Origin of the sequence: Paractinoplanes pyxinae, assembly GCF_026626335.1 — a bacterium.
Lineage (GTDB): Bacteria > Actinomycetota > Actinomycetes > Mycobacteriales > Micromonosporaceae > Actinoplanes > Actinoplanes pyxinae.
Genome location: NZ_JAPNTZ010000022.1, coordinates 55,357 through 109,819 on the forward strand (window position 1 = coordinate 55,357; position 54,463 = coordinate 109,819).

Here is a 54,463-nt window from a genome sequence, read left to right on the forward strand (position 1 = left end):
CCGCGAGACCATCCAGGCCACGTTGCTCGAGTTGCTGGAGAAAAGGCCCGACCCCTTCGGGCTGTGAGTCGATAACGCTTCAGCGTGACGGCTCGTGAGCCTACAGTGAAAAGTGAGGGGCGGCCCCGGGTAAAATCCCGGCACCGCCCCTCGCCATGTCTGGCCTTCTTCTCAGGTGTCAGTCGCTTCCGAAGATGCCGCCGAGCAGGCCGCTCAGCCCGCCGTCCTCTTCCACACCCGGCACCTGTTGCTGCTGCTGCGGGGCTTCGTCGACCGGCGGGTCCGACTGCACCGGGGTGCCGCCGAGCGGCAGGTCCGGCATCAGCGACGGCGTCCGCTTCGGCACCGGCTGCTTCGCGTCGGCCGAGAGGGCCGGCGCCACCGCCGGGTCACTCACCCGCGGCGCCTTCGGGCTCTTCTTGACGTCCGGTGCGGTGGTCCGCGGAGCCTGCTTGCCGCTGTGCCCGGACGAGCGCGGCGGCGCGGCCTGCTTGTCCGCGTCGTCGTGGTCGGCCGCGCAGCCCTTGAGCTTGGGACCGAGCTTGTCGACGCCCGCCGAGACGGCGTTCTCGCAGCTCAAGCTCTTTCGCAGACTCTCCGCGCGGTCGCTCACCGACTCGAGCAGCCCGATCGACGCCTGCGCCCGCTCCTGGTTGGGAGCGGACAGCTTGTTCATGGCCGGGAACAGCGTCCGGCGCTGCTGATCGACGAACGAGTCGATCGTGGCCAGCGGCTTGTTGTCCTTGCGGGCCACCGCCGCGGTGGTCAGCAGCTTGACGCCCTTGCGGGTGTCCGCGTCCATGTCGTCGAGCACGCCACCGAAGCCGGTGTCGCTGCCCGGCATGGCGGCCGCCTCGGTCAGCCGGGTGCGGGCGAAGTCCAGCGACAGCTGCCCCCGGGTGACGTCCGAGCCGGCCATCGCCAGCTGGGCCCGTTCGGTCGAGCGCTTGACCCCGTACAGGGCGTCGCCCGGTGATGCGTTCTCGCTAGCCGCGGAGATACCGGAGACCGCCAGCGCGCCGGCGGCCACTCCCATGACGATGGCGCCCCGGGCCCGGATGCGGCCGCCGTGGCCGAGAAGACCGTGGCGGAGCCCACCGCTGCGGACCGCCGCAGCCGGTTCGGGCTCGGCGTCGGCGGCCGTCGCGGTGTGGCCGATGCCGTCCCGCTCGGCCGTGGCGACCAGCATGGCCCGCAGGCCGGTGCGGAACTCGGGTTCGACCCGAGCGGCCGGCCGCGCCGCGGACAGGCTGCTGCCGATGGCGACCAGCTCGGCGAGCTGCTCATCGGCCGGGCCGCGGCTGTGGTGCCGGCGGCCGCCGGTGTTCTCGTCGAGAAGCTCCGCGAAGCGCTCGGCGCTCCGCTTGTCGAAGAAATCGAAGTTCACCGCGGGCACCTCCCCTCGCTCGTGAATGTCTCACCGGCAGCATCGCCGGCGGTCGCGACGAAACCGGTGCCCGGCCGGGCCGCCCGGGGTCGCACTCGGACAAACGCGCGACACGCGTCCCCGGTTACGGGAACCGACGGCTCACATCGGGTAAAAGGCGGATGTCCCGTCACGCCGAGTTTGCGGTTGGCGTGCCCTTCTGGCCCTCGCCTGCGAGGCCGTTCGAAGGCGGCGGCTGAGTGCCGCTCGGTGCAGGCGGTCACGCCTGAAACCCGTCCGGCAGCAGCCGCGCCAGCGCTCGAACCGCGCGGTACTGCAGTGCCTTGATCGCGCCCTCGTTCTTGCCCATGGTCTGTGCGGTCTCGGCCACCGAGAAGCCCTGCAGGAACCGCAACACGATGCACTCCTGCTGTTCTGGGTTGAGCTGCTTGACCGCGGTGAGCAGGGCGACGTTGGTGATGTGGTCGACCACCGACGATTCGGGGCTGCCCTCGGGCCCGCGGGCCTCGCGGTCGGCGTCGAGCACGTCGCCGGTGGTGACCTCAAGGCGGTACCGGCCCGACTTGAAGTGGTCGGCGACCAGGTTGCGGGCGATCGTGACCAGCCAGGCCCCCAGGTCGCGACCCTGCCAGGTGAAGCTGCCGATGCGCTTGAGCGCGCGCAGGAACGTGTCCGAGGTCAGGTCCTCGGCGAGCTGGCGGTTGCCGACCCGGAAGTAGACGAACCGGAAGACAGTGTCGACGTACCGGTCGTAGATCAGGCCGAACGCCTCGGCCTCGCCGGCCTGGGCCCGCTCGACCAGCGCCCACACCTCGGCCGCGGCGTCGCCCGGGTCGGGCCGGGCCGGATACTTGGGCGGCTCGGCGTCGCGCTGCGGGCCGGTGGTGCTCTGCGACGGCACCACCACCGTCTGCTCGCCGACGGCCGGCGCCTCGGGCAGGTTGCTGCGCTGACCGGCCGTGGGCTGGGCGGGCATGGGTGGACGGCCGGGCACGGCCACTCGGCCGCCTCCACTCATGGGCTTGGCGTTACCGGTGGGCGGCAGCCGGTGGCCCGGCGACTCGTTGATGTGCGGGCGGTTGCGGGTCCGCTTGGGGCCGTCGCCGCGAATGGTGTTGGCGATCATGCCGTCGACCGAGTGGCGGAGGCCCGTCAGTCCGTCGGCGAGGGAGCGGCTGTACGGATCCCCGGCGTAAACATGACTCACTGCGCCTCCTCGACCCGGCGGCTCTGCTCCGACTGCTGATCCGTCCCGCCAGACAGGGATATGCAGTTTCTTCGTGCTTGTGGCACAGCGGCCTCCTCGGGATGAGGGGTGATCACTCATAGCAAAAGGGGTGAAGTGGCCCGCGATACTGCCGACCGACCTCACCCAGGGTTTTGGAGTCCGTTACTTAGACGCGAAGTATCACGGACTCCGAATACGCGGAGTCGCACACCGTGTGCGCTGCGCGAAAAGTGTACGAAGTGGCGCAGACGCGACACAAGGAACGTCTGACACGATGACCGACAGGGGTACCCGCGCGACGGACAAGCTGTCCGGCGTCCCCTTCCGTGGATGTTTGTGCCAAACTCGTGCCTCGTGGACGAAGCAGCCCGCGATCCGGTCGCCGAGGCGGCCGCGCGCCGGCCCGGCCACCCCGCCCTCATCACCGGCGAGTCCGTTCTGACCTGGTCCGAGGTTGATCGGCGAGTGACCGCGGCGGCCCGCCACATAGCCCAGATCGTGCCGCCGGGCGGCCGGGTGGCGATCGTGCTGGGCACGTCGGTGGACTTCGTCGTCACCTATTTCGGGGTGCTGCGGGCCGGGCGGGTGGCCGTGCCGCTCAACCCGGCCTACTCGGCGGCCGAACTCGACTTTGCGGTCGCCGACGCCGACGCCGGGCTGGTGGTGACCGAGGGGCTCGACCTGAACCGGGAAGGGTCGGGCGGCCCGTTGCCCGGGGTGGCCACGCACGACCTGGCCGTGCTGCTCTACACCTCGGGCACGAGCGGCCGGCCCAAGGGCGCGATGCTCACCCACGCCGCTCTGGCCGCCAACCACGATCAGCTCGACGCGATCGACCCGGCGGTGGTCGGCCCGGACGACGTCGTGCTGCTCACGGTGCCTCTGTTCCACGCCTACGGGCTCAACACCGGCCTCGGCTCGGTCGCCCGGCACGCGGCGACCGGGGTGCTGGTCGACCGGTTCGACCCGGGCGCCTCGCTGGCGGTGATCGCCGACCGCGGCGTGTCCGTCGTCGTCGGCGTACCGGGAATGTATTCGGCTTGGTCGCGACAGCCCGGAGTGGAAACCGCACTACGCAGCGTGCGCACCGCCGTGTGTGGCGCCGCTCCGCTGTCACCGGACGAGATGGCCCGCTTCGGCGCCGCGACCGGCAAGAGTGTCCTGATCGGTTACGGGCTGACCGAGACCGCCCCGGTGCTCACCACCACGGCGGTCAGCGACCGTGGCAAGCCCGGCTCGATCGGGCGGCCGCTGCCCGGTGTCTCGCTGCGGCTGCGGTCCGCGGCCGGTCAGGTGCTCTGGGAGGACGGCACGATCTCGCCCGAGGAAGACCTGGCCGAGCTCGACCTCTCCGTGGAAGATGTGGCCGGCACCGACCCGGGAGAGATCGTGGTGCGCGGGGCCAACCTCTTCTCTGGCTACTGGCCCGACGGGCGGGGCGGGCCGGACGCGGACGGCTGGTGGGCCACCGGCGACGTGGCCTACGCCGACGGCGACGGCGATCTGCACCTGGTCGACCGGGTCGACGACCTGATCCTGGTGCACGGCTTCAACGTCTATCCGGCCGAGATCGAGCGGGTGCTGGCCGGGCACCCCGGGGTGGCCGAGTCGGCCGTGGTCGGGGTGCCCGACGATGAGGCCGGGCAGCGGCCGCACGCGTTCGTCGTGGCCGCCATCGACCCGCCGCCCACACCGGCCGAGCTGCAGGTCTACTGCGCCGCCCACCTGGCCCGGTTCAAGCTGCCGAGCGTCGAGCTGGTCCGTGAGCTTCCCCACTCGGCCACCGGCAAGGTGCGCAAGAGAGAATTGAAGCCGTGAGCCGAGTGACCTTGATCAGCCGCGACGGCTGCCACCTGTGCGAGGAAGCCGAAGCAGTCCTCGACCGGATCGTTCCGGGCCAGTGGGTGCGGGTGGACATCGCGTCGTCGATCGAGCTGGAACGCGACTACGGCGACCGGGTGCCGGTGGTGCTGCTGGACGGGGCCGAGCACGGCTACTGGCGGGTCGAGGAGTCCCGGCTGCTGCGCGATCTGGCTCGACAGCCGGGGGAGCCCCGGCTGTAGGTTCTTGGCCGTGACGCGTACTCACCTGGTCTGGGACTGGAACGGAACCCTGCTCGACGACCTCAGCCTGGTCGTCTCGTCGACCAACGAGGCCTTCGCGGCGGTCGGCGGGCGCGCGGTCGACGCCGACGAGCATCGCAGCCGGTTCCGCCGCCCGGTGGCCGAGTTCTACGCCGAGATCCTCGAGCGGGCGGTCGACGAGGAGGAGTTCGGCCGGCTCGACCGGATCTTCCACGACGCGTACCGGCTGGGCCTGACCGACATGGCGCTGGCGGCGGACGCGACGGCGGCGCTCAAGCAGTGGCCGGGCACGCAGTCGCTGCTGTCCATGTGGTTCCACAGCGAGCTGGTGCCCGCCGTCGAGACGTACGGGCTGGCCGGGGTCTTCACCCGGGTCGACGGGCTGCGAGCCGAGCTGGGCGGCCACCTCAAGGCGGGTCATCTGGCCGAGCACCTGGCCGGGCTGGGTCTGACGGGGGAGCAGGTCGTGCTGATCGGTGACTCGCTGGACGACGCGGCCGCGGCCGACGCGGTCGGTGGGCAGATCGTCCTCTACACCGGCGGGTTCACCGACCCGTCCCGGTTACGCGCGTCGGGTCGTCCGGTCGCGGACAGTCTGGTCGAAGCGGTCACGATCGCCCGTACGCTGTAGCAGGGTGGTCGGGGCTGGTCAGAACGGGGCATACTTCAACCGGCCGGGATCAATAGCACGCCAGATGATCTTTGTCCACCCGCTCCACCAAGATCGCGATTTGTGCACACCTTCACAAGCGCCTACTCTTTGATTCCGGAGAGCCCCGGTAGCACAGCCGGTTCAGCCAGGCGCCCGAGGGCTCAGGTTCGCCACCTCGTCGGCACGGAGTCAGATGAGCCAGCAGCGTCACGGAAGCACGCCCGGTAATGCCCCAGGCGATCGCGCCGGTGCCGTCACAGCCTTTCCGGATCTGCCGGAGGCGACGATCGCCCGGCTGCCGGAATACCTGCGCGCCCTGCACAACCTGGGCGAGGGCGGTGCCGACACCGTCTCCAGCGAGGGTCTGGCCGCGGCGGCCGGGGTCAACTCGGCCAAGCTCCGCAAAGACCTGTCCCACCTGGGGTCGTACGGCACGCGCGGCGTCGGCTACGACGTGGCCCTGCTGATCGAGCAGATCGAGTACGTGCTCGGCCTCGACCAGCGCCGGGCGGTCTGCCTGGTCGGTCTGGGTAATCTCGGTCACGCGCTGGCCGGCTACGACGGGTTCGCCAGCCGCGGCTTCAAGATCGTCGCGCTCTTCGACGCCGACGTGTCCAAGGTCGGCGAAGAGATCCAGGGGCTGACCGTGCGCCACATCGAAGACCTGGGCCGTGTCGCCGTCGAAGAGAACATCGCCATCGGTGTGATCGCCACCCCGGCCGGCGCCGCCCAGACGGTGGCCGACGTGCTGGTCGACGCGGGCGTCACCAGCATTCTCAACTTCGCCCCGTGCGTGCTCTCGGTACCGGCCAACGTCGACGTGCGCAAGGTCGACCTCGCCATCGAGCTGCAGATTCTCTCTTTCCACGAACACCGCAAGGCATCGCTGACGGCGCTGCCGGGCGGCCGGTCCGCTACGGCAGCGGGCAATCAGGAGGCGGTCGGGTCGTGAATCTCCTCAGCGTCGGTGCGTCCTACCGCACCGCCGACGTCGCCACGCTCGAACGCCTCACCATCGCCGACCACGCGGTGCCCGGGCTGCTCGAGAAGCTGGTCGCCCAGCCGTTCGTCGGCGAGGCGGTCGTCCTCTCCACCTGCAACCGGGTGGAGATCTACGCGGCGGTGAACACGTTCCACGGCGGGCTCGGCGACATCTGCAACGTCCTGTCCGAGGTCTCCGGCATCCCGGCCACCGAACTGGCCGGCCACCTCTATGTCCACTACGACGAGGCGGCGGTGCTGCACTCGTTCAAGGTGTCCAGCGGGCTCGACTCGATGGTCGTGGGCGAGTCGCAGATCCTCGGTCAGCTGCGCGACGCCTATCACGCGGCCAGCGAGGCCGACACCGCCGGCCGCCTGCTTCACGAGCTGATGCAGCAGGCGCTGCGGGTCGGCAAGCGGGCGCACGCCGAGACCGGCATCGACCGGGCCGGCCAGAGCGTGGTGACCGCGGCGCTCGACGTGGCCGAGGCCGAGCTGGGCGATCTGACCGGCAAGCGGGCGCTGGTCGTCGGCGCGGGCGCGATGGGCGCCCTGTCGGTGGCCACCCTGACTCGGGCCGGGGTCGGCCCGCTGCGGATCACCAACCGCAGCGCCGCCCGGGCCGATCGGCTGGCCGAGGCGTACGGCGCCGTCGCCGTCCCGTACGACGAGCTGGACGCCGCCCTGCGCGAGGCCGACCTGGTCGTCTCGGCCACCGCGTCGACCGAGCCGGTGCTCACCCGGGCCCGGCTCGAGGCGGCGGCGCCGCTGGTCGTGCTCGACCTGGCCGTCCCGCGCGACGTGGCCCCCGACGCGACCGGCATCCCGGGCGTGACGGTGATCGACATCGACAGCCTGGCCGCCACCCGCCGCGCGATGCCGGCCGCCGCCGAGACGGCCGCGGTCGAGCAGATCGTCAGCAGCGAGGTCGATCACTTCCTGGGCTGGCTGCGCGGCGCCGACATCGCGCCCACCGTGGCCGCGCTGCGCGGTCGCGCCGAGGACGTGGTCTCGGCCGAGCTGCGCAAGCTCTACTCCCGCCGGTCGGAATTCACCGAGGAGCAACGGGCCGACGTTTCCCGTACGCTGCATCGCGTCGTCCAGCAGCTGCTGCACTCCCCGACCGTACGGGTGCGCCAGCTGGCCGCCGAGCCCGGCGGCGACCAGTACGCCGCCCTGCTGCGCGAGCTGTTCGACCTCGACGTGCCCCATGCCACATCCGCGAATGCGGTTCCCGAGATCGGAGGACAGGCGTGAGTACCCTGCGCCTCGGCACCCGCGGCAGCACGCTGGCCCTGGCCCAGTCGCAGCTGACCGCCGACGCGCTGACCGCGGCCACCGGCCGGCCGGTCGAGCTGGTGCGCATCGTCACCCAGGGCGATCGCTCCTCGGCTCCGGTCGCCCAGCTGGGCGTGGGTGTCTTCGTCTCGGCGCTGCGGGACGCGCTGCTCGCCGGTGAGATCGACTTCGCCGTGCACTCGTACAAAGACCTGCCCACGGGCGCGCACGCGGGCCTGCACATCGCGGCCATCCCGACGCGCGAGGACCCGCGCGACGTGCTGATCGCCAAGGGCGGCAAGACGCTGGCAGAGCTTCCGCCGGGCTCCGTGATCGGGACCGGGGCGGTGCGCCGAATCGCGCAATTGCGCGCCTTGGGCCTAGAGTTGCAGGTCACGCCGATCCGCGGGAACATCGACAGCCGGATCGCCCGGGTTCACGGACCTGAGGCCGATCTGGACGCCGTCGTTCTCGCCCGGGCCGGCGTGGCGCGAATCGGCAGGGTTGCCGAGATCGCGGAGACGCTCGACCCGATGCTCATGCTGCCCGCCCCGGCTCAGGGCGCGCTGGCCGTGGAGTGCCGGGCCGACGACGCAGACCTGGTCGAACTGCTGGCCGCGCTCGACCACGCACCGTCCCGGGCCGCCGTCACGGCGGAACGGGCGATGCTCGCCACGCTCGAGGCCGGGTGCTCCGCCCCGGTTGCGGCACACGCCGAACTCGCCGAGGGCGAGGACGGCGACGAGATTTACCTGCGCGGTGCGGTGATCAGCCCGGATGGGGTTCGAGCCATCCGGCTGTCGCGCACCGGAACGCCCGCCGACGCGGCGGAGATCGGCAAGGCGCTCGCCGCCGATCTCCTCGACGCCGGCGCCGACACCCTGATCGGGAGCACAGAATGACCACCCGCACCGCCCGCAAGCCAGCAGGACGCATCGCGTTCGTCGGCGCCGGACCCGGCGATCCCGAGCTGCTGACCCGTCGCGCGCACGCCGCGCTCACCGATGCCGACCAGGTGGTCTACGACCGAGGCGTGCCCGACTCGCTGCTCACCGCCATCCGGGCCGAGGCCAAGGCGGACGCACAGTTCAGCCCGGCCGAGGGAGCGCCCGGCGACGTCGCCAAGGTGCTGCTGTCCGCGGCCAAGTCCGGCCTGTCGGCCGTGCACCTCGTGGCGGGTGACCCGTTCGGCCACGAATCCGTGGTCAAAGAGGTGCAGGCGATCGCCCGCACCGCCGTTCACTTCGAGGTCGTGCCCGGCCTGGGCCAGGCCGAGGGCGTCGCCACGTACGCCGGTGTGCCGCTGCCCGGCGTCCGGGTCACCGCCGACGTCGGCGACGTGACCGCCCTCGACTTCGACGCGCTGGCCGCGGCCGCCCTCAAGGGCTCGTTCGCGGTGGCCGTCGACGCCGGTGACCTCGCCGCCGTCCGCGACGGCCTGCTCGCCTCGGGCGTCGAGCCCGGCACCGCGGTCGCGGTGACCGGCGACGGCACCGGCGAGACGCAGTACACGACGACGTCCACGGTCGACAGTTTCGTCGCCGCCGCGCTCGGCTTCACCGGCCGGGTCGTGCTGACCGTCGGCTCCGAGGTCTCCGAGCGCGACTCGATGAGCTGGTGGGAGAACCGGCCGCTGTACGGCTGGAAGGTGCTCGTGCCGCGCACGAAGGAGCAGGCGGGCGCGATGAGCGCGCGGCTGCGGGCCTACGGCGCCATCCCGTGCGAGGTGCCGACCATCGCGGTCGAGCCCCCGCGCACCCCGGCCCAGATGGAGCGCGCGGTCAAGGGCCTGGTCGACGGCCGGTACGCCTGGGTCGTCTTCACCTCGGTCAACGCCGTCCGCGCGGTGTGGGAGAAGTTCGACGAGCACGGCCTCGACGCTCGCCACTTCGGCGGCGTGAAGATCGCCTGTATCGGCGAGGCCACGGCCGCTGCGGTACGGGACTTCGGCATCCAGCCCGAGCTGATCCCGGCCGGCGAGCAGTCGAGCGAGGGCCTGCTGGCCGAGTTCTCGCCGCACGACGAGATCCTCGACCCGGTCGGCCGGGTGCTGCTGCCCCGGGCCGACATCGCCACCGAGACGCTGGCCGCCGGCCTGATCGAGCGGGGCTGGGAGGTGGACGACGTGACCGCGTACCGGACGGTGCGGGCCGCGCCGCCGCCGGCCGAGATCCGCGACGCGATCAAGTCGGGCGGCTTCGACGCGGTGCTGTTCACCTCGTCCAGCACCGTCCGCAACCTGGTCGGCATCGCCGGCAAGCCGCACGCCCGCACGGTCGTCGCGGTGATCGGCCCCAAGACCGCCGAGACGGCCACCGAGTTCGGCCTGCGCGTCGACGTCCAGCCCCAGCACGCCTCCGTGCCGGACCTGGTCGAGGCGCTGGCGTCGTACGCGGTGGAACTGCGCGAGAAGCTGGCCGCCATGCCGGCCAAGCAGCGCCGCGGCTCCAAGGTCCAGGGCCCGACCGCACTGCGTTTCCGCTGATCATCCCCGGTGCGCCGGCTGCCGCCGGCGCGCCGGACTAGGGAGCACGCCATGTCCTTCCCCGACGTCCGCCCGCGCCGGCTGCGGCGCTCGCCCGCCATGCGCCGGCTCGTCGAGGAGACCCGCCTCGCCCCGGCCGAGATGATCCTGCCCCTCTTCCTCAAGGAGGGGCTGACCGAGCCGCGCGAGATCAGCTCGCTGCCCGGTGTCATGCAGCACTCGCGCGACTCGCTGCGCAAGGCCGCCCATGAGGCGGTCAGCGCCGGGGTCGGCGGGCTGATGCTGTTCGGCGTGCCGACGAGTGAGCACAAGGACCCGACGGGCTCGGCCGGGCTCGACCCGGACGGGATCCTGAACGTCGGCATCCGGGACCTGATCGCCGAGGTGGGCGACTCCACCGTGGTGATGGGCGACCTCTGCCTGGACGAGTTCACCTCGCACGGGCACTGCGGAGTGCTGGCCGCTGACGGTTCGGTGGACAACGACGCCACCTTGGAGATCTACGCCGAGATGGCCGTGGCCCAGGCCGACGCGGGTGTCCACATGGTCGGGCCGTCCGGGATGATGGACGGCCAGATCGGGGTCATCCGGCGCGCCCTCGACAAGGCGGGCTACCAGGACGTCTCGGTGCTGGCCTACTCGGCCAAGTACGCGGGCGCTTTCTACGGCCCGTTCCGCGAGGCCGTCGAGTCGACGCTGCAGGGTGACCGCCGTCAGTACCAGCAGGACCCGCCCAACCTGCGGGAGGCGCTGCGCGAGGTCGACCTGGACGTGGCCGAGGGCGCCGACATCGTCATGGTCAAGCCGGCCCTGCCCTACCTGGACGTGATCGCCGCGATCCGGGAGAGGGTCACCGTGCCTGTCGCGGCCTACCAGGTCTCCGGCGAGTACGCGATGGTCGAAGCGGCCGCCCGCAACGGCTGGATCGACCGGGAGCGGGTCATGCTCGAATCGCTCACCTCGATCAAGCGTGCCGGCGCCCAGATCACGCTGACCTACTGGGCCACCGAGGTCGCCCAGCTGCTGCGCGACCGGTACTAGTCGTCGTTCCTGATGGTGCCGGTCGCGGTGCCGTCGATGAGGCGTACGGGATAAAGGGCGGCCACCTCGAGCTTGAACTGCTCGTCGTGCTCGCGCAGCCGGTCGCCGCGCACCTCGATCGGGAAGTCGACGCCGGTGGCGCCGGCCGGGATGGTGCGGCAGCCCAGGTAGGGGTCGTAGTCGGCGTACGGCAGGGTCGTCGTGCCCGGCACGGTCGCCGCGCACACCGTCAGCGCCAAGGTCAGCGGCCGGGTCAGCGTCACCGGGAAGACCATGGGCGTACGGCCGGTGTGGCCCTCGACGACGCCGGCGTCGCCCACCGACAGACCGGCCTGGGACTCGAACCGCGCCACCTGCGGATCGTGGTCGCTCAGCCCCCGCGTGGCGCCCTCCGAGTGGTCGGCGTTCACGTGGGCCGAGCGCATCTCGATCAGGTCGCCGTGCAGGCCGTCGTTGACGAACAGCTGGTCGAGCGTCTGAGCCTGGCCGTCGAAGACGTACGAGTACGCCGATGACGGCGCCGCGGCGACCAGGTCGTCCCACAGGTTGTGCAGGCCGGTCGCATAGAGCGGGTCGAGCTGGTCACTGTCCGGCCGCGGGAAGACGTTCAGGTCGCCGCCCAGCACCACCCGGTCGTTCGGGTGGGCTACCTCGATCGCGTCGGTGATCGCCGCCCCGTACGCCGCCTGCTCGCGCCGCTGACCGACCCGGGTGTCGGGGCCGGACGAGAAGTGATTGCTGATCGCCCACAGGTGGTAGCGGTCGGACCAACCCGGCGCGGCGCGCACCTCGAACAGCGCGACCTGCGGGGCACGGGTGTAGACATTGCTGCCGTCCACACCGGTCGACCGATCGACGTCGGCCGGCAGCACCGCGTTCAGCGTCTTCGGGTTGGACACCTCGGCGTTGGCCGGCAGAGCGGCGCCGCGATAGGCGACCTGCGGTGACGATCCGAGCACGGGGTCGGTGGCGGCAGCCGCGGGCAGCGACAGCCGGTCGGTGCGGTAGAGGAATCCGGAAACGATGCCGCGGGCGTCGGCGCCGCTGCGGTCGGACGCCGCGTCGTAGGCCGGACCGCCGTTGCGGGCGATGGTCAGCGCGAGCTCTTGCAGCGTGTCCGGCTTGCCGTCCGCGTTGTCGGCCGTGCCGCAGTTCAGCGCCTTGCCGGTGACGCGGCAGATGTCCTGGTCTTCGGCCTCTTGCACCAGGATCAGGTCGGGGCTGTGCAGGTCGGCCGTCACCTGGCGGGCCAGCCGGGTCAGGCGGGTGTCGTAGTCGGCCTGGCTGCCGGGCACGTAGTCGAACGGCGGGGTGACACCCGGGCAGCCGGTGTTGCCGGTGAAGTCGCAGCCGTCGTTCGGGTCGTCGCGGAAGTCGTACAGGTTCTCGACGTTGAAGGTCGAGATCGCCAGCTCGCGTTGCCGGTTGGCGGGCCGCGGCGGGTGATTGGTGGCCGGGTCGATGCCGGGCCGGAAGGTGACGCCGGCGACCTGGATGCCGTACTTGTTGAAGGCGTAGTAGAGGCCACCGACCGCGTCGCCGGTGGTGGTGTCGAAGGTGCGCGCGGCCGGCAACTTCCCGCCCACGGCCTTGATCCCCATCGGCCCGATCATGATCCGGTTGCCGTTGCCGTCGGCCTGGTTGTCGAGCGGGTGCGCGTCGCGAAAAACCCTTCTTGCGTACGGGTCGGTCCGCTTCAGCACGGGGTCGTCGCGGTCCACGAGCCACACCTCGGCGTCCTGTGTGGAGGCGAACGTCTTGGTGTTCGACACGACGCCGGCCCCGGCCCGCACCCGCAACTGCATGCCCTCGTGCTGTTCCCAGAACAGGTCGGCGGTGGGCTTGTCGGCGGGCGGGACGGCGTCGTCGACCCGCACCTCGGCCGGCACGTCGAGCCCGGTGGCCAGCGTGGTGACCCACTCGGCGCTGGTCAGCTGGGTCAGGTTGAAGTATTCGGCGACACGCGCGTTGATCACGATCTCGTCGCCTGCCTTGGGCGTGTAGTCGCCGATCAACGTGGTGAAAGCGCCCAGGAAGACGAAGACACCGTCGGAGCTGGCCGGGTCGCCGTCGGTGTTGCCGGTGCGGCTCTGCAGGAAGAAACCGTGCTGCTCGGCCCCGGCGCTGGTGTGCGCCAGCGTCAGCTGAGTGACCACGCCCCGCACCTGATATTTCGCGGCGCTCGAGCCGTTGCCGGTGGCCGGGGCGTAGGGGGACCGGGCGGCCGTTCCCTGCACGGCGCCGACCGTCAGCGGCTCGTCCGCGGCCTTGGCGGCGGCCTGCGCTGTGCCCGGAAAGAGGAGGGCCACCACGGCGACCAGCGGAAACAAACGGTGACCCAGCACGGCGCCTCCACCGCGACGAAGTCGCGCTCAAGGAACGTGGACCGGCGTTCGGGCGGCCGGTCGCAGAGGTTGAGCTTAGTCGATGGACTCCAGGCTTTGAACCAGTTGCGCGACGTCGGCCCCGTACTCGAACCAGTCGCGGTCGGCCTCGTACCCCAGCTCGGCGTTGACCTTGAGCATCGACTCGTTGTGCTGCGCGTTCCAGGTCTGCACCTCGCGCAGCCCGGGCTCGGCCGAGCGCAGCTCGAACAGCATGCGCGCCTTGATCGCCCGGTCGATGCCGTAGCCGCGGTGGTCGCGCACGACGATCGTGTCGTACTGGTCGGCACGTTCCGGATGATGGGCCGGCACGACGACCTCGGTCAGGCCGGCGACGACCTGGCTCTCGTCGTGCAGGGCGAGCACGATGTACGGCTTCAGGCCGCGCTTGTGCAGCGTGTCGAGCGAGTCGCGCAGCCGCTGCGGATCGGACGAGCGAGGCGCCAGGTCGAGGTCGTCCTCGTCGTCCGGAGCCTCGAGCTTGGCCTGCGCGTACGCCTCGAGCAGGTGGTCGGGCGGGCCGCCGGGATGGAACTCGACGCGGTAACCGGCGCCGATGCTGTTGGCCATGACAGTCAAGGCGGGCCAGTCCACGTCGGAGAGGGAGAGGACGCTGCGCGTCTCGACGAACTCGCGCTCGAAGCCCAGCGCCTCGTAGAACGCGATGGCCGGGGTGCCGCCGATGGCCTCGACCCCGATGCTGGAGAAACCCTCGAGATAGGCCCGGCGGACGGCCACCGCCACCAGTTGGCGGCCCAGCCCACGCCGGCGCAGGCGGGGCTGCACGATCACCTCGAGCACGCCGATGTCGCCGAGCAGCAGCATGCTGATGTGGGCGAAGATCTCGCTCTCACCCTCGGGCAGACGATCGTCCTCGGCCACCCAGCTGATGCGCCGCTCGCCGGGCATGGTCTCGGAGAGATAGTCGCGGACCTGCCCGTCGACCCACGGTGGATCGTCCGGGAGATCGGCGGCGAGCACCGTGTTCACCGTCTCCACGAGCGATCGGATCTCCGCCGCCGAGGCGGTCCGGGGATCCCATTCACGCACCCTCACCCGTACAGCTTGCCGGTAAGCGCACCGTCTGGGAAGTGCCGGGACCGTAAATGTGTAGGTACTGTCACTCTGCGTGCACGATTCGGCGTCAACCTCGCGACCGGCGTCCGTAGTCGTTGGCGGCGTCGAAGACCTTCTGCGCGTACGGCCGGACGGCGTTGTACGAGAGAATCGCGTCCCACCAGGCGTCGGGCCGGTTCATGTCGCGTCCGCCCTGGCAGAGGTAGGTGGCCGCGGTCAGTGACGCATCGTCGATGTCGTTGGGGTCGGCCACGCCGTTGTTGTCGGCGTCCACCTTGTAGGAGTTCCAGGTGGCCGGGATGAACTGCAGCGGCCCGACCGCCCGGTCATAGGTGGTGTCCTGGTCGAGGGCGCCGCGGTCGGTGTCCGGGATCAGCTGCCGGCCGCCCTTGCCGTCGAGCGGCAACCCGAAGATCGGCGGCATGGCCGTGCCGTCGGTGGAGAGAACAGCCCCGTTGGCCGCGCCGTGCGACGACTCGACCTTGGCCAGCGCGGCGATGGTGGTCCAGCTCAGGTGGCACGCGGGCATGGTGCGCTGAAGCACCAGTTCGGCGTAGCCGTAGGCCTGGATGGCGACCACCGGGATGCCGAGCCGCGTGCCCATCGGACCGGCCCACCCGGCCAGCGCGTCGGCCGGCCGTCCACCGTTCTGCGTGGCGGTGGTGGGGCCCAGGGTCGCGCCCGCGGCTCCCGTCGGGACGGTTCCGCTGGTGGGCAGCCCGCCGAGCGCGCCCGGCCCGGTAGGTAGCCCGCCCGGGGCCCCGGCCAGCCCGCCCGGGTCGCCCAGCACCCCGCTGCCACCCGGCGCCGGTGGCCCGGCCGACGGCACACCACCGGCGGCGTCGAGCGGGAACCCGGCGGAGGCACTGGGCGAGGGCGCCGACTGAAGAGCCTCGGGCACGAGATAGGCGCCCGCCGTCCCCGCCGCCCCGAGCAGCAGCACGGCCATGGCCGCGGGCAGGATGAGCCGCCCGCTGGGCCGCTTGGCCCACGCTGCTGTGCTGCGCCCGGCCCGCCCCACCGCCCGGATGGGCGCGGCCCGCCGCAGCCGCCCCGCCCGGCGAACCGCCGTAGCAGCAGTAGCCGGCGACTTCGCCGCCGCCGCGCCGCCGGCCACCGCGCCGCTGCCCGCTGCACCGCCGGCCGCCGCGCTGCCGCCCGCCGTGCCGTTGGTCGCCACGCCGCCGGCCGCGGCGCCGGCTGCGGGTGTCGTGCTGCCTGCCGCTGCCGCACTGCCTGCCGTGGCGGCGTTGCCGGTCGTTGCGGGGCCGCCTGCGCCGTCGCCGCTCTTCGTTGCCGCACCACCAGCCGACGGGGTCTCGCCGGTCGGCGTTTCCTTCGTCGCCGCCGGGCCGGCCTTGGTTCCTGCTGCGCTCGTCGCCGTGACGTCTCGCGCTGCGTCCGCCTTGTCAGTGTTGGAGCCTTGAGGCGCGCTTGCGGTCGGTGTCCCTTGTGGCTTGTCGGACGGCTCCCTCTGCGCGGGAATCGCGGCCCTTTGATCAGGGCTCGGTGATGCCGCGCCGGAGCCGGGCGCCGGCTGACCGCTCGCGATTTCGGTGGGGGGTGGCTCTTCGGCCGGGGCCGCGCCGGAGCTGGCCAGCGGGCCGGCCTGGTGCGGAGCCGCAGCTCTCAGCTCGGGCCCTGCCGCCGGTTTCTCTTGCCGCTCCGCCACGCGGTCGACACTACCCAACCGGTGCCCGCAGCGAGGGACCCGTGTTGAAGCCTGTGGATAACTCCGGGGCAACGCACCGGCTGACTGTCTCGCCGGTCGCCGGAGGCCCTACTCTTCTTCCATGCCGCGTTACGAGTTCCGCTGCCGTGCCTGTGGCGACACCTACGAGGTGGTCCGGTCGATGAGCGAGGCCTCCGCCCCCTCGACGTGTCCGCAGGGCCACGCCGACACGGTGAAGCTGCTCTCGACGGTCGCCGTGACCGGTCGCGGCGGCAGCGCGCCCTCCGGCCCGGCCGCGCCCGCCGGCGGCGGCTGTTGCGGCGGCGCCTGCGGCTGCTGACGGCTGCGCTCCGAACCCGTACCGGGGAAGCACCGGAACCGCTTATCGGAGCAGCGCTCGATATCGATTTGGTGACGACGCTCGGCCCCGATCGAGTGGCCGCGCCTCTGGGCCGACCGGTCCCGCTCCCGGATCCTGGGACATGTCGATCTTGCCCAACCCGGGCGATCACTCCTGGCTGATCTTTCTCCTTCGGCGGACCGGCAGTGCGACCAGCCGCGGAACCGCCCAAAATATGATGATCTAGCTGCGCGAAACGGCTAATCGGCGACCCCGGCGGACCGTCGCACAGGGTGCCTCCGGCGGGGACGCCCGAACGGTCGGCCGGAACTGGCCGACTGCGGCGTGACCCGGCTCGATCTATTTCGTTACGTCACGCGTAGTGCTGTACGAAGTCAGACAATGTCCTCCGTCCGGGGTCGGCCGTGGCGCGTGGACGGTCACTGTCCGTTTCTACGATGGTCGGTGACGCTGTGATACGTCAGCATGAGACGCGACTTCCCAAAGGGGGCGGAGGTTCAACCGTGTCGGGACGGACCGAGCTGCCGAGCGGGCTGGTGACCTTTGTGTTCACCGACATCGAGGGCTCGACGCGGTTGGCCCGGATGCTCGGCGACGACTACGGCTCGGTCCTCGGCGATCACCGCTCCGTGATGAGGGCAGCGCTGAGTGACTTCGGCGGTGTCGAGCTCTTCACGGAGGGTGACAGTTTTTTCATCGCTTTTCAGGATGCGGGCGACGCGGTCGCGGCCTGTGTGGAGGCTCAACGGCAACTGTCCGCACATGAGTGGCCAAGCTCCGAGGTCGCTCCGAAGGTCCGCATGGGCATGCACACCGGCCCGGCCCGGCCGGTCGGCAACGAGTACGCCAGCGCCGAAGTTCACCGGGCCTCCCGGGTCGCCTCGGCCGCGCATGGCGGACAGATCCTTTGTTCCGGGGCGACGATGCTGGCCGTCCTCTCCTCCGGCGCTTCTGTGCCTTTCGCCCTCACCGTCCCGGGTCCCAGCCAGAGCCCGCAAGGCGCCGACGTCGACCTGCTCGATCTCGGCCCGTACCGCCTGCGCGGCTTCGACGACGACGAGCGTCTGTTCCAGATCCTCGCGCCCGGCCTGGACCGTGACTTCCCCGCTCCACGTACGCCGGGCGCCGCCACCCACAACCTGCCGGCCCCACTCACCGCGTTCGTCGGCCGCCGGGCCGAGCTGGCCGAGCTGACCACCCTGGTCCACCGGCACCGCATGGTCACCGTGGCCGGGCCCGGCGGCGCGGGCAAGTCGAGGCTGGCCCTCGCCGTGGCCGAGCACCTGCTCGAGGCGTACCCGCAAGGGGTTTGGACCGTCGACGCGCAGGACGACCTGGCCCCCGCGATCGCCGCGGCCATGGGCGTACGCACCGAGCCCGGCCGTCCGATCTTCGAGACTCTGCTGGAGCATTGCGCCGACCGCCAGATGTTGCTCGTCCTCGAGACGGCCGACGCCGCGCCGGCCGCTTGCGCCACCCTGCTCCGCCGCCTGCTCGCCCGCTGCCCCCGTCTCGATGTGCTGGTCACCAGCCGGGTGCCGCTGAACGTGCCGGGCGAGGTCGTCTGGAATCTGCCCCCGCTGTCGCCGGCCGACGTGTTCGCGCTGCTCTCCGAGCGTACGGCCGAGGCTCGCGGCAGCCGCCCGGCTCCGGTCGAGGACCATGCCGATCTGGCCCTGGTCGCGGCCCGGCTGGAGGGTTCACCGCTGGCCGCCGAGCTGGCCGCGACCCGGTTGCGCTCGCTCTCGGCCGAGCAGCTGGCCGCGCGCCTCGACGATCCGCTGGCCGCGCTCGACCCGGTCAACGCCGACGCCGGGGAGAGGCACGGCAGCCTCACCGCCAACCTGGACTGGTCGTACCGGACGCTCAGCACCCCGGCCGCCGGTCTACTTCGCCGCCTGGCCGTCTTCGCCGGCACGGTCGATCTGGGCACTGTCGAGTGGTGCGGCGTCGAGGCCCTCGGCGCGCTCTCCGAGCTGGCCGACAAGTCGCTGATCGAGCTGGTGCCGGGCCCCCGCTACCGGCTGTCGGGCCAGGTCCGGGCGTACGCTTCCCGGCGTCTCACCGCGGCCGGCGACGAACGGGCCGCCCGCGACCGGCACGTTTCCTGGGCCCTGCACACGTTGGATTCGGTCGCGGTCGACACCGACGGCCAGCCGCGCACCACGTCGCTGACCGAGCTGGCGCCGTTCGTGCCCGAGTGGCAGACCGCGCTGCGCTGGGCGGCCGAGAAGGGCAGTGTCCGGTCCGGTCTGCGGCTGGCGCTCGCTCTCGACCCGTGGTGGCGTGAGCACGGCACGGCGGCGGAGGGCCGTGCCCTGCTGACCCGCCTCTACCAGCGGCTGGACGGGGTGGACGTCGAGCCGGCCGTTCTCGCGTACGCCCACCTGGTGCACGCCGGCCTGGCCGACGACCGGACCGAGCGCACCCGCTTCCTCGATCGCGCCGAGCGGATCGCCCGCGCCGAGGAGGACCACGCGCTGCTGGTCCGCGCCCTGGCCGGGCATCGCAGCACGTTGATCGAGGCCGGCCACTACGACCAGGCCGAGCGGCTGTGCCGCGATGTGATCGCCGAGGCCGACCGCTGCGGCGTTTCCGAGGCGGCCCTGCCCGCGGTGATCGCCCTGGCCGAGCTGCTGTGGCGCCGGGACGAGCTGACCTCGGCGGCCGAGTTGCTGGGGGCGGCCCGGCAGGCCGAGGCGAGCTGTCCCGAACACCGGGGCAAGCGGACCGTCGACTGGCTGCTGGGCATGGTCGCGCTGCGCCGGGGCGACCTGGTGGCGGCACACGACCACCTGGTGGTGGCGCTGCGTTCGCGGCTGCGGCACGGGTTCAGCGGCGCGGCGGCCGACGCCGTGGCGGCCATCGCGGTGCGCTGCGCGCTCGGCGGCGACCTGACGACGGCCGCTGTGCTGTTCGGCGGGGCCGAGGCGGCACGGGGCGCCCGCCGGACGGAGATGTTCGGGCGCTTCTGGTCGTCCCAGCAACTTTCCCTGCGTACGGCGTTGGGAGATGCCGCCTTCGACGTCGCCTACGCCGACGGGGTCGGTCTGGGCTTCGACCGGATCGTCGCCATGGCCTTGGCCGTCGAGCACCCCGACCTCGAGGACGGCGCCGCCCGTTTCGCGGGAACCCTGCGCGGCTAGCGGTCGCGCATCAAAGTGGCGGCCCGGTTGATGTCGGCCTGGCGGACGGCAGTCACCGAGCCGAAGAGGTACACCGCCTGGTAATAAGTCCAGGCCACGGTGTAACAAGCGGCCCGTACGGCGATGTGGTGCCGCACGCAGACGCGCTTCATGTCGGCGTAGAACGTGTCGTCCACGCGCGCCTTGTTGGCCCGGAACTGCCCCAGGTCTTTGTAGTTGCGGTAGCCGAAGTCGTGGTGCCGGCAGGCGATGGTGAAGTCGAACCCGAGCGGCCGTTCGGGGCTGGCCGAGCAGTCGTCGGTGGACCAGTCGAAGCCGTACTCCTTCCAGGGCCCCCGGTCGAGGCGGGCCGCGTTCCAGGCGGCGTAGCTGGCCTTGGTGGGTTGCGTCCAACCGGCCAGGACGGCCGGCTTGTCGGCGGTGGTGGCCCGGGCGATCCCGGCGGGGGCGACGAGAGCCAGCGCCAGGGCGAGGATGAGAACGATGCGTCGGGTCATGCCCGCAGTGTTCGAACCCGGTTCGGCCATATACAACGCCGTCTATCCCGCTTTTCCTAAGCGTGCCGAACTGCGTAGTTGATGTTCCTGAACGATGATTAATGTGATGTCCTGGGTGGTCGTCCCAGCCTCGATCGCTATGGTGTCACCGTGCGGGTCGTCACATGATCAACATCCCCAAGGTCCGGCAGGGACCGCTGCGCGCGCTCGGCATCCGGCTGGCGCTCGCGATAACGCTCGTCCTGGTCACGGTCCTGGTCATCTACGCCGACCGGGACGGCTACCGCGATGTCAACGAGGACGGGCTGACCCTGCTCGACTGCTTCTACTACGCGGTCGTGTCGCTCTCCACCACCGGGTACGGCGACATCACGCCGTTCACCCCGCACGCCCGGCTGGTGAACGTCCTGTTCATCACCCCGGCTCGCGTGCTCTTCCTGATCATCCTGGTCGGCACCACCCTCGAGGTGCTCACCGACCAATATCGCAACAGCCTGCGGGTCAGCCGGTGGAGGCGACAGTTGAAGGACCACATCATCATCTGCGGTTACGGCACCAAGGGCCGGGCCGCCGTCGCCGCGCTGCTCGAGACGGGGTACGACAAGTCGCGGATCGTCCTGGTCGAGAGCCGGCCCGACGGCGTGCGCCAGGCCGTGGCCAACGGACTCGTCGTCATCGAGGGCAACGCCACCCGCTCCGCGGTGCTGCTCGAGGCCGACGTCAAGAACTGCAAGGCGGTCATCATCGCGACCGACACCGACGAGGCGTCGGTGCTGATCTCGCTGACCGTCCGCCAGCTCACCGCCGGCCAGGTGCGGATCATCGCCTCGGTCCGCGAGCAAGAGAACGCCGCCCTGCTCAAGCAGAGCGGCGCCCACCACGTCATTGTCTCGTCGGCCACCGCCGGCCGGCTGCTGGGCCTCACGACCACCGCGCCGCCGCTCATCGACGTGGTGGAAGACCTGCTCACTCCCGGTCAGGGCATGGCCCTGGCGATGCGCAGCGCCGAACGGGCCGAGGTGGGCCAGAACCCGCGCCAGCTGCAGACCCTGGTCGTCGCGCTGATCCGCCGGGGCAAGGTGCTGCCGCTGGGCGGCGAGCAGTCCGTCACCATCGAGACCGGCGACATGATCGTCTACATCCGCGACGAGAAGAGCGACGTCAACGTCGCCGTCTAGGTGACCTTCCGGCCGACCCCGGCGAACTCGGAGACCTTGTCGGTGATGCCGGGGTGCGCCGGGTCGGGCCGCCATGCCGAGCAGGTCACGACCCCAGGTTCGAGCAGTTCGAGGCCGGTGAAGTAGGCGGCGATCTCGTCCCGGGTGCGGGCCGTGATCGGCGCCGCGCCGCTCTCGTTCCACTGTTTCATCGACTTCTCGACCGCGGGCCCGTTGACCTCTGTGGTCGGGTGCGAGAGAACCAGGTAGCTGCCGGCCGGTACGGCCCCGACCAGCCGGCGCACCACGGCGGTCGCCTCGGCGTCGTCGATCAGGAAGTTGACGATGCCCGACAGGATGATCGCGACCGGCCGCTCGAAGTCGAGCGTGCGGGCCGCCGCGCTCAGGATGGCGGCCGGGTCGCGCAGGTCGGCGTCGATGTAGTCGGTGGCGCCCTGCGGGGTGCTGGTCAGCAACGCCCGCGCGTGGACCAGGACCATGGGGTCGTTGTCGACGTAGACGACGCGGCTCTCGGGGGCGACGGCCTGAGCCACCTCGTGGGTGTTGTCGGCGGTGGGCAGCCCGGTGCCGATGTCGAGGAACTGGCGGATGCCCGCCTCGCCGGCCAGGTGGCGGACCGCGCGGCCCAGGAACTCGCGGTTGGCCCGGGCCGACTGCACCAGCTCGGGCATGAGGGCCAAAGCGTACTCGGCCGCCTCGCGGTCGGCGGCGAAGTTGTCCTTGCCGCCGAGCAGGTAGTTCCACACGCGTGCGGAGTGGGCGACCTCGGTGTTGAGCTCAGGATCGGTCACGGCAAGACCCCCGGCAGGAAGAGGACTGCATCCTACCGAGGGTCGTGCCGCGAGACGAGAGTCCTTAGAGGATCGTCCAGGTATCGGCCTTGTTGAGCAGGCCGTCGAGCATCTGCTCCGGAGTGCCCTCGGCCGTCGCCTTGGCATCGACCAGCTGCTTGGTGATCAGCTCGTCGTAGGACGGGCGCTGCACGTTGCGGAACACCCCGATCGGCGTGGTGCCGAGATCGGAGCCGGACAGCCGCGACAGGGCGAACGCGTACGCCGGGTCGTCCACCGTGGCGTCGTGGACCAGCGCCTGACCGCCCTCTTCCACCTTGAGACCGAAGCTGCCGGCCGGGTGGGTCACCGAGAACTGCTTGTCGGCGCCGAAGGTGATCGGCTCGCCCTGCTCGAGGCGGATCAGGTGGTCTTCCCGGGTGGTCGAGTCCTTGATCAGCTCGAACGCGCCGTCGTTGAAGATGTTGCAGTTCTGATAGATCTCGACGAACGCCGAACCCTCGTGCTGAGCCGCCGCCCGCATCACCGACTGCAGGTGCTTGGCGTCCGAGTCGATGGTCCGGGCGACAAAGGTGGCCTCCGCGCCCAGGGCCAGCGAGATCGGGTTGAACGGCGAGTCGGCCGAGCCGGCCGGGGTCGACTTCGTGATCTTGCCGAGCTCGGAGGTGGGGCTGTATTGCCCCTTGGTCAGGCCGTAGATCCGGTTGTTGAACAGCAGGATCTTGAGGTTGACGTTGCGACGCAGGGCGTGGATCAGATGGTTACCGCCGATCGACAGCGCGTCGCCGTCGCCGGTCACGACCCACACCGACAGGTCGGGCCGCGACACCGAGAGCCCGGTGGCGATGGCCGGCGCCCGCCCGTGGATCGAGTGCATGCCGTACGTGTTCATGTAGTACGGGAAGCGTGAGGAGCAGCCGATCCCGGAGACGAACACGATGTTCTCGCGCGGGATGCCCAGCTCGGGCATGAACCGCTGCATGGCGGCCAGGATCGAGTAGTCGCCGCAGCCGGGGCACCAGCGAACTTCCTGGTCGGACTTGAAGTCCTTGGCGGTGAGGTTGACCGGAGTCAACGGAATCGTCGGGCTAGCCATTCTTGACCACGTCCTCGAGCATGTTCTCCAGCGTCGCGGCGGTGAAGGGCAGGCCGCTGACCTGGTTGAAGGGGACCGCGTCGACCAGGTATTTCGCGCGGATCACGTGAGCGAGCTGGCCCAGGTTCATCTCGGGGATGACGACCTTGTCGTACGCCGCCAGCACCTCACCCAGGTTGGCCGGCAGCGGCGCCAGGTGGCGCAGGTGGGCCTGGGCGATCGGCAGACCCCGTTGCCGCAGCGCCCGGCAGGCGGCGCCGATCGGGCCGTACGTCGAGCCCCAGCCCAGCACCAGCACGCGCGCGTTCTCGTCGGCGTCCTCGACCTCGACGTCGGGCACCGGGATGGCTTCGATGCGGGCGGCCCGGGTGCGCACCATGTGCTCGTGGTTGGCCGGGTCGTACGAGATGTCGCCGGTCTTGTCGGCCTTCTCGAGCCCGCCGATGCGGTGCTCGAGCCCGGCCGTGCCCGGGATGGCCCACGGGCGGGCCATGGTCTCGGGGTCGCGCAGGTAGGGCAGGAAGCGGCCGTCCTCGCCGTTGGGCTCGGTCGTGAACTCGACCGAGATGTCGGGCAGCTCGTCGGCCGAGGGCAGCAGCCAGGGCTCGGAGCCGTTGGCCACGTAGTTGTCCGACAGCAGGATGACCGGCGTGCGGTACTTCAGCGCGATGCGGGCCGCTTCGATCGCCGCGTGGAAGCAGTCGGACGGCGACTTGGGGGCGATCACCGCGAGCGGCGCCTCGCCGTGCCGGCCGAACAGCGCCATGTTGAGGTCGGCCTGCTCGGTCTTGGTCGGCATGCCGGTGGACGGGCCGGCCCGCTGCACGTCGACGATGACCAGCGGCAGCTCGAGCGCGATGGCCAGCGAGATCGTCTCGCCCTTGAGCGCCACGCCGGGGCCGCTCGTGGTGGTGACGCCCAGGGCGCCGCCGTACGAAGCGCCGACCGCGGCGCCGATGGCGGCGATCTCGTCCTCGGCCTGGACCGTCGTGATGCCGAACTTCTTGTGCTTGGACAGCTCGTGCAGGATGTCGGAGGCCGGGGTGATCGGGTACGCGCCCAGGAACAGCGGCAGCTTGGACCGCACACTGGCCGCCACCAGGCCCAGGGCGAGCGCCTGGTTGCCGGTGATGTTCCGGTAGGTGCCCGGCTTCATCCGGGCCGGCTTGACCTCGTACCGGACGGTGAAGCTCTCCGTCGTCTCGCCGAAGTTCCAGCCGGCCTGGAAGGCCGCCTTGTTGGCCGCGACCAGGTCGGGGCGCTTGGCGAACTTGGTCTCGAGGAAGCGCAGAGTCGACTCGAACGGGCGCGAGTACATCCAGCTCAGCAAGCCCAGCGCGAACATGTTCTTGGCGCGCTCGCCGTCCTTCTTGGCCACGCCCAGCTCGGCCAGCGCGCCCACCGTCATCGAGGTGAGGGCGACCGGGTGCACGGCGTAGTCGGACAGCGAGCCGTCCTCGAGCGGGCTCGCCGCGTAGCCCACCTTGGCCAGGTTGCGCTTGGTGAACTCGTCGGTATTGACGATGATGTCGGCGCCCGACGGCAGGTCGGCCAGGTTGGCCTTGAGCGCGGCCGGGTTCATCGCGACCAGCACGTTGGGCGAGTCACCCGGGGTCAGGATGTCGTAATCCGCGAAATGCACCTGGAAGCTCGACACGCCGGGCAGAGTGCCGGCGGGAGCGCGGATCTCGGCCGGGAAGTTGGGCAGGGTGGAGATGTCGTTGCCCAGCTGCGCGGTTTCCGAGGTGAATCGGTCACCGGTCAGCTGCATGCCGTCGCCCGAGTCGCCGGCGAACCGGATGACCACCCGGTCCAGCTGTTCGACTCGCTTCGCTCCAGCGGACACGTTCACAACCTCCCATTGGGGGCCGGCCGGCGGGAAAGAGCACATCGATGGGCGGCCCGCTCTTCGTCAGTTCCAGCCTACGTCGCCGCTCCTTACGAGCCGGGACAGGCCGTTGACCACAGTAGCCAGGTGAGGCTTGCCTGAACCACCGGAGTCCACTATCCGGCTACCCTGAACGATCGTGGACGGGTATCTGGGTTCTTACGCCACGCTGGGCCTGGTGGCGGCGGCCGGCGTGCTCGTCTTCGTGGGCGCGTTCGGGGCCAACAAGCTGCTCCGCCCGGCCGCCCCGGCCCAGCCACCGGGCAAGTACGTGGCCTACGAGAGCGGCATCGACCCGGTCGGCGGCGACTGGGCCCAGGCCCAGATCAGGTACTACGTCTACGCGTACCTCTACGTTCTCTTCGCGGTCGAGGCTGTTTTTCTTTTCCCGTGGGCCGTCGTTTTCGACCTTCCGGGCTTCGGCTGGGCCACCGTGACCGAGATGGGGGTCTTCGTGGCCGTCCTCGCCCTGGGCATCCTCTACGCCTGGCGAAAAAAGATCCTGACCTGGACGTAGTCCCCCGGGCCCGGGCGTGTCGGGGTGGCGGACTCGCCACGCGCTGTCCGACATGCCAACATTCAGCGCATGGGCCAGCTTCTCCTCTTCATAGTCGTGGCATTGGTCGTGGCCGCGATCGTGTTCGGCGTGACCGTGATGATCGGTGGCGGCGACAACGCATTGACGCCCGTCGAGCCGGACGGGGCCGCCGTGCCCCTGCCCAGCGACCGGCCGCTCGGTGAGGAGGACGTCTCGCGCACCCGGTTCGACACCGCCTGGCGGGGCTACCGCATGTCCCAGGTCGACCAGGCGCTGCAGCGGGCCGCCTACGACATCGGCTACAAGGGCGAGCTCATCGGCGTGCTCGAGGCCGAGGTGGCGGCGCTGCGCGAGGGCCGCACGGCCGACGCCGACGTGCTCCGCAAGGCGCGCGAGGCCGCGATCGCCCCGGCCGAGGTCGTGCCGGCCCAGCCCGACCTGCAGATCGAGGTGAACCGCGAGCCCGACGTGGTCTCCGCGGACGCCCCTGCCCCGCGTGCCGAGCCGGCGGAGCCGCGATGAGCGCGACCGGACCGGCCGACGGGCTCGGCGACGCCGCCCGGCCCGGCACCGGCGAGGTCACCGCCACGGTGATCGTCAACGCGCCCGCCTCGAAGGTCTTCGCCGCGTTCCTGAGCTGGGAGAAGCAGGGCGACTGGATCCCGCTGACCAAGGTCCGGGTGGTCGAGGGCGACGGCGGCGAGGGCAGCCTGGTCGAGGCGGTGACCGCGCTCGGCCCGGCGGTGCTGCGCGACGAGTTGCGCGTGGTCAAGGTCAATCCACCGTACGAGGTGCGCGTCGTGCACTGCGGCAAGGTGCTGCGGGGGCCCGGCACGATGCGCTGCACGGCCATGTCGGGCGACCGCACCCAGGTTGTGCTGCACGAGTGGTTCCACCTGCCGGCCGGCCCGGTCGGCAAGCTGGCCTGGCCGGTGGTCTGGCCCGGCTCCAAGCTGGGCTTCACCGGCGCGCTGAAGAAGTTCGGCCGGCTGGTCGAGGAGGGCCGCCTGCCCTGAGTTTCTGTCGGACCCCCGCTCTACGGTGGTCGCCATGACAGACACTTCGGCGTTCGGCGCACCGCAGCCCGGCGTCGCCCCGGCCGCGCTGCTCGAGGCCGGCCTGGTGATCGGCGACGACGGCCGGCCCCGCTGCTTCTGGGGCGGCAGCACGCCCGACTACGTGGCCTATCACGACGACGAGTGGGGCCGCCCGGTCCACGGCGACGACCGCATCTTCGAGCGCATGTGCCTCGAGGCGTTCCAGTCCGGCCTGGCTTGGATCACCATCCTGCGCAAACGCCCGGCCTTCCGGGCCGCCTTCGCCGGCTTCTCGATCGACAAGGTGGCCGCCTTCGGCGAGAAGGACGCGGCCCGCCTGATGACCGACGCCGGCATCGTCCGCAACCGCATGAAGATCGACGCCGCGCTGCACAACGCCCGCGTCGCCGCCGACCTGCCCGGCGGCCTCTCCGAGCTGTTGTGGTCCTACGCTCCTGCCCCGCGCCCGCCGCGCCCCGCCAGCCGGGCCGAGGTGCCGGCCACCACGGCCGAGTCCAAGGCCATGGCCAAAGACCTCAAGAAGCGCGGCTTCCGCTTCGTCGGCCCCACCACGGCGTACGCGTTGATGCAGGCCACCGGCATGGTCGACGACCACGTGGCGGGCTGCTGGGTGCCACCGCTCGGCCCCGATCCGGCCGCATGACGCGCCGGAAACCGGCCCGTGATGAGATGGAACGCATGGCGCAGTGGGCGGTGATCATTCCGGCGGAACGGTGGGCGACCGAGCGGCTCTTCCACCACGACACGGTGACGGTGTCGGGTGGCGCGGGCCCGGTCGAGCCCGACGACGAGGTGCTGCTCGTCGTCGGCGGCGAGGTCGTGGCGGTGGCCCACGCGCTCAAGGCCGACGGTGACGACCTGGTTCTGGCCTACCTGCGCCGCGCCTTCGACGAGCCGGTGCCGGCCGGCGAGCTGCACCTCGACGAGCACGACGTCCGCATCGCCGGCGTCGACCCCGCGGTGTTCCGCCGGCTCGCGGGCGCCGTCGGCGGCTCGGCGACCGTCGCCGCGAAGAAGACGTGGCTGGTCAGCGTCGCCCTCCCGATCGAGGCGCAGACCCCGGCCGAGGCGGTCCGCCAGTTCTGGTCGCACGTGCTCGAACTCGGCCCGGCCGAGCTGCCCACCTACGTCTGGCCCTCCGGCGACGAACTGGCCATGCAGGCCTTCGTCCTCGGCGAAGAGGCCAACCAGGATCCCGAGGAAGAGGACGACGAGGATTGACTTGACGATATGACGGTTTTGGGATCGTCACATCCATCGATCTCAATGCCTACGCTCCTTCCCTACGCGTCCTACCGGGCGCGCTCTTGGTGGGGAGGACCGAATGGTCAAGTGGCGGATCTTCGTGGGCACGGCGCTGGCCGCGCTCACCGTGGCGGCCTGGGGCGCGACCGCGTCACCGGCCGCGGCGTCGGCCGGGCCGGGCGACGGCGTGGCCGGCCCGTCGGTGGTCGGCGGCACCCGCGCCGCTCAGGGTGAATTCCCGTTCATGGTGCGACTGTCGATGGGCTGCGGCGGCGCCCTCTACAGCCCCACCCTCGTGCTCACGGCCGCGCACTGCGTGAGTCGCACCGGCGCCAACACGTCGATCACGGCCACGCTCGGCAGCGTCGACCTGCAGTCGAGCAGCCGGATCACCCGCACCTCGAACTACGTCTACCGGGCGCCGGGCTACAACGGCAACGGCGACGACTGGGCCTTCATCCGGCTCTCCAGCCCGGTGACGACGCTGGCCACCCTGCCCATCGCGACCAGCACGGCGTACGACTCGGGCACGTTCACGATCAGCGGCTGGGGCGCCGCCCGGGAAGGCGGGGCGCAGCAGCGCTACCTGCTGAAGGCGACCGTGCCGTTCGTCAGCGACAGCACCTGCAACTCGTCGTCCATGTACGGCGGCGAGGTCATCGCGGCCGAGGAGATCTGCGCCGGCTACACGTCGGGCGGCGTCGACACCTGCCAGGGCGACTCGGGCGGCCCGATGTTCCGCCGCGACGCGAGCAACGCGTGGATCCAGGTCGGCATCGTGAGCTGGGGCGACGGCTGCGCCCGCCCCAACAAGCCGGGCGTCTACACCCAGGTCAGCTACTTCTCCGCGGCGATTCGCTCCGCTGCCGCTTCGCTCTGATCGCCGCCTGAGCTTGCTGGTCGCCGCTTCGCGGCTCCGGGATTTCGCCCCGGGGAGGTCAATGACTTGGGCACCAAAAACGGCCTCGCTTCGCTAGCCGTTTTTGGCACCCAAGTCATTGACGGGCGACCGACTTCGGTCGCGGTCAAAGCTTCAGCGACCTTCGAAGACGGGCTTCTGCTTGGCCACGAACGCGGACACCGCTGCCTTGTGGTCGGCCGTGGCGCCGCAGATGGCCTGGGCCTGGGCCTCGGCCGCGAGCGCGTCGGACAGCGTGCCGGCGTCCCCGATCGAGAGCTCCCGCTTGATCGCCCCGTAGGCCACAGTCGGCCCCGCGGCCAGGCGTTCGGCCAGCTCGTGGGCCTTCGGCAGCACCTGCTCGTCGTCGTCGGTCAACTGCGAGAGCAGACCCATCTCGTACGCCCGCTCGGCCCGCACCGGCTCGGCCAGCAGCAGCAGCTCGAGCGCCCGCGCGTGCCCGACGATCCGCGGCAGCGACCACGAGACGCCGCTGTCGCCGGCCAGCCCCACGTTGGCGAAGGCCATCAGGATGGACGTCTTGGGCCCGCCGATCCGGAAGTCGGCCAGCAGCGCGAACGACGCGCCCGCCCCGGCCGCCGCCCCGCGCACCGCCGCCACCACCGGCTTGGGCATGCTGGCCAGCCGCTGCGCGATCGGGTTGTAGTGCACCCGCACGGTGTCCAGGTCGGTGCGGCCCGAGGCGAGCTGCTGCTCGTGCTCGCGCAGGTCCTGCCCCACGCAGAACGCCTTGCCCGCGCCGGCCAGCACGATCGCCCGGCACGACTTGTCGCTCTCGAGCGAGGCCAGCGTGTCACGCAGCGCCTCTTTGAGCTCGACGGTGAGGGCGTTCATGGCGTCGGGGCGGTTGAGCGTGAGCGTGACGACGGCGCCGTTGCGGTCGACGAGCAGGGAGTCTGTCATGGCTCTGAGAATCCCACACGGCTGCGAGTGGCCGGGTGAAGGCATCGTTCGACATAACGATCGGCGGCCGGCCGCAGACGGGCCGCGTGGCGGTCGAAGAAACCCGCCGCCACAGCGCCGGCCCAGCGCGGGGGCAGCAAGGACGCGGGCAACTGCGGATCGCGGAACAGGAACGAGCGCCAGGCGTGCACGAGGTGGAAGCGGGCCGCGTACGCCTCCTCGTCGGTGCTGCGGGCGTTGACCGCCGTGACCACCGGACGCAGGTCGGACACGAAATCCTCGTACGACCGGGCCAGTCCCGGCAGGTCCCAGGCCCGCCCGACCACCTCGGCGGCGCCGGGCGACCCCGCCGCGTGGCTGGCGCTGAAGCGCTCGTACCTGATCCCGGCCTCGGTGAGCACGGCGTCGGCCTCCTCGGCGGCCCGGGGCGCGACCCAGGCGTGCTCGCCCAGCGCCCCGTACCCGAGGAAGGCCAGCCGCGCCGCCTCGCGCTTGCCGAGCGAGCCGTGGACCAGGACCAGGTCGAACCGCCCGTCCCAGCCCGACCGGCTGGTGCGGTAGATCCGGGCGGCCGCCTCGTCGAGCCGCCGCGCGGCCTTCGGGGTGAGCAGATAGCCCGGCCCGGAGACCAGTCGCATGGGGTGCAGCCAGCCCTGACGCACCATCCGGGAGATCGCCGTGCGTACCGCGGGCGGCGCTATGCCCAGCGGCGCAAGCAGTCTGACCAGGGCCGCGACCGGTGCGCGCCCGCCCCTCGGCCGCAGGTAGTCGCCGTACAGGTCGAAGAGTGCCGACCGCGCCTGCATGACCGCACATTGTGACAGCCCGAAAGACGATATGCTAGACGCTGTCACATCCGCCCGGGCTGGGTTTGGGTTCGCCGGTGTTCATCAGGGAAAATGTTTGATCGGCACGGTGGGCCGGGTCGCGTCAGCACGCGCAATGGCCCTCGGCCGCCGGTCGGAAACGAGGTATGACGCCGTGTGGGGCTGAGCACACGGCGTAAGAAGTGGCTGTGGGGCAACCCACCGACACCCTGATGTAGGTCTGAGGGGAGACAAGATGGCGGCGATGAAGCCGCGGACGGGCGATGGTCCGCTGGAGGTCACCAAGGAGGGTCGGGGCATCGTCATGCGTGTCCCGCTGGAAGGTGGTGGCCGTCTCGTCGTTGAGATGACTCCGGACGAGGCCAGCGCACTGGGTGATGCGTTGAAGTCCATCGCCGGCTGACGTTTCACCGCGAGCCCGCCGGTACGGTACCGCCCGGACCGGCGGGCTTTCCACGTCTTCGAGAAAGGTCACGCTCTCGTGTATCCGATCCGGCTGACCGACCGCCTCGACGACGACCGGACCCGTGTCGTGCCCATCGGCGCGTCGGGTCCACTGTCGCACGCCGATGGCGAGATCGGTGCCGAGATTGCCGAGCTGGCCCCGGCAGGCCAGCCGGCGGGCACGCTGCAAGAGTTTCCCCGTCCGTTGCGGCGCCCGGCCCGGGTGCTGCTGGTGGCGGTGGGCGCGGGTGACGAGGCGGGCTGGCGCGCTGCCGGAGCAGCCGTGGCCCGGCACCTGCCCGGCGACGAAGAGCTTCAGGTGCTCCTGGGCGAGGCGGCCTCCGACGAGGCCGTACGCGGGATGGCCGAGGGGCTGTGGCTGGGCGGCTATCGCTATCGCGACGGCCGCGAGGAACCCCGGTCGGCTGAGGCCGAGCTCGTCACTGACGCTTTCCCTGCGTACGAGGGAAGCCTCACCCAAGCCCAAGCGGGCGCTCGGGCGACGTGGCTGGCCCGCGACCTGACGAACACCCCGCCCTCGATCAAGAACCCCGACTGGATGGCCGAGGAGGTCAGCGGGGCCGCCGCCAAACGTCCCGGCACCGGCGTCCGGGTGCTGTCCGGCGCCGAGCTCGAGCGCTTCGGCGGCCTGCGCGCGGTCGGCGGCGGTTCCAAGTTCCGGCCCTGCCTGGTCGAGCTGACCTGGGCCCCGCCCGCCGCGACCACCCACGTGGTGCTGGTCGGCAAGGGCATCACGTTCGACAGCGGCGGCATCTCGATCAAGACCCGCGAGGGCATGAAGCGGATGAAGAACGACATGGCCGGTGCGGCCGCGGTCGCCGCCGCCACCCTGGGCGCGGCCGAGCTGGGCCTGCCCGTCCGCATCACCGCCCTGCTGCCGCTGGCCGAGAACGCGGTCAGCGGCTCCGCCTACCGCCCGGGCGACGTGATCACCCACTACGACGGCACCACCAGCGAGTCGACCAACTCGGACGCCGAGGGCCGGCTGGTGCTGGCCGACGCCCTGGGCTACGCGGCCGAGCTCGAACCGGACGTGGTGATCGACCTGGCCACCCTCACCGGCGCCGCCCCGGTGGCTCTCGGGCCGAGCATCGCCGCCCTCTACAGCGAGAACGACGAGCTCGCCACGGCTCTGCGGCAGGCCGGCGCCGAAGCGGGCGAGCGGATGTGGCGCATGCCACTCAACCCGGACTACCGCGAACTGCTGCGCAGCGACCTGGCCGACCGGCACAGCTCGCCGACCCACGGCGGGGGCATGGCCGCGCTCTTCCTGCGCGAGTTCACCGGCCCCTACACCGACCGCTGGGCCCACCTCGACATCGCCGGCCCGGCCTGGACCGACACCGGCGAGGGTGAGCTGACCCGGGGCGGCACCGGGTGGGGCGTACGGATGCTGTTGCGCTACCTGTCAGCGCTTGACGGCGGCCAGCAAGCCCGCGCCTGAGGGCACCACGGCCGGAATCCACTCCTCGGACTCGCGCACGGCCCGCAGCGTCTCGCGGACGGTCAGCGTGTCCACGTCCCGGGCCGCCGGGTCGCTGATCCGCCCATTCGCCATCGCGCCGTTGACCAGCAGCACCCCGCCCGGCCGGAGCAGGCGCAGGGCGGCCTCGGCACAAGCGCCGAACTCGGTCACGTCGGCGTCCACGAAGACCAGGTCGTACGCACCGTCGGCCAGCCGGGGCAGCACGTCCAGCGCGCGGCCGGTGATGATCCGGGTGCGCGAGGGGGCGAAGCCGGCCTCGACGAAGATGCGCCGGGCGATCCGCTGGTGCTCGTTCTCGACGTCGATCGTGGTCAGGACCCCGTCGGAGCGCATGCCACGCAGCAGCCATACCCCGCTGACCCCGGCGCCGGTGCCGATCTCGACCACCGCCTTGGCGCTGCCGGCCGCCGCGAGCAGCCTCAGCACCGAGCCGGCGGCCGCGCTGACGCTGTCCAGGCCCAGCTCGATCGCCAGGCTGCGGGCGGTCTGCAGCACGATGTCCTCGCTGGCGTACGCCTCGGCGAACTGCATGGCCTGACCCGTCGACGGGCCGGGCCGGGCTGACGGGACGATGACGACCTCCGTGGCGGTTGGCGGACGAACGTGGCTGCGACCCACGTCCATCGGATAGAAGAGTATTTGGGCCGTCGATGCATAAACAGGCCGGGGCAGGGCGTCATCCAGGATCCGTGTCATCCTGGAGAGGGAGCTCGGGGAGGAATTGAGTGGAGGCACCGACGTGACCGACGGCTGGAACGCGCGTCCCACTCCGCCACCCGCCAATGGTCAGCCCGTCCCACCAGATTCGCCGTGGTGGTCCGACGCGCTCGCTGACCCGTGGCGCGACCCGTACGCGCCGACCGCCGTCGTGCTGCAGCAGCCGCAGTCGACCGGCGGGCCGCCGCCCGAGCCCGTGGTCAACCCGGACGCGCCCCGCCGCTCCTTCACCCCGATCCTGCTCATCTGCCTGATCACCGCCCTGCTCGCGGGCGGTCTGGGCGGCACCCTGGGCTACGTCTTCGCCGTCCGTGGCGGCGTCGCGACCGGTGGCGGCTCCGCTCTCGGGGCGGCCGCCGAGGACCCGCCGGCCGCGGCCAACCGGGCGCCCGACTCGCTGGCCGGCGTGGCCGGAAAGGTGCTCCCCAGCGTGGTCACCGTCCGGGTCACCGGCGCGATCGGCTCCGGCTTCGTGGTCTCGGCCAACGGCTACGTGATCACCAACGACCACGTCGTCGAGGGCGCCGACGACACCATGTCGGTGTCGTTCAGCGACGGCTCCACCGCCAAGGCCGAGCTGGTCGGCCGCGACCCCCAGTCCGACGTGGCTGTGATCAAAGTCGCCAAGAGCGGCCTCACCCCGGTCGCCCTGGGCAACTCCGACTCGATCGCCGTGGGCGACCCGGTGCTCGCCTTCGGCTCCCCGCTGGCGCTGGTCAACACGGTGACGGCCGGGATCGTCAGCGCGGTCGACCGCACCATCGAGGCCGGCGACGCGGGCACCACCCGCTACTACGCGGCCATCCAGACCGACGCCGCGGTCAACCAGGGCAACTCGGGCGGCCCGCTGGTCAACGCGGGCGGCCAGGTCATCGGGGTCAACTCGGTGATCCGCTCGGTCGGCGGCACCGAGACCGAGGCCGGCAACATCGGGCTCGCCTTCGCCATCCCGATCAACCAGGCCAAGCGCGTCGCGCAGGACATCATCGACCACGGCAAGGCCCGGCGTACGGTCATCGGGGCCGAGGTGGCGACCGGGGGCACCAGCACGTCGGGCGCCCGGCTGCGGTCGGTCGAACCGTCCGGGCCGGCCGGCGCCGCCGGTCTCAAGGCCGGTGACACGGTCACCAAGCTCGACGGGCACCTGCTCGAGGACGGCACCGACCTGATCGCCCTGGTGCGCAAATACCCGCCGGGCACCGTCGTCTCGGTGGAGTACCGTCGCGGAACGAAGACGCAGTCCGCCTCAGTGACATTGGCCGCCGACTCCAACTGATCGCCTCGGGGACTGCATTCGGCCACCTCGCGTGCGTAGGCTTGGCCCCGGAACCTGGGAGGCCACATGTTCGAGAATCTGAACTGGTGGGAGATCGGCGCGCTGCTCATGCTGGCGCTGCTGATCTTCGGTGAGCGTCTGCCCAAGGTCATCGGCGACGGCCTGCGCATGCTGCGCGGCCTGCGGGCGATGGCGCAGAACGCGACCACCGACCTCAACCGCGAGCTGGGCACCGACCTTCAGCTGCAGGACCTGCACCCCAAGGCGTTCATCCGCAAGCACCTGCTGAGCGAGGAGGACGAGGCGGCGATCCGCAAGCCGCTGCAGGGCCTCTTCGACGACGTGAAGCAGGACCTGAACGGCGTCCGCAGCGACCTCACCGACGTCGCCGCAGCCGCCGACATCAAGAACAACCGCACGGCCTCGGACTCCGCGTCGACCGCAGTGACGCCGGCCGCCCGCAAGTTCGACCTCGACGCGACATAGACGCGAAACGGCCCCCGCTCAGAAGAGCGAGGGCCGGTCGGGTGTCGATGCCTATCGGCGTGCGTTGACCATGAGGCCCAGCGGCTTGCCGACCAGGGACTCCCGGCGTACGGCCAGCTTGTTGGCCACCGCGTCGAGTGCCTGAGCGGCCGGGGCGTCCGGCGCGGCCAGCACGATCGGGTCGCCGGCGTCGCCCGCCTCGCGCACCCGGGTGTCGAGCGGAATCTGACCGAGCAGCGGCACCGACGCGCCCACCGTGGTGGTCAGCGAATCGGCGACCTTCTGCCCGCCGCCCTCACCGAAGACCTCCATGCGCGAGCCGTCCGGCAGCTCGAGCCAGGACATGTTCTCGACCACGCCGACCAGGCGCTGGTGGGTCTGCATGGCGATCGCGCCGGCCCGCTCGGCCACCTCGGCCGCGGCCGTCTGCGGCGTGGTGACGACCAGGATCTCGGCGTTGGGCAGCAGCTGGGCCAGCGAGATGGCCACGTCACCGGTGCCCGGGGGCAGGTCGAGCAGCAGCACGTCCAGGTCGCCCCAGTAGACGTCGGCCAGGAACTGCTGCAACGCGCGGTGCAGCATCGGCCCGCGCCACACCACGGCCGCGTTGCCCGCGGTGAACATGCCGATCGAGATCACCTTCACGCCGTGCGACTGCGGCGGCATGATCATGTCTTCGACCCGGGTCGGGCGGCCGTCGACGCCGAGCATGCGGGGCACCGAGTGGCCGTAGATGTCCGCGTCGATCACGCCGACCGAGAGCCCGCGCTTGGCCAGGGCCGCGGCCAGGTTGACGGTCACGCTGGACTTGCCGACGCCGCCCTTGCCGCTGGCCACCGCGTACACCCGCGTGCGGGAGCCGGGCTGGGCGAAGGGAATGACCGGTTCCGCCGCCGCGCCACCACCGCGCAGCGTGGTCTGCAGGGCCTTGCGCTGTTCCTCGTCCATCACGCCGAAGTCGACGGTCACCGACGTGATGCCGGGGATCGCGGTGAGGGCGGCCGTGATGTCGTTGTTGAGCTTGTCCCGCAGCGGGCAGCCGGCCACGGTCAGCAGTAACTCGACCCGGACCGTGCCCTCGGCGACGGTGAAGCCCTTGACCATGCCGAGGTCGGTGATCGGGCGGCGGATCTCGGGGTCGTCGACGGTGGCCAGCGCGGCCTGGATCGCGTCCTCGACGGTGGAGGCGGGAGCGGACATGATGCCCATGCTACGTCGGGCTCATCGGCGTTCTTCGTCCCACTCCTTGCGATCCTCCTCCCACTCCGAGCGGGCTCTCTTGTCCCGCCGGTGGGCGGCTTCGTCCAGCTCATCGGCGAGGCGGGACAGCTCGGAGCGCAGGAAGTCGCGGGTGGCGACCTCGCCCAGCGCGATCCGGAGCGAGGCGATCTCGCGGGCCAGGTATTCGGTGTCCGCCTTCTGCATGGCGGCCCGCCGGCGATCCTCTTCCATGGCCAGGCGGTCACGGTCGGTCTGGCGGTTCTGCGCGAGCAGGATCAGCGGCGCCGCGTACGACGCCTGCAGGGACAAGATCAAGGTCAGGAACGTGAAGGTGTACGGGTCGAAGCGCAGGTTGGCCGGCGCCAGCGTGTTCCAGGCGAACCAGGCGGTGATCACCAAGGTCATCCAGACGATGAACTGGGCCGTGCCCATGTACCGCGCGATGCCCTCGGACCAGCGGCCGAAGGCTTCGGGATCGAAGCGGGGCAGCCGTACCCGGCCCGGCTCGACGGGCTGGTCGAGGCGGTCGAGGCGCTCGCGGCGGGGATCGGTCACAGCACGACCTCGTCGTTCTCGCTCAGGTCGCGGTCACGCCAGTCGCGCGGCAGCGAGTGGTCGAGCACGTCGTCGACCGTGACCGCGCCCACCAGCCGGCGGGTGGAGTCGACCACCGGCATCGCGACCAGGTCGTACGTCGCCATCCGCTTGGTGATTTCGGCCAGCGACGTCTCGGGGCGCAGCGGCTCGAGGTCGGAGTCGACGATGCCGCCGAGGATGGAGGCGGGCGGTTCGCGCAGCAGCCGCTGGAAGTGCACCATGCCCAGATACTTGCCGGTCGGCGTGGCCGAGGGGGCGCGCGCCACGAACACCTGCGCGGCCACCACCGGCGACAACTCCGGCTCCCGGATGCGGGCCAGCGCCTCGGCCACCGTCGAGTCGGGCGTCATGATCACCGGCTCCGAGGTCATCACGCTGCCCGCCGTACCGGGACGGTATTCGAGCAGCTGGCGGACCGGGTCGGCCTCGTCCGGCTCCATCAGGTCGAGCAGCACCGACTGCTCGGCCTTGGGCAGCTCGCCGAGCAGGTCGGCCGCGTCGTCCGGGTCCATCCGCTCGAGCACGTCGGCGGCGCGTTCCCGGTCGAGGCGTACGAGAATCTCGACCTGGTCGTGCTCGGGCAGCTCTTCCAGCACGTCGGCCAGCGTGCGGTCGCTCAGCGCGGCGGCCACCTCGTTACGGCGGGCGTCCGGCAGATCCTGCAGGGCGTTCGCCATGTCGGCCGGCTTCATCTGCTCGAGCAGCGCCAGCAGGTTGGAGGTGCCCTGGGTGTCGGTCGGCCCGATCAGGCCGCGCACCCGGTCGTAGTCGGCCTGGAAGACGTGCCCGCGGCGGGCCAGCCGCCCGGTCATGCCGCGCACGGCGAGCCGGGTCACCAGCCACTCGTTGTTGCGGTTGAGCTCCATGCCGATGTCGACGACAGTGCTCGGCATGGCCGGCCCGTCGCCCGACTCGGGGGCCACTGTCACCCGCCGGTCGAGCAGGTCTTCCACCACCAGCAGCTCGTTCGGCCGCTTCTCGAACCGGCGCAGGTTGAGCACGCCGCTGGCCAGCACGACCGCCTCGGCGTCCATCGACGTCACCCGCCCGATCGGCAGGAAGATCCGCCGGCGCAACGCCATCTCGGCCACCAGGCCGACCACCTGCGGCGGCCGGTTCGTCGTACGCAGCCGCACCACGGCGTCGCGCACCCGTCCGACCCGGTCGCCGTTGGGGTCGAACACGGGCAGCCCGGCGAGCCGGGCCAGATAAACCCTCGTCCCCATGGTCACGGGTCCAGCCTAGGTTAGGGTCCGGACATGTCAGGAGTGACGTACGAGATCGTCGACGTGTTCACTGATCGGCCGTTCGCGGGCAACCCGCTCGCGGTGGTCTACAACGCCACCGATCTCGCCGCCGACCAGATGCACACCCTGGCCCGCGAGTTCAACCTGGCCGAGACCGTTTTCGTGCTCCCGCCGACCGACCTGTCGGCAACCTACCGGGCCCGCATCTTCACCCCCGAAAAAGAGCTCCCGTTCGCCGGCCACCCCAGCGTCGGCGCCGCAGTGACCTCGATGCGGCGCGGCCTGTTTCCCCCGGGAGAGGTGATCCAGGAGTGCGGCGCCGGCCTGCTGCCGATCACCGTGCGGGAGTCCGGCTCGGCCACGTTGACCGGCGGAACCCCGCAGCTGGGCGATCCCCTCGACCCGGCGATGCTGCTGCAGTTGGCCGGTCTGACGGCCGACGATCTAGCCGAGGGCACCCCGCGGTGGGCCGGGTGCGGTCTCGACTGGGCTTTCCTTCCCGTACGGCGTGAAGCCCTGACCGACGTCCGGATCGACGCGCCGGCCGCGCTCCAGGCCGGCGTGACCGACCTCTGCGTCTTCTCATGGTCCCCGTCGACGTCCGAGGCGCATTCCCGAGTCTTCGTACCCGGCGGCGCCGTACCCGAAGATCCCGCCACCGGCTCCGCCGCCCTCGGCCTGGGCGTGTGGCTGGTAGGCGCCGGCCTGTTGCCAGCCGACGGCACCTCTTCCTACCGCGTGCACCAGGGCATCGAGATGAAGCGCCCATCCCTGCTGGAGTGCACAGTCACCGCCGCCAACGGAGCGGCCACCGCAGCCACCGTCGCCGGCCACGTCTGCCCCATAGCCAAGGGCGAAATCATCGTCCCGCCGTTCATCGGATAGCCCCTGAACAGGCGTTTCTTAAATTCTTCAGGCGAGCCCCATCCCTAACCCCCACCCGCCTCGGGGAGCGGTGGTGACCTTACGCGGTGTCAAGCCGTGAGAGCGGGTTGTCCACAGCGCCGCGGACTTGTCCACAGGGTCTTGATTAGCGGCGCTTGACCTTGTGCAGGCGGAACGGGCGTCGAGTCTCGACTCGGGCCGGGGTGTCACGCGGCTCGGCCGCACCCGAATCGGCCGGCAGATCGGGGGCTGACACCGGCGGTTCGTTCTCGACCGGCGTCAGGCGGACGACTGCGCAACCCGAAGCGGCCCAGCGCGCCACCACCTCGTCGGCTGTGCCTGACGCATTCAGGCGCTTGGCGGCCAGCTGCGGGGCCACCTCGTTCCACTCGTCGCTGCCGGGGGACAGGCGGGTTGCGGCGGCCTCGGTGATCACGATGAGGCCGCCGTTGTCGCCGCGCAGGCGGACGGTCGCCCGCGACGCCTCGGCGAGGCCCGGCGCGAACTGCTCATCCGGGCCGCTGACCACTACCAGCGTGCCGTCGAGCGGCATCACCCAGAGCGCCAAGGCCGGGCCGTCGCCGACGGAGATCCAGGCCAAGGCGGCCTTCTTGAGCGCCTCTTCGAGCACCGCGGAAGTCACCGCGCCATCCTCGCACGCCGCGGCGACTCCGAAAGCGCGAGCAAGCCGCGGCCGCTACAAACACGCAAGCCCGCCGTGGCGATTACACCGTTGCGGGCTGGCGGGCGCCCGCGATCAGGGTGCGGTCGACCAGGCTGACCAGTTCCGTAAGGGAGCGGACCGTCCGCCCGGCGAAGTTGGTGTCGGCGTCGAAGACCAGGTGGTTGGCCAGGTCGGGGGCGGCCAGCCGGACCGGGGTCATGCCGACCGCGGCGGCGCCGGTCAGCTCGTGGCTGCCGCCGTCGCCCACGTACAGGCATTCGTCCGGTGCCACGCCCAGCTGCTGGCACGCGGCCAGGTAGATGCGCGGGTCGGGTTTGCAGACACCCAGGCGTACGGAGAAAACGGTCGTGTCCAGCAGCGGGGCCACCGGCAAACTGGGCAGGAAGGCGGGCAGCTCGTGCGTGCAGTCGCTGATCAGCGCGGTGGCCAGGCCGCGCCGCTTGATCGCGTCGAGCGCGCTCACCGCGTCGTCGCGCAGGCGGGTGTCGGCCTTGAGCGCGTCGACCCGGGCCGGCACGCCTGCCCGCAGCTGCTCGGAGCGGGGGCGGCCGCCGGCCTGCTCGATCACGAAACGTAGGGTGGCCTCGGCGGACCCGTAGCGGCCGCGGGCGCGGGCTCGGAACGTACGGTCGAGCACCCCGTTGACCGCGTCGGGATCGGCGCCGAGGGCTCGGGCGATCTCCGCATGTTGGGGACCACGCTGGACGGATCGGGTCAACGTGCCGAAGAAGTCGAACACGACCGCACGGTATGCGGGCACGGCGAAACGCCTCCCAGTACATAGAGGGGGGTGAAAGGGGCGGGAAACCTCGGTGACTGTAACGACACCATCACTTTCCGTTCAATAGGGGTTCGCAAACTGTGGCGCATCAGTCCGCAAGAACCGACGGCCAGGGATGAATGAGCGCTCATCGGCCCGTTTGCCGACTGTTCTGGCTCTCACCGTGGCGGTCCTCGCCGTCTCGTCCTCGGCTCCGCTGATCGCCTTCGCGGCTGCTCCGGCCCTGGCTATCGCCTTCTGGCGGAACGCGGCGGCGACCGTCGTGCTGACGCCTATTACGTACGGACCCAGACGCGCGGAGTTCTTCGGTGCGTCACGGCGGGCGAAGCTTTTCGGGGTGCTCGCCGGGGTGGCCCTGGCCGCCCACTTCGCCACCTGGATGCCCAGCGTCCAGCTCGGCTCGGTGGCCACGTCGTCCGCCCTGGTCGCGACCCAGCCGGTGTGGCAGGGCCTGATTGCGGCCGCGCAGGGCCGGCGCCCGTCGACCGCCGCCTGGATCGGCATCGGGCTGGCCGTGGCCGGCGCCGCCTGGGCCACCGGGGCCGACATCAACGTCTCCCCGCAGGCCGTGTTGGCCGATGTCCTGGCCTTGCTGGGCGGGGTCTTCGCGGCGATCTACACGGCCCTCGGCGAGCGCGCCCGCACCGAGTTGCGCACCACCACATACACCTGGATCTGTTACGGCGTCTGCGCGGTGATCCTGCTGGTGGTGTGCCTGGCCGCCGGCCTCGACCTCGGCGGCTACGACAACCACACCTGGGCCGCGATCCTGGGTCTGGTGGTGGGCGCCCAGTTGCTGGGTCATTCGATGTTCAGCTACGCCCTCGAGCACACGTCGGCCACCACCGTCAGCGTCCTGGGCCTGGTCGAGGTGCCCGGGGCGGCCCTGCTGGCCTGGATCTGGCTGGGGCAGGAGCCGCGCGCGGCCGCCCTGCCCGGCGTCGCCCTGCTGCTGGCCGGGGTCGCGGTGTTCATCCTCGGCGCCGCCCGCTCGGCCCGTCCGGCGGTGGATCCCACGCTCCCCGACTGACCCCTTCCCATTTGCGCGATTCGGGGCTTTCGGTCGTTGAGTGAGGCGGGCGCACGCCTGGCGGCTCGAGCCGCCGCCGGGTAGAAGGGGGGAATGCGATGCATGGGTCTCGATTCCGGATCGGCTGTCTCGCCGTGCTGGCGGTGGTCCTCGTGATCGGCGGCTGCGCCGATTCGGCCGGCGACCAGCCCGCCGACGGCCCCGGCCTGACCGGCGGCTGGAGCACGGCCGGCTGCGAGTTTCTGCGCCTGCCGGAGCGGATGGCCGTTGCCGGGGTGGCCATGCCGGTGACCCCGGCCAAGCTCCAGGCGGCCATGGACCGCATCGACAACGCGGGCCGGGGCGAGTTCAGCGCCAGCTTCGCCGGCCTCGAGGTCGATCAGGAGAACATCCGCGCGATCATCTACCGGGTGCCGTCGGCCGCCTTCGATGAGTTCATCCGCCAGGCCGCGGAAGACACCTGCATCATCGTCCGCGACGCGCCGCACTCCGCCACCGACCTGGCCGTCTGGCACGACCGGGTGCTGGCCGACCTGGCCTTCTGGACGCACTCCGGCATCCGCATCGTCTCGGTCGGCGCGCGTCACGACGGTGCCGGCGTCGAGATCGGCACCCAGGATCTGGAACAGGCCCGAACCGAACTCACAGCCCGCTACGGTCCCGAAGCTCCGCTGCTCTTCGTGCAGGAGGCCCCGGTCCGCCCGCTGACCAACCCGACCGCCACCCCGCGCGACAACTGAGCCGGTGCCACCGGAGGGGTCGGTTCTTCGGACGGAACCGTGAGTGAAGGTGGGAATGGCGTCCCTGGGGCTGCTCGGGTGGAAACGGACTGAGAGGATGGCCCGGGGCCTGCGCCACGCCGGCTGCGCTGTCCGCCCGGTCGCGCCTACCCGGGCCGGGACAGCCGCGGTCGCCGCGCCCGGGCCGAGGGGTCGTCGAAGAGGTGGAGGTCCAGGTGGAGGCTGAGGAGTCGCAGGAAGCGCCGGTCACATTGCGGCTGGACGGAAAGGTCGCCCTGGTCACGGGGGCCGGCAGCCCCGACGGGATCGGCTATGCGACGGCGCGCCGCCTGCGTGACCTCGGGGCGCGGGTGGCGATCGTGTCGACCACCCGGCGGATCCACGAGCGGGCGTCCGAGCTCAGCGTCACCGGGTTCGTCGCCGACCTCACCGACGAGGCCGAGGTGGGCGCGCTCGCCGACGCCATCTCCGACCAGCTCGGCGACGTCGAGGTGCTGGTCAACAACGCCGGCCTGACCAGCCGGGCCAGCCCCGAGATCCTGCGGCCGGTCTCCCAGCTCACCTACGACGAGTGGAAGAGCGAGATCGACCGCAACTTGAGTACGGCGTTCCTGTGCAGCCGCGCCTTTCAGGGCGGCATGGCCGAGCAGGGCTGGGGCCGCATCGTGAACCTGGCGGCCACGGCCGGCCCGGTCAACGCCCTCCCGACCGAGGCCGCATACGCAGCGGCGAAGGCCGGCGTCGTCGGTCTGACCCGCGCGCTGGCCATGGAGTTGGTCGCCGACGGCGTCAACGTCAACTGCGTGGCGCCGGGCACGATCTACACCGCCGCCTCCACGGTGACCGAGATCAAGCAGGGCCTGGGCACCCCGATCGGCCGCCCCGGCACCCCGGACGAGGTCGCCGCGGCCATCGCGTTCCTCTGCTCGCCCGCCGCCTCCTACATCACCGGCCAGATGCTGGTGGTCGACGGCGGCAACAGCGTCCGCGAGGCCGAATTCCGCTGACCGCCCGTCTTCGCGCGGCGCGAACAGCGCGGCGGCTGAGCTAGGCGTGCTTGTCTCGCGCGGTCGGCCGGGTGACCGGCCGACCGGCGCGGCGTGCGAGCTGCGGGCGCCGGCCCGCGTCGCTCACGGGCTGGTGCTGGAGGCGCCGACCGCGATGACGGCGACGACCACGTAGAACGCACAGATCAGCACGTAGATGCTGGTGAAGATGTAGCCGAGCCAGAGGCCGGCCGTGGCCAGGCCCTCGCCCTGCTCGCCGGTCTGGCGGATCTGCTTCTTCGCCACGTGGCCCATGACGATGCCCGCGGGCGCGAACACGAACGCGAACACCAGCGACAGGATCGCCATGGTGTTGGTCGTGGCCACCGGGGCGTAGGGCTGCTGACCGTAGCCGGGCTGCCCGTACGGCTGCTTGTACGCCTCTTGCCCGTACGCCGCCGGCTGCCCGTACGGCTGCCCGCTCGACGGCTGCGACCCGTACGGCTGCCCGCTGGAGGGCGCACCGTAGGGCTGCCCGTACGGCTGGCCGCTGGACGGCTGCGAACCGTAGGGCTGCCCGCTCGACGGCTCGGCCGAGTACGGCGTGGTCGGGTCGTACGGCTGCTGCCCGTACGGCTGCTGCGGCTGATATGGATCCGGTGTGCCACCGGGTGGGTAAGTCATCAAGTCCTCCTCGTTCCCGGGCACCGTACTAGCCCGGGCGCCGGAGAGAACACGATAGGCGTACGTGTCCGCAGGTTGCGACGGCAATCGGACTGACGCGACCCGATTCCGCCCCGTCGGCGGGCCTGCCTCAGGGCAGCTTCGTCAGGCTGCCCACGGCTCGCTCGACCGCCAGGCACCGGTCTTCGACGTAGTCCAGGCCCGCCTCTTCGGCGATGCGCCGCGCCTCGGCCGAGAAGATGCCGCTCTGCAGCCACACCGCGGGCGCCTTGATCGCGACTGCCTGTCGCACCACCTCGACCGCGTCCCGCGCGGGCCGGAACACGTTGACCAGGTCGACCGGCTCGTCGAGGTCGGCCAGCGTCGCGACGGTGGGGACCCCGAACACCTCGTCGACGAACGGGTTGACCGGGATGATCCGCCAGCCGTGCCGCAGCATCTGGAGCGGAACCGTGTGAGCCGGCTTGAACGGGTCACGTGACGCGCCGACCACGGCGATGACGTTCGCCTCGGCCAGGATCTGCTGTGCATCCCTCATGCGATCGACTGTAGTCACAGCAAAGTCAGTTGCCGGTCGTCCTGCACCTCCTGCTTCGTCTCGGGTTCGATGGCCCGGGCCTCGCCGGGGCCGGCCCGGTGGAGGCCGTGCCGCCGGGCCGCGACGCGCACCCGGGCGGTGACCTCCCGCTGATAGGCCTGCGGCGTGTAGGACCCGTTGCCGTAGAGCTCGCGATAGCGCGGCGCCAGATCGGGCCGGGTGCTGGTGAGCCAGGCCGCGTACCACTCCCGGGCGCCGGGCCGCAGATGCAGCGGAAGCGGGGAGACGCTGGTGGCGCCCGAGGCTGCGATCGCCGCCACCGTCTCGTCGATGGACTCGTCGGAGTCGGTGAGGCCGGGCAGGATCGGCGCCATCAGCACACCGACCTCGAAACCGGCGTCGGTCAGCCGGCGCACCGCGTCGAGCCGCCGGCGGGGACTGGGCGTGCCCGACTCGACCGCCCGCCACACCTGCTCGTCGACGAAGCCCACCGAGAACGACAGGCCGACCCGGGTCATCTCGGCCGCCTGGGTGAGCAGCTCGAGGTCGCGCAGGATCAGCGTGCCCTTGGTGAGGATCGAGAACGGGTTGGCGTGGTCGCGCAGGGCGGCCAGGATCTCGGGCATCAGCCGGTAGCGGCCCTCGGCGCGCTGGTAGACGTCGACATTGGTGCCCATGGCGATCGGCGCGCCCGACCAGCGCGGGGCGGCCAGCTCGCGGCGGATCAGCTCGCCCGCGTTGACCTTGACCACCACCTTGGTGTCGAAGTCGTGGCCGGTGTCGAGGTCGAGATAGCTGTGCGTGTGGCGGGCGAAGCAGTTGTGACTGACCACGCCGTCGGCGATGAAGTCGCCCGTGCCGGTGGAGATGTCGAACAGCGGCAGGGTGAGCCCCAGGTCTTCGATGTCGACCACGGCCAGCTGCCGCCCGGCGCGCACGCCGACCCCGGACGCGTCGAGCGGAGCGCCGTCGATGCCCGTGAGGTGCCGGAAACGCAGGGCCGCCCACAGGTCGCGGTCGATCTCGACCGTGCCCGTGCCGCCGCCGCGCACCCGCACGGGAGTGCGGCTGGGCAGGCCGAGGTGCGTCAGTGCCTCGGTCACCCGGGCCAGGAACAGCCGGTCGGCGCCGGCGAAGCTGATCGCCAGCCGGTCGGCCTGGCCCACGGCGCCGAAGGCGCCGGCCAGGAAGCCCCGATACCAGTCTGAAGTGGGCAGCTCGGGCCAGCGCAGGGCCTCGTGCAGCAGGACGTCTTCCAGATAGCCGTCGGCCCGCACCCAGGCGTCGCCCGCCCGGGCCGGCACGCCGCCGGTGTCGCCGCGGCCCGCGTCGCCCCGGATCAGGCCGCACAGGAAGCCCATCTGATAGTCCGGGGACTCTTTGGGCGGCTCGGCGAAGTGGCCGACGCCGAACATGAGGTCACCCACGGCCAGGGCGGGCTGGTGCGGCTCGGCCGGGCTGACGTGGCGCCAGCCGCGGTCGGTCAGGAAGCGGTGGTCGCCGCTGGCCACCAGGCGGGTGCCGTCGGCCAGGGTGACCCGGAACGCGGTCTTGGTGGTGGACCAGTGGTCGAGCACGGTGGTGGGGACGTAGCGGCGGGTGGAGCCGGCGCCCATCGTGCCCATGATCGCGTCACCGGGGCGCAGGTCGGCCAGCCGCCGGGTGGCGCCGTCGGCCATCAGGATCGGAGTGTCGCCCGAGAGGCAGTAGGCGCACGCGTGGGAGCAGCCCCGATAGGGATTGATGGTGAACTCGAACGGCACCCGCGACGCCCCGGGAACCCGGTTGATCAGGCTCTTCGCCCGGATCTCGTAGAACGTCATGCCGGCGAAGCCGGGGGTGTCGAACGTGCGGACCGTGGCGCCGGGCAGCGCCAACGGCAGGGGTGGTGCCGCCGGCGCTGCCCTGTCGAGGAGCGAGTCGCCGTCGGACGGGGCCGACAGGTTGGACCATCGCATGGCAAGGATTCGAACACATGTTCGATCTGCTTGTCCAGTCAGCTTCGAGCGTGTCGCCGGCGGCGTGCCGAGGGCGTGAAAAGGCCCGCGAACCGAACCGGTTCGCGGGCCTGACGAGGAAAAACTTGGGTGATCAGTGGCTGTGGGCGGCCAGCTGCTGACGGACGTCGTCCATGTCCAGCTTCTCGACCTGCTCGATCAGGTTCTCCAGGGCGGACTCGGGAAGAGCGCCCGGCTGGGAGAAGACGATCACGCCGTCGCGGATCGCCATGATCGTGGGGATCGAGCGGATGTCGAACTTCGCGGCCAGAGCCTGCTCGGCCTCGGTGTCGACCTTGCCGAAGGTGATGTCGGTGTGCTTCTCGGAAGACCGCTCGTAGGTCGGAGCGAAGCGGACGCACGGCCCGCACCAGCTCGCCCAGAAGTCGACCAGGACGATGCCGTCCTTGCCGGTGACCTCATCGAAGTTCTCAGCGGTCAGCGCAGTCGTCGCCATGATGTCTCCGTCCACGGGAATTTGGCATTCGTGCGGTGAAACCCCTAGTTCCCTCCAGCCATTCCCGGTGGGAGCCCGGACGACACGTGGTCTGGAGCACCAAATCGGGACGCGGTGTGGGCTTGGGACAACTCATCGTAACGATTAGTGAGGAGAGCGCTCACCGTATCGAGCCAACTTGTGATGCCCGTTTTGCAGCTGGTAATCCGGACATGGCGGGAACGGTCGCCCGGTACGCCGCTGACCTCGGAGATCCTTCTCGCCGTACGTAATAGGAAGGATTGTTAAATGTGAACTGTGTCACAGGTGAGGAACCTTCACATGGATACGCAGGGTGAGGCAGACTCTGCTGCATCAAAGCGTGGGCGGCGGGCGCCGGGGAGGGCCCCGCCGCTCATTGCGTCTCCACCCTCTTCTCGTGGCCGCCGCGCCCGGTTGGGTAGCGTAACCGCCCATGATTGCCGCCGAGGACGAGTCCGCCGAGGTCGGTGTGGGCCCCTGGACGGGCGAGCGCCCCGACGACCCCCGCTACGACCCTGAGCTGCTGGCCGAGGGCGATCGGCGCAACGTCGTCGACCGTTACCGCTACTGGCGCCGCGAGGCCGTCGTCGCCGATCTGGACACCCGCCGGCACGAGTTCCACGTGGCCATCGAGAACTGGCAGCACGATTTCAACATCGGCACGGTGGTGCGTAACGCCAACGCCTTCCTGGCCGCCGAGGTGCACATCGTCGGGCTCCGGCGGTGGAACCGGCGTGGAGCCATGGTCACCGACCGTTACCAGCACGTGCGTCACCACTCCACGATCGAAGAGTTCGTGGCCTGGGCGGCCGAGTCGGACCTGCCGGTGATCGGCATCGACAACCTGCCGGGCTCCAAGCCGATGGAGACGGTCACTCTTCCGAGGCGCTGCGTGCTGCTCTTCGGGCAGGAGGGCCCCGGGCTGTCGTCGCCGGCTCGGGCGGCGTGCGCCGAGCTGTTCTCGATTGCCCAGTACGGGTCGACCCGCTCGATCAACGCCGGGGTTGCCAGCGGCATCGCCATGCACGCCTGGATACGCGCGCACGCGGGACCCCCGCCCGGGTGAATCTCGCTCATACGCCCGGGTTCTGCGGATTCGCTTGACGCGGCCTGCCGGGGGACGCACGGTAAGAGGCGTGGGTGTCACAGTGAGTTGCCCCAGATGCGGTGCACAGGTGCGCAAGCCCGACCTGATGCACACCGACTGGCGCTGTGACAACTGCGGCGAGGTGCCACCTTTCCACGTGGCCGAGCACATCAACGCCGACATCGTCGAGAGCATGCTGCTCCGCCAGGCCGGCTCGGCCGAGAAGACCCCGTTCTGGTGCCCGTGGCCGTTGCCCACCGGGTGGATGGTCACCGGCGTCGGCTGGGCGGGGGACGACCGTACGGGTGTACGCGCGACAGCCATCGCCTGCAGCGGCCCCGACCCGCTCGGCGGCGGCCCGGCCGACGTCGTGCTGATCGCCGAGCAACCGGGCGTCGGGCTGGGCACCAGATTCGGCGGGATTCCCGGCATCGACCCAGGTCACCTCATCGCCGACGCGCTCACCTCGGCCAACGGCCACCCTGGACCGCACGCCAAGATCCGGGCCGGCGGGCACCCCACTCCACTGTGGTGCGTCAAGTCCCCGGAAGATCGAAGCGCGTACGTGAGTGAGGCGAAAGGAATGTGGCTCTATGCGGTAGCGTGGCCGGCAAGCGCGGGCTACTTCCTCGCGGAGCACGTCGTCCTGCACGACCTCTGCGAGGGGGTTCCGTCCGAGCTCGTGTACGGAGCGCCGTCGCCGTACCTGCAGGGCAAGACCAGCCAAGTTGGCCCCTGACCTGCGGATATGGAATCGGCTTTTCGGCCACATTGTTCACACCGAGCGACGAAGCTGATACCGTCAGTACTGCCGCGGCGCTGACCGTCACCCGCACCCACAGGAGAAGGCCCGCCATGATCAAGAAGGTTCTGACCTGGCTTGGTATCGCGTTCTTGATCTTTTTCATCGCCTTCAACCCGAACTCGGCGGCATCGGTCTTCGAGTCCCTCGGAGGCACGATCGCCGATATTGCCCGGGGCTTCGGCACGTTCTTCACGAACCTGGTCGCTTAGCATTCCCACATGGGTGGTCCAGCTGAGCCGCACGAGCCTCGAGGCGAGGGCGCCGGGCGCCCTCGGGACGACGACGAGAATTTCGGGTTCACCGACCCGGCGTTCGATGAGGACCTCGACTACGCGCGGCGGCGTCGCGCCTATGCGGACGGTCCCGGTTTCTCGCCTGATGCCGGCTACTCACCCGACGCGGGCTACTCCGAGAACGCCGGTTACGCGCGCAGCACCGCCTATCGCGACGATGCCGTCTACGACGACGGCGGCGACGAGTACGAGGCGCCCGTCTTCACCGAGGAAGAGCTCGAAGGCCTGGGCCCCGAGGGTGGCGGCGGCCCGCGCCGGGTGCTGCCGCTCGAGGACGAACCGACCACTCTGGTCGCCCGCTATCTGTTCCCCACCGAGCGCTACCGCGGTGAGTGGAAGAGGCACTGGATCCACCTCTCGACCCCGTTGGGCATCGGCGCCGGCGCCACTCTCGCGCTGGGCTACCTGGCCGGCTTCCTGACCCGGCAAGACATCAACGGTCTGGTGACGGTGGCCGTGCTGATCTGGCTGGCCGTGATCAGCTGGGTCGCCTGGAAGGTCTTCGACTGGTACTTCGACCGCTTCATTCTGACCAACAAGCGCGTCATGGTCGTCAACGGCATCATCACCCGCCGGGTGGCCATGATGCCGCTGCTGCGGGTCACCGACATGAAGTACGAGCAGTCCGCGCTCGGCCGCCTGCTGAGCTACGGCACGTTCGTTCTCGAGTCGGCCGGTCAGGACCAGGCGCTCCGTGAGGTCAAGCACCTGCCCAACCCCAACGAGCTCTACCTGCGCGTGGTCGAAGAGATGTACGAGCCGCAGGCGGTCGAGGCGCGTCTGGGCAAGGACACCGACGGCGACGACGCCTGATCTTCCGGCTGTGACGAAGGGATCGCGCCGGGGAGGCGGCAGGGTGTGGCCTCGGGCCGGTAGCGTTTTGCGGTGACCCGAATCGACCTGCACTGCCACTCCACGGCCAGCGACGGCACGTTCACGCCCGCCGAGCTGGTCCGGGCCGGTGCGGCGGCCGGGCTCGACGTCATGGCGATCACCGATCACGACACCACCGGCGGCTGGCAGGCGGCGGCGCAGGCCCGGCCCGACGGGCTGCGGCTGGTGCGCGGGGCCGAGCTGTCGTGCCGCTGGCTGGGGGCCGAGCAGTGGCCGATCGCGCTGCACATGCTGGCCTACCTTTTCGACCCGGACGAGCCACGCCTCGCCGCCGACCTGGCCCGCATGCGCGTCGACCGGGAGCAGCGGGCCGAGAAGATCGTGGCCAAGCTGGCCGCCGACGGGGTGCCGATCACCTGGGGCGAGGTGCACGGCTACGCCGCCGGGGGGTCGGTCGGGCGGCCGCACATCGCCCAGGCGCTGATCAGGGCCGGGCTGGTGCGGACGACCAACGAGGCGTTCGCCTCGAGGTGGCTGGGTGCTCGTTACTTCGTACCGAAATCGGACCTTGACGTTTTCGAAGCCGTGCGAGCGGTTCGGGCCGCGGGTGGGGTGACCGTTTTCGCCCATCCGCGAGCGACGGTTCGGGGGCGCGTGGTGCCCGACGAGCTGATCATTCAGCTGGCCGACGCGGGGCTGTTCGGGCTCGAGGCCGATCATGAGGATCACTCACCGGCCGAGCGGGCGCACGTGCGTGAACTCGCCGAGGATCTGGGACTCGTGGTCACCGGGTCGTCCGACTTTCACGGCACGCACAAGACGGTGCAGCTCGGCGACTATCTGACCGACCCCGAGGCGTACGAGAAAATCGTCTCGGCCGCGACCGGAGTGCCGGTGCTGGGGTGACGCTGGACGCATCGAACTGCGTCCGGGCGGGCTCGACCCCTAACGTGATCGGGTGAATCTGAAGCTGCTCGGCGAAGTCTTCGTGACCTTGCTGGTGATCGTCGACCCGCCCGGCATGGTGCCGGTGTTCCTGGCGCTGACCGGGACGATGGACGGGCGCGCCCGGATGAAGGCGGGCACCCAGGCGGTGCTGCTCGCGCTCGGTGTGATCATCGGCTTCGCGGTGGCCGGGCAGACGCTGCTCGACTATCTGCACGTGGAGCTGCCGGCCCTGCAGGGCGCGGGCGGTCTGCTGCTCATCCTGGTCGCGTTGCAGCTGCTCACGGGCAAAGCCGACGAGCCGTCGGACCAGGGCGGCACCAGCAACGTGGCCCTGGTGCCGATCGGCACGCCGCTGCTGGCCGGGCCGGGCGCGATCGTGGCGACCATGCTGTTCGTGCGCCGGGCCGAGGGAGCGGACGAATACCTGATCATCGGCGTCGGCATTCTGCTGGTCATGCTGACCGTGTGGCTGGTGCTGCGGTTCTCCGGCGGCATCGTGAAGCTGCTGCGCCCGGCCGGCATCGAGGTGCTGACGCGAATCGCCGGCCTGCTGCTGGCGGCCATCGCGGTGCAGCTGATCGCGGACGCTATCGATGCTTTCGTCCAGCTGTATCTGGCTCAGGGCTGACGCGTTTCTGTCGTACCCGGCTGGCAGGATTGTCCTGTGCCCTCCACCAGACCCCCCAGTGTGGTTCCCGAGCAGCTCGGCTTCGCCGGCATGCCCGAGCGGCTCTTCGTGTGCACGCCCAGCAAGCTCGGGGCGTTCGCCGACTGTCCTCGGCGCTACCGCTACTCATATGTCGACCGGCCGGCTCCGCCCAAGGGTCCGCCGTGGGCACACAACTCGCTGGGCGCGAGCGTCCACACCGCCCTGAAGAACTGGTATGCGGTGCCGGCCGACAGCCGCGATGAGTCGGCGCTGCCCCGGCTGCTGAAAGCGACTTGGGTACGCGAGGGCTACCGTGACGTCGACCAGGAGCGCACGACGTACCGGGCGGCCCTGCGCTGGCTCGAGACCTACGTGCACGGCCTCGACCCGGCCGACGAGCCGCTGGGCGTCGAACGGGTGGTCGCCACCAAGACGGCGGTGCTGGCCTTCAACGGCCGGGCCGACCGCATCGACGCCCGCCGCGGCCCCGACGGTCCCGAGGCGGTGATCGTCGACTACAAGACCGGCCGCTCCGGGCTCGACGCCGGCGACGCTCGCGGTTCGCAGGCTCTGGCCCTCTACGCGTACGCGGCCTCGCGCGTCTTCCGCCGTCCGAGCTACCGCGTCGAGCTGCACCACCTGCCCACCGCGACGGTTGTCTCGCACGAGCACACCGAAGAGTCGCTGGCCCGCCAGGTCCGCCGGGCGGAACAGACGGCCCGCGACATCATGGCCGCCGAAAAGGCCGTGGCATCCGGCGCCGACCCCGACGCCGAGTTCCCGACCAATCCGGGGGCGCTCTGCTCGTGGTGCGACTTCCGCAAGTCGTGCCCCACCGGCCAGGACGTCCCGGCCAAAGACCCGTGGACGGCGGTGGAACACCTGACCGCCACCGCCTGAGTGCAGACCGGCTCGGCCTGGCCCGTTGGGCCGCTCGCCGGTCGGCGCCAGCGTGGCCCGGTTCGGCCTGGCCGTTGGGCTCTTCGCCGGCGGGCCCCAGTGTGGCCTGGTTCGGGCTGGCCTGTTGGGCTCTTCGCCGGTCAGCGCCAGCGTGGCCCGGTTCGGTCTGCCCGCTGGGCTGGTCGGCTCGGCTCGGGCAGTTGGGCTGCCCGGTGTCGGCGTGCTCGGGTGGGCCAGCTGTCCGTGACGCCAGCGCGGGCCAGGGCGGCTCGGCTGGCCCGCTGGGCTGGTCGGCTCGGCTGGGGCAGTTCAGCTGGTCGGCTCGCGTAGATGGGCTGCCCGATGTCGGCGTGCTCGGGTGGGCTAGCTGTGGGTGGCGCCGGCGCAGGCCAGGCGGCTTGGCGCATCGGTGGGGTGCGGTATCGGGTGGGCTAGCTGTCGGTGACTCCGGCGCGGGCCAGGGCGGCCTGGCGCATGGGGGCGGTGCGGTACTTGCGAGGCAGGGTGTTGAGCACTGTGGCCAGCAGCAGGCGGATGCCACGGACTGATAGGTCGGCGGTTACGTCGGTGGTGGGCCAGCCGAGGCCGCCGTAGAGGCGCCGGGCCCAGGGCGGCAGCAGGCCGATCGCGGTGCTGGCGACGCCGAGGTACGCCCATCGGGCCGGGCCCAGTGTGAGGCTCAGCCGTAGGGCACGGTTGCCGAAAAAGTCGGGCACCGGGGGCACGGTGAGGAAGGCGGCCGTCTCGGCGCCGTCGCGGGTGAGGGTCAGCTCGGGGCGCATGGCCTCGTAGTAGGCCTCGACCTCGGCGGCCGTGGCGGGCACCGTCGACGGGTCCAGGCCGACCAGCTCGGCCGCTCGGAGCTGCTCGGTGTAGTACTGGTCGACCTCGTCGGGGGTCAGCTTCAGCCCGGCCCGGGTCGCGGTGGTGAGGAACGACTCGACCTCGGCCACGTGCACCCAGCGCAGCAGGTCCGGCTCGTCGATGCGGAACGTCTCGCCCGTGCGCGGGTCGGTGGCGGTCATGCGCGAATGCAGCCGGCGCAGGCGGCTCGAGGCCCGCTCGACCTCTTCGGTGGTGCCGTAGATGACCGTGCCCACGTAGTCCGAGGTCCTGTTGAGGCGGCCCCACGGGTCGGCCCGGAATCCCGAGTTCTGCGCGACGCCGGCCACGGCCCTGGGGTGCAGCGCCTGCAGGTAGAGCGAGCGCAGGCCGCCGAGCAGGAGGATCGGTTCGCTGTGCAGCTTCCAGGTGACCGAATCCGGCCCGAACAACCCGACGTCGACGCTCATGCCTTCCACAGTGCCACGCCCGGCGCCCAAAGTTGAACTCGTTCAGTTTATTTTCGGCCCGCTCGCAGTCGCGAGTCGGATGCACCTCCGCCAAACGACCGCGGCGCGGCGGGCGGCGCTGGGGTGTCGGCGGCTCTGGGTGCTGGGCGGGTCAGGCGGAGTCGGTGGCTCGGCGGGCCTGGCACGCGGGACAGAGGCCCCAGAAGGTCACCTCGGCCTCGTCCAGTTCGAAGCCGTGTGACGTGGCCGGGGTCAGGCAGGGGCGGTCGCCGACCGTGCAGTCGACGTCGGCTATCTCGCCGCAGCCGCGGCAGACGATGTGGTGGTGGTTGTCGCCCACGCGGGCCTCGTAGCGGGCGGGGCTGCCGGCCGGTTCCAGGCGGCGGGCCAGGCCGGCGCGGGACAGGGCGCCCAGCACGTCGTACACGGCCTGGGTCGAGACCGAGTCGAGGCGGGTGCGGGCCCGGCGGGCGATTTCGTCGACCTCGAGGTGGCCGCCCTCGGTGAGGATGTCGAGCACGGCGAGGCGCGGCTTGGTGACCCGCAGGCCGTGCTCGCGCAGCAAGTTTTCGCCGGTGGACATTGCTCAATGACAACACGGTTCGTCCGAAACCCCAACCGCTTGATCGTCTGAGAGGCT

At 71.0% G+C, this 54,463-nt stretch carries 55 protein-coding genes and 1 pseudogene (1 of these 56 cut by a window edge); 33 read left to right on the forward strand and 23 right to left on the reverse strand.

The annotated features are described in order from the left end of the window. Positions 1 to 67, forward strand: the 3' portion of a protein-coding gene (locus OWR29_RS43075; protein WP_267569422.1) for a lysophospholipid acyltransferase family protein. Its footprint begins 935 nt before the window's first position; only the last 67 of its 1,002 coding nucleotides appear in the window; the start codon falls outside the window, past its left edge; its stop codon occupies positions 65 to 67. Positions 68 to 178: 111 nt separating this feature from the next. Here OWR29_RS43075 and OWR29_RS43080 read toward each other — a convergent pair whose 3' ends face one another. Then, on the reverse strand, positions 179 to 1,387 hold the full coding sequence (locus tag OWR29_RS43080) for a DUF5667 domain-containing protein (RefSeq protein WP_267569423.1): 1,209 nt from the start codon (positions 1,385 to 1,387) through the stop codon (positions 179 to 181). Between the two features lie 259 nt (positions 1,388 to 1,646). Further along, a complete protein-coding gene (locus OWR29_RS43085) occupies positions 1,647 to 2,513 on the reverse strand; it encodes an ECF subfamily RNA polymerase sigma factor, BldN family (RefSeq protein WP_438872731.1) in 867 nt (288 codons plus the stop codon). A 432-nt stretch (positions 2,514 to 2,945) separates the two neighbouring features. Here OWR29_RS43085 and OWR29_RS43090 point away from each other — a divergent pair, with 432 nt between their 5' ends. The 8 genes from OWR29_RS43090 (at position 2,946) to hemB (ending at position 11,136) form a co-directional block, all read left to right on the forward strand. Next, a complete protein-coding gene (locus OWR29_RS43090; RefSeq protein WP_438872726.1) occupies positions 2,946 to 4,433 on the forward strand; it encodes a class I adenylate-forming enzyme family protein in 1,488 nt (495 codons plus the stop codon). Continuing rightward, positions 4,430 to 4,678 (forward strand): glutaredoxin family protein, encoded by a 249-nt coding sequence (locus tag OWR29_RS43095; RefSeq protein WP_267569426.1) that lies wholly within the window; start codon positions 4,430 to 4,432, stop codon positions 4,676 to 4,678. Before OWR29_RS43090 ends, OWR29_RS43095 begins: the two co-directional genes overlap by 4 nt. A 10-nt stretch (positions 4,679 to 4,688) precedes the next feature. Then, entirely contained in the window at positions 4,689 to 5,330 is a 642-nt protein-coding gene (locus tag OWR29_RS43100) for an HAD family hydrolase (protein WP_267569427.1), read from the forward strand. A gap of 214 nt (positions 5,331 to 5,544) precedes the next feature. Next, positions 5,545 to 6,303, forward strand: coding sequence for a redox-sensing transcriptional repressor Rex (locus OWR29_RS43105; RefSeq protein WP_267569428.1), 759 nt, complete (start codon positions 5,545 to 5,547; stop codon positions 6,301 to 6,303). After that, positions 6,300 to 7,589 carry a glutamyl-tRNA reductase gene (locus OWR29_RS43110; RefSeq protein ID WP_267569429.1) on the forward strand — a complete coding sequence of 430 codons (1,290 nt, stop codon included), beginning with the start codon at positions 6,300 to 6,302 and terminating at the stop codon, positions 7,587 to 7,589. The genes OWR29_RS43105 and OWR29_RS43110 overlap by 4 nt, the downstream gene beginning before the upstream one ends. Then, positions 7,586 to 8,512, forward strand: coding sequence for a hydroxymethylbilane synthase (gene hemC, locus OWR29_RS43115; RefSeq protein WP_267569430.1), 927 nt, complete (start codon positions 7,586 to 7,588; stop codon positions 8,510 to 8,512). The genes OWR29_RS43110 and hemC overlap by 4 nt, the downstream gene beginning before the upstream one ends. Continuing rightward, positions 8,509 to 10,095, forward strand: coding sequence for a bifunctional uroporphyrinogen-III C-methyltransferase/uroporphyrinogen-III synthase (locus OWR29_RS43120; protein ID WP_267569431.1), 1,587 nt, complete (start codon positions 8,509 to 8,511; stop codon positions 10,093 to 10,095). Before hemC ends, OWR29_RS43120 begins: the two co-directional genes overlap by 4 nt. Positions 10,096 to 10,146: 51 nt before the next feature. After that, positions 10,147 to 11,136 (forward strand): porphobilinogen synthase, encoded by a 990-nt coding sequence (hemB, locus tag OWR29_RS43125; RefSeq protein WP_267569432.1) that lies wholly within the window; start codon positions 10,147 to 10,149, stop codon positions 11,134 to 11,136. Here the strand turns inward: hemB and OWR29_RS43130 are convergent. The 3 genes and pseudogenes from OWR29_RS43130 to OWR29_RS43140 form a co-directional block, all read right to left on the reverse strand. Continuing rightward, positions 11,133 to 13,400: pseudogene (locus tag OWR29_RS43130) on the reverse strand (DUF8508 domain-containing protein); the annotation flags it as partial. The gene hemB and the pseudogene OWR29_RS43130 sit on opposite strands and share 4 nt — an antisense overlap. A 156-nt stretch (positions 13,401 to 13,556) precedes the next feature. Then, positions 13,557 to 14,576: a GNAT family N-acetyltransferase gene (locus tag OWR29_RS43135; RefSeq protein WP_267569433.1), complete on the reverse strand. Its 1,020-nt coding sequence runs from the start codon at positions 14,574 to 14,576 to the stop codon at positions 13,557 to 13,559. An 88-nt stretch (positions 14,577 to 14,664) separates the two neighbouring features. After that, positions 14,665 to 15,777, reverse strand: a complete 1,113-nt coding sequence (locus OWR29_RS43140) for a lytic transglycosylase domain-containing protein (RefSeq protein ID WP_267569434.1) — start codon at positions 15,775 to 15,777, stop codon at positions 14,665 to 14,667. 613 nt (positions 15,778 to 16,390) lie between these two features. On the opposite strand from OWR29_RS43140, the gene OWR29_RS43145 reads away from it, so the two are divergent. Both OWR29_RS43145 and OWR29_RS43150 read left to right on the forward strand, forming a co-directional pair. After that, complete coding sequence (locus OWR29_RS43145; protein ID WP_267569435.1) at positions 16,391 to 16,609, forward strand: FmdB family zinc ribbon protein; 219 nt, start codon at positions 16,391 to 16,393, stop codon at positions 16,607 to 16,609. A 524-nt stretch (positions 16,610 to 17,133) separates the two neighbouring features. After that, positions 17,134 to 19,776, forward strand: a complete 2,643-nt coding sequence (locus OWR29_RS43150) for an adenylate/guanylate cyclase domain-containing protein (protein WP_267569436.1) — start codon at positions 17,134 to 17,136, stop codon at positions 19,774 to 19,776. Here the strand turns inward: OWR29_RS43150 and OWR29_RS43155 are convergent. Continuing rightward, positions 19,773 to 20,273, reverse strand: coding sequence for a phospholipase (locus OWR29_RS43155; protein ID WP_267569437.1), 501 nt, complete (start codon positions 20,271 to 20,273; stop codon positions 19,773 to 19,775). The two genes, OWR29_RS43150 and OWR29_RS43155, sit on opposite strands and share 4 nt — an antisense overlap. A gap of 164 nt (positions 20,274 to 20,437) precedes the next feature. On the opposite strand from OWR29_RS43155, the gene OWR29_RS43160 reads away from it, so the two are divergent. After that, positions 20,438 to 21,451 (forward strand): potassium channel family protein, encoded by a 1,014-nt coding sequence (locus OWR29_RS43160; RefSeq protein ID WP_267569438.1) that lies wholly within the window; start codon positions 20,438 to 20,440, stop codon positions 21,449 to 21,451. On the opposite strand, the gene OWR29_RS43165 is transcribed toward OWR29_RS43160, so the two are convergent. The 3 genes from OWR29_RS43165 to OWR29_RS43175 form a co-directional block, all read right to left on the reverse strand. Continuing rightward, positions 21,448 to 22,242 carry an SAM-dependent methyltransferase gene (locus OWR29_RS43165; protein ID WP_267569439.1) on the reverse strand — a complete coding sequence of 265 codons (795 nt, stop codon included), beginning with the start codon at positions 22,240 to 22,242 and terminating at the stop codon, positions 21,448 to 21,450. The genes OWR29_RS43160 and OWR29_RS43165 overlap by 4 nt on opposite strands. A gap of 64 nt (positions 22,243 to 22,306) precedes the next feature. After that, positions 22,307 to 23,338, reverse strand: coding sequence for a 2-oxoacid:ferredoxin oxidoreductase subunit beta (locus OWR29_RS43170; protein WP_267569440.1), 1,032 nt, complete (start codon positions 23,336 to 23,338; stop codon positions 22,307 to 22,309). Next, positions 23,331 to 25,229: a 2-oxoacid:acceptor oxidoreductase subunit alpha gene (locus OWR29_RS43175; RefSeq protein ID WP_267569441.1), complete on the reverse strand. Its 1,899-nt coding sequence runs from the start codon at positions 25,227 to 25,229 to the stop codon at positions 23,331 to 23,333. The genes OWR29_RS43170 and OWR29_RS43175 overlap by 8 nt, the downstream gene beginning before the upstream one ends. A gap of 136 nt (positions 25,230 to 25,365) precedes the next feature. Between OWR29_RS43175 and ndhC the strand changes: the two genes are divergently transcribed. From ndhC to OWR29_RS43205, 6 genes are all read left to right on the forward strand, one after another. Continuing rightward, a complete protein-coding gene (gene ndhC / locus OWR29_RS43180; RefSeq protein WP_267569442.1) occupies positions 25,366 to 25,743 on the forward strand; it encodes an NADH-quinone oxidoreductase subunit A in 378 nt (125 codons plus the stop codon). 69 nt (positions 25,744 to 25,812) lie between these two features. Beyond that, a complete protein-coding gene (locus tag OWR29_RS43185) occupies positions 25,813 to 26,286 on the forward strand; it encodes a DivIVA domain-containing protein (protein ID WP_267569443.1) in 474 nt (157 codons plus the stop codon). Continuing rightward, on the forward strand, positions 26,283 to 26,780 hold the full coding sequence (locus OWR29_RS43190) for an SRPBCC family protein (protein ID WP_267569444.1): 498 nt from the start codon (positions 26,283 to 26,285) through the stop codon (positions 26,778 to 26,780). The genes OWR29_RS43185 and OWR29_RS43190 overlap by 4 nt, the downstream gene beginning before the upstream one ends. A gap of 106 nt (positions 26,781 to 26,886) precedes the next feature. Next, a complete protein-coding gene (locus OWR29_RS43195; protein ID WP_267569543.1) occupies positions 26,887 to 27,465 on the forward strand; it encodes a DNA-3-methyladenine glycosylase I in 579 nt (192 codons plus the stop codon). Positions 27,466 to 27,500: 35 nt separating this feature from the next. Next, entirely contained in the window at positions 27,501 to 28,043 is a 543-nt protein-coding gene (locus OWR29_RS43200) for a hypothetical protein (RefSeq protein WP_267569445.1), read from the forward strand. A gap of 103 nt (positions 28,044 to 28,146) precedes the next feature. Beyond that, positions 28,147 to 28,947: a S1 family peptidase gene (locus tag OWR29_RS43205; protein ID WP_267569446.1), complete on the forward strand. Its 801-nt coding sequence runs from the start codon at positions 28,147 to 28,149 to the stop codon at positions 28,945 to 28,947. A 153-nt stretch (positions 28,948 to 29,100) separates the two neighbouring features. Here the strand turns inward: OWR29_RS43205 and OWR29_RS43210 are convergent, their stop codons facing one another. Beyond that, positions 29,101 to 29,889: an enoyl-CoA hydratase-related protein gene (locus tag OWR29_RS43210; protein ID WP_267569447.1), complete on the reverse strand. Its 789-nt coding sequence runs from the start codon at positions 29,887 to 29,889 to the stop codon at positions 29,101 to 29,103. Further along, positions 29,886 to 30,695 (reverse strand): PaaX family transcriptional regulator, encoded by an 810-nt coding sequence (locus OWR29_RS43215; RefSeq protein ID WP_267569448.1) that lies wholly within the window; start codon positions 30,693 to 30,695, stop codon positions 29,886 to 29,888. Before OWR29_RS43215 ends, OWR29_RS43210 begins: the two co-directional genes overlap by 4 nt. A 256-nt stretch (positions 30,696 to 30,951) precedes the next feature. Between OWR29_RS43215 and OWR29_RS43220 the strand changes: the two genes are divergently transcribed. Both OWR29_RS43220 and OWR29_RS43225 read left to right on the forward strand, forming a co-directional pair. Further along, positions 30,952 to 31,119, forward strand: coding sequence for a DUF3117 domain-containing protein (locus tag OWR29_RS43220; protein WP_014694782.1), 168 nt, complete (start codon positions 30,952 to 30,954; stop codon positions 31,117 to 31,119). A 78-nt stretch (positions 31,120 to 31,197) separates the two neighbouring features. Next, entirely contained in the window at positions 31,198 to 32,625 is a 1,428-nt protein-coding gene (locus OWR29_RS43225; protein ID WP_267569449.1) for a leucyl aminopeptidase family protein, read from the forward strand. Here the strand turns inward: OWR29_RS43225 and OWR29_RS43230 are convergent. Then, positions 32,590 to 33,198, reverse strand: coding sequence for an O-methyltransferase (locus OWR29_RS43230; RefSeq protein ID WP_267569544.1), 609 nt, complete (start codon positions 33,196 to 33,198; stop codon positions 32,590 to 32,592). The genes OWR29_RS43225 and OWR29_RS43230 overlap by 36 nt on opposite strands. A gap of 208 nt (positions 33,199 to 33,406) precedes the next feature. Here OWR29_RS43230 and OWR29_RS43235 point away from each other — a divergent pair, with 208 nt between their 5' ends. Together OWR29_RS43235 and OWR29_RS43240 are read left to right on the forward strand one after the other, a co-directional pair. Next, positions 33,407 to 34,660, forward strand: a complete 1,254-nt coding sequence (locus OWR29_RS43235; RefSeq protein WP_267569450.1) for a S1C family serine protease — start codon at positions 33,407 to 33,409, stop codon at positions 34,658 to 34,660. 66 nt (positions 34,661 to 34,726) lie between these two features. Continuing rightward, positions 34,727 to 35,146 carry a twin-arginine translocase TatA/TatE family subunit gene (locus tag OWR29_RS43240; RefSeq protein ID WP_267569451.1) on the forward strand — a complete coding sequence of 140 codons (420 nt, stop codon included), beginning with the start codon at positions 34,727 to 34,729 and terminating at the stop codon, positions 35,144 to 35,146. A 51-nt stretch (positions 35,147 to 35,197) separates the two neighbouring features. Here OWR29_RS43240 and OWR29_RS43245 read toward each other — a convergent pair whose 3' ends face one another. Genes OWR29_RS43245 through OWR29_RS43255 form a run of 3 tightly spaced genes read right to left on the reverse strand, consistent with a single transcriptional unit; the run spans position 35,198 to position 38,196 of the window. Continuing rightward, positions 35,198 to 36,346: an Mrp/NBP35 family ATP-binding protein gene (locus OWR29_RS43245; protein ID WP_267569452.1), complete on the reverse strand. Its 1,149-nt coding sequence runs from the start codon at positions 36,344 to 36,346 to the stop codon at positions 35,198 to 35,200. A 21-nt stretch (positions 36,347 to 36,367) separates the two neighbouring features. After that, a complete protein-coding gene (locus OWR29_RS43250) occupies positions 36,368 to 36,922 on the reverse strand; it encodes a DUF1003 domain-containing protein (RefSeq protein WP_267569453.1) in 555 nt (184 codons plus the stop codon). Continuing rightward, positions 36,919 to 38,196: a magnesium transporter MgtE N-terminal domain-containing protein gene (locus tag OWR29_RS43255; RefSeq protein WP_267569454.1), complete on the reverse strand. Its 1,278-nt coding sequence runs from the start codon at positions 38,194 to 38,196 to the stop codon at positions 36,919 to 36,921. Before OWR29_RS43255 ends, OWR29_RS43250 begins: the two co-directional genes overlap by 4 nt. Positions 38,197 to 38,223: 27 nt before the next feature. Between OWR29_RS43255 and OWR29_RS43260 the strand changes: the two genes are divergently transcribed. Then, positions 38,224 to 39,096 (forward strand): PhzF family phenazine biosynthesis protein, encoded by an 873-nt coding sequence (locus tag OWR29_RS43260; RefSeq protein ID WP_267569455.1) that lies wholly within the window; start codon positions 38,224 to 38,226, stop codon positions 39,094 to 39,096. Between the two features lie 145 nt (positions 39,097 to 39,241). Here OWR29_RS43260 and OWR29_RS43265 read toward each other — a convergent pair whose 3' ends face one another. Both OWR29_RS43265 and OWR29_RS43270 read right to left on the reverse strand, forming a co-directional pair. Then, positions 39,242 to 39,739, reverse strand: coding sequence for a hypothetical protein (locus OWR29_RS43265; protein WP_267569456.1), 498 nt, complete (start codon positions 39,737 to 39,739; stop codon positions 39,242 to 39,244). Positions 39,740 to 39,821: 82 nt separating this feature from the next. Continuing rightward, positions 39,822 to 40,541 carry an HAD family hydrolase gene (locus OWR29_RS43270; RefSeq protein WP_267569457.1) on the reverse strand — a complete coding sequence of 240 codons (720 nt, stop codon included), beginning with the start codon at positions 40,539 to 40,541 and terminating at the stop codon, positions 39,822 to 39,824. Between the two features lie 136 nt (positions 40,542 to 40,677). On the opposite strand from OWR29_RS43270, the gene OWR29_RS43275 reads away from it, so the two are divergent. The 3 genes from OWR29_RS43275 (at position 40,678) to OWR29_RS43285 (ending at position 43,339) form a co-directional block, all read left to right on the forward strand. After that, complete coding sequence (locus tag OWR29_RS43275) at positions 40,678 to 41,592, forward strand: DMT family transporter (RefSeq protein ID WP_267569458.1); 915 nt, start codon at positions 40,678 to 40,680, stop codon at positions 41,590 to 41,592. A gap of 98 nt (positions 41,593 to 41,690) precedes the next feature. Beyond that, entirely contained in the window at positions 41,691 to 42,332 is a 642-nt protein-coding gene (locus tag OWR29_RS43280) for a hypothetical protein (RefSeq protein ID WP_267569459.1), read from the forward strand. 203 nt (positions 42,333 to 42,535) lie between these two features. Beyond that, positions 42,536 to 43,339 carry an SDR family NAD(P)-dependent oxidoreductase gene (locus tag OWR29_RS43285; protein WP_438872727.1) on the forward strand — a complete coding sequence of 268 codons (804 nt, stop codon included), beginning with the start codon at positions 42,536 to 42,538 and terminating at the stop codon, positions 43,337 to 43,339. 123 nt (positions 43,340 to 43,462) lie between these two features. Here the strand turns inward: OWR29_RS43285 and OWR29_RS43290 are convergent, their stop codons facing one another. The 4 genes from OWR29_RS43290 to trxA all read right to left on the reverse strand — a co-directional run bounded on the left by OWR29_RS43290 (position 43,463) and on the right by trxA (position 46,994). Continuing rightward, the gene (locus tag OWR29_RS43290) at positions 43,463 to 44,002 is read right to left on the reverse strand and encodes a DUF4190 domain-containing protein (protein WP_267569461.1); all 540 of its coding nucleotides are present in this window, start codon (positions 44,000 to 44,002) and stop codon (positions 43,463 to 43,465) included. Between the two features lie 130 nt (positions 44,003 to 44,132). Then, entirely contained in the window at positions 44,133 to 44,540 is a 408-nt protein-coding gene (locus tag OWR29_RS43295) for a CoA-binding protein (RefSeq protein WP_267569462.1), read from the reverse strand. A gap of 14 nt (positions 44,541 to 44,554) precedes the next feature. Beyond that, positions 44,555 to 46,498 (reverse strand): intein-containing Rv2578c family radical SAM protein, encoded by a 1,944-nt coding sequence (locus OWR29_RS43300; RefSeq protein WP_267569463.1) that lies wholly within the window; start codon positions 46,496 to 46,498, stop codon positions 44,555 to 44,557. A gap of 133 nt (positions 46,499 to 46,631) precedes the next feature. After that, a complete protein-coding gene (gene trxA / locus OWR29_RS43305; RefSeq protein WP_251797047.1) occupies positions 46,632 to 46,994 on the reverse strand; it encodes a thioredoxin in 363 nt (120 codons plus the stop codon). 454 nt (positions 46,995 to 47,448) lie between these two features. Here trxA and OWR29_RS43310 point away from each other — a divergent pair, with 454 nt between their 5' ends. The 7 genes from OWR29_RS43310 (at position 47,449) to OWR29_RS43340 (ending at position 52,531) form a co-directional block, all read left to right on the forward strand. After that, positions 47,449 to 48,081: a TrmH family RNA methyltransferase gene (locus OWR29_RS43310; protein WP_267569464.1), complete on the forward strand. Its 633-nt coding sequence runs from the start codon at positions 47,449 to 47,451 to the stop codon at positions 48,079 to 48,081. Between the two features lie 82 nt (positions 48,082 to 48,163). Further along, positions 48,164 to 48,841 (forward strand): DUF6758 family protein, encoded by a 678-nt coding sequence (locus tag OWR29_RS43315; protein ID WP_324291310.1) that lies wholly within the window; start codon positions 48,164 to 48,166, stop codon positions 48,839 to 48,841. Positions 48,842 to 48,957: 116 nt separating this feature from the next. Beyond that, positions 48,958 to 49,116, forward strand: coding sequence for a hypothetical protein (locus tag OWR29_RS43320; RefSeq protein WP_166661190.1), 159 nt, complete (start codon positions 48,958 to 48,960; stop codon positions 49,114 to 49,116). A gap of 9 nt (positions 49,117 to 49,125) precedes the next feature. Next, positions 49,126 to 50,013 (forward strand): PH domain-containing protein, encoded by an 888-nt coding sequence (locus tag OWR29_RS43325; RefSeq protein WP_267569465.1) that lies wholly within the window; start codon positions 49,126 to 49,128, stop codon positions 50,011 to 50,013. Positions 50,014 to 50,085: 72 nt separating this feature from the next. Next, positions 50,086 to 50,940, forward strand: coding sequence for a PHP domain-containing protein (locus OWR29_RS43330; protein ID WP_267569466.1), 855 nt, complete (start codon positions 50,086 to 50,088; stop codon positions 50,938 to 50,940). A 52-nt stretch (positions 50,941 to 50,992) separates the two neighbouring features. Then, on the forward strand, positions 50,993 to 51,610 hold the full coding sequence (locus OWR29_RS43335; protein ID WP_267569467.1) for a MarC family protein: 618 nt from the start codon (positions 50,993 to 50,995) through the stop codon (positions 51,608 to 51,610). A gap of 90 nt (positions 51,611 to 51,700) precedes the next feature. Further along, positions 51,701 to 52,531 carry a RecB family exonuclease gene (locus OWR29_RS43340; protein WP_267569546.1) on the forward strand — a complete coding sequence of 277 codons (831 nt, stop codon included), beginning with the start codon at positions 51,701 to 51,703 and terminating at the stop codon, positions 52,529 to 52,531. Between the two features lie 431 nt (positions 52,532 to 52,962). Here OWR29_RS43340 and OWR29_RS43345 read toward each other — a convergent pair whose 3' ends face one another. Both OWR29_RS43345 and OWR29_RS43350 read right to left on the reverse strand, forming a co-directional pair. Then, positions 52,963 to 53,823, reverse strand: coding sequence for an oxygenase MpaB family protein (locus tag OWR29_RS43345; RefSeq protein ID WP_267569468.1), 861 nt, complete (start codon positions 53,821 to 53,823; stop codon positions 52,963 to 52,965). 151 nt (positions 53,824 to 53,974) lie between these two features. Then, positions 53,975 to 54,406 (reverse strand): Fur family transcriptional regulator, encoded by a 432-nt coding sequence (locus tag OWR29_RS43350; protein ID WP_267569469.1) that lies wholly within the window; start codon positions 54,404 to 54,406, stop codon positions 53,975 to 53,977. Between the last annotated feature and the right edge of the window lie 57 nt (positions 54,407 to 54,463).

Excerpts from the sequence above, each read along its gene's own strand:
- OWR29_RS43085 (WP_438872731.1), bottom strand. The coding sequence starts at position 2,513 with ATGATCGCCAACACCATTCGCGGCGACGGCCCCAAGCGGACCCGCAAC.
- OWR29_RS43090 (WP_438872726.1), top strand. The coding sequence starts at position 2,946 with ATGTTTGTGCCAAACTCGTGCCTCGTGGACGAAGCAGCCCGCGATCCG.
- OWR29_RS43105 (WP_267569428.1), top strand. The coding sequence starts at position 5,545 with ATGAGCCAGCAGCGTCACGGAAGCACGCCCGGTAATGCCCCAGGCGAT.
- OWR29_RS43120 (WP_267569431.1), top strand. The coding sequence starts at position 8,509 with ATGACCACCCGCACCGCCCGCAAGCCAGCAGGACGCATCGCGTTCGTC.
- hemB (WP_267569432.1), top strand. The coding sequence starts at position 10,147 with ATGTCCTTCCCCGACGTCCGCCCGCGCCGGCTGCGGCGCTCGCCCGCC.
- OWR29_RS43145 (WP_267569435.1), top strand. The coding sequence starts at position 16,391 with ATGCCGCGTTACGAGTTCCGCTGCCGTGCCTGTGGCGACACCTACGAG.
- OWR29_RS43155 (WP_267569437.1), bottom strand. The coding sequence starts at position 20,273 with ATGACCCGACGCATCGTTCTCATCCTCGCCCTGGCGCTGGCTCTCGTC.
- OWR29_RS43160 (WP_267569438.1), top strand. The coding sequence starts at position 20,438 with ATGATCAACATCCCCAAGGTCCGGCAGGGACCGCTGCGCGCGCTCGGC.
- OWR29_RS43170 (WP_267569440.1), bottom strand. The coding sequence starts at position 23,338 with ATGGCTAGCCCGACGATTCCGTTGACTCCGGTCAACCTCACCGCCAAG.
- OWR29_RS43175 (WP_267569441.1), bottom strand. The coding sequence starts at position 25,229 with ATGTGCTCTTTCCCGCCGGCCGGCCCCCAATGGGAGGTTGTGAACGTG.
- OWR29_RS43185 (WP_267569443.1), top strand. The coding sequence starts at position 25,813 with ATGGGCCAGCTTCTCCTCTTCATAGTCGTGGCATTGGTCGTGGCCGCG.
- OWR29_RS43190 (WP_267569444.1), top strand. The coding sequence starts at position 26,283 with ATGAGCGCGACCGGACCGGCCGACGGGCTCGGCGACGCCGCCCGGCCC.
- OWR29_RS43200 (WP_267569445.1), top strand. The coding sequence starts at position 27,501 with ATGGCGCAGTGGGCGGTGATCATTCCGGCGGAACGGTGGGCGACCGAG.
- OWR29_RS43205 (WP_267569446.1), top strand. The coding sequence starts at position 28,147 with ATGGTCAAGTGGCGGATCTTCGTGGGCACGGCGCTGGCCGCGCTCACC.
- OWR29_RS43210 (WP_267569447.1), bottom strand. The coding sequence starts at position 29,889 with ATGACAGACTCCCTGCTCGTCGACCGCAACGGCGCCGTCGTCACGCTC.
- OWR29_RS43215 (WP_267569448.1), bottom strand. The coding sequence starts at position 30,695 with ATGCAGGCGCGGTCGGCACTCTTCGACCTGTACGGCGACTACCTGCGG.
- OWR29_RS43220 (WP_014694782.1), top strand. The coding sequence starts at position 30,952 with ATGGCGGCGATGAAGCCGCGGACGGGCGATGGTCCGCTGGAGGTCACC.
- OWR29_RS43230 (WP_267569544.1), bottom strand. The coding sequence starts at position 33,198 with ATGCAGTTCGCCGAGGCGTACGCCAGCGAGGACATCGTGCTGCAGACC.
- OWR29_RS43240 (WP_267569451.1), top strand. The coding sequence starts at position 34,727 with ATGTTCGAGAATCTGAACTGGTGGGAGATCGGCGCGCTGCTCATGCTG.
- OWR29_RS43245 (WP_267569452.1), bottom strand. The coding sequence starts at position 36,346 with ATGTCCGCTCCCGCCTCCACCGTCGAGGACGCGATCCAGGCCGCGCTG.
- OWR29_RS43260 (WP_267569455.1), top strand. The coding sequence starts at position 38,224 with ATGTCAGGAGTGACGTACGAGATCGTCGACGTGTTCACTGATCGGCCG.
- OWR29_RS43275 (WP_267569458.1), top strand. The coding sequence starts at position 40,678 with ATGAATGAGCGCTCATCGGCCCGTTTGCCGACTGTTCTGGCTCTCACC.
- OWR29_RS43280 (WP_267569459.1), top strand. The coding sequence starts at position 41,691 with ATGCATGGGTCTCGATTCCGGATCGGCTGTCTCGCCGTGCTGGCGGTG.
- OWR29_RS43290 (WP_267569461.1), bottom strand. The coding sequence starts at position 44,002 with ATGACTTACCCACCCGGTGGCACACCGGATCCATATCAGCCGCAGCAG.
- OWR29_RS43295 (WP_267569462.1), bottom strand. The coding sequence starts at position 44,540 with ATGAGGGATGCACAGCAGATCCTGGCCGAGGCGAACGTCATCGCCGTG.
- OWR29_RS43300 (WP_267569463.1), bottom strand. The coding sequence starts at position 46,498 with ATGCGATGGTCCAACCTGTCGGCCCCGTCCGACGGCGACTCGCTCCTC.
- trxA (WP_251797047.1), bottom strand. The coding sequence starts at position 46,994 with ATGGCGACGACTGCGCTGACCGCTGAGAACTTCGATGAGGTCACCGGC.
- OWR29_RS43310 (WP_267569464.1), top strand. The coding sequence starts at position 47,449 with ATGATTGCCGCCGAGGACGAGTCCGCCGAGGTCGGTGTGGGCCCCTGG.
- OWR29_RS43320 (WP_166661190.1), top strand. The coding sequence starts at position 48,958 with ATGATCAAGAAGGTTCTGACCTGGCTTGGTATCGCGTTCTTGATCTTT.
- OWR29_RS43325 (WP_267569465.1), top strand. The coding sequence starts at position 49,126 with ATGGGTGGTCCAGCTGAGCCGCACGAGCCTCGAGGCGAGGGCGCCGGG.
- OWR29_RS43340 (WP_267569546.1), top strand. The coding sequence starts at position 51,701 with ATGCCCGAGCGGCTCTTCGTGTGCACGCCCAGCAAGCTCGGGGCGTTC.
- OWR29_RS43345 (WP_267569468.1), bottom strand. The coding sequence starts at position 53,823 with ATGAGCGTCGACGTCGGGTTGTTCGGGCCGGATTCGGTCACCTGGAAG.
- OWR29_RS43350 (WP_267569469.1), bottom strand. The coding sequence starts at position 54,406 with ATGTCCACCGGCGAAAACTTGCTGCGCGAGCACGGCCTGCGGGTCACC.